The organism is Phenylobacterium kunshanense, assembly GCF_003254525.1.
Lineage (GTDB): Bacteria > Pseudomonadota > Alphaproteobacteria > Caulobacterales > Caulobacteraceae > Phenylobacterium > Phenylobacterium kunshanense.
Genome location: NZ_QFYS01000007.1, coordinates 1 through 55,451 on the forward strand (window position 1 = coordinate 1; position 55,451 = coordinate 55,451).

A 55,451-nucleotide genomic window follows, 5' to 3' on the forward strand; every position below is an offset into this window, starting at 1 on the left:
CGCGGGGTGGAGCAGCCCGGTAGCTCGTCAGGCTCATAACCTGAAGGTCACAGGTTCAAATCCTGTCCCCGCACCCAAGCCACATCGGCCCCCGCCCCCAAGCGGGGGCCGTTTGCGTATCCGGAGACCGGGCGGGCGCCGGGGGTTGGCCCGTTCGATCCAAGGCGTTACTCCTGTCGTCATGTCCCGGATCGCTCTCGCCCTCTCGAGCCTCATCGGTCTGGCCGCGGTCGCGGCGGCTGGGACGGCGGCTGCGAGGACCTACTATGTCATCCAGTCGGGCGCGGACTCCTGGACGGTGATGGATCCCGAGGGGGTCGAGCGCGTGGGCGATGGCGCTGTGCGTCGCGCCTGGGCCGTCCGGGTCCAGCGCAACATCCTGAGCGGTAGCCCGCCGGAGCCAGGGTATGTCCGAACCCTGACCGAGTACGATTGCGCGGCCCAACGGACGCGGTGGCGCGAGTTTTCGGCCTTCTCCCGCTCGGGAAAACTGCTGGTCAGCAAGGTCAATCCGAACCCCGAATGGGGCCCTGCGGGCGAGTCCTCCGACATCTATGCCGGCTACCGCGTGATCTGCGAGGGCGTGGGCGGCGGCTCGGTCGTGGCGGCGGAAAGCGTGGCGAAGATCGTGATCGGCCTGATGGGTTCCTGGGATCCGCCTCCCGCCGCGCTGGCGCCAGCGCCGGCCGCCAAACCCTCCGTGAAGCCGGGGCCCGCTAAGCCGTCCGCGAGGCCTGCCCAGTAACGGAACGACCCGCCGAAGCGCGGCTCCGACGGGTCGTCCCTATGGTGTGATGCGGCGGGGCCGGATGATCGGCCCCACTTCTCGTCGTCAGGTCCGGGTGGGGATGACCACCGGCAGGTGCTCGTAGCCCTTGACGAAGGACGACAGGACCCGGCGCGGTGGGCCGACGACTTCGATCCGCGGGAAGCGCCGAAGGATCTCTTCCCAGATGATCTTGAGCTGCAGCTCGGCCAGGCGATTACCCACGCAGCGGTGGATGCCAAAGCCGAATGACAGGTGCTGGCGCACGCGGGGCCGCTCGATCCAGTAGTCGTTCGGCCGCTCGATGACGTCTTCGTCGCGATTGCCCGAAACGTACCACATGGCGACCTTGTCGCCCTTCTTGATGGTCTTGCCGCCGAGGTCGAAGTCCTGCTTGGCCGTCCGGCGCATGTAGGCCAGCGGCGTCTGCCAGCGGATGGTCTCCGAAACCATGTTGGGGATCATGCCGGGATCGGCGCGGAGGATGCGCTCCTGGTCGGGGTTCTGGCTCAGAGCCAGGATCGAGCCGGAGATCGTGTTCCGCGTCGTGTCGTTGCCGCCGACGATCAGCAGGATCAGGTTCCCCAGGTATTCCATGCGGTCCATGTTCTTGGTGGACTCGCCATGGGCCAGCATGGAGATCAGGTCGGGACGCGGCGGGGCGTTCACGCGCTCGTTCCAGAGCCGCATGAAGTAGTCCACGCATTCGAACAGTTCGGCGCGCCGCTCCTGTTCAGCGACCTCCGGGTCGTTCGAGCTGAAGATGCCGGATTCCGGACCAGCCGTGGCGACGTCGGACCAGCGCGTCAGCTTGCGCCGGTCTTCCCACGGGAAGTCGAACAGAGTGGCGAGCGTCATCGTCGTGAGCTCGATCGACACCTTGTCCACCCAGTCGAACTCCTCGCCGATCGGCAGGTCGTCGAGGATCTTGGCGGCGCGCTCGCGGATGATCGGTTCAAGGTGCGCCAGGTGGTGCGGCGACACGATGGGCTGCACCGTCTTGCGCTGGATGTCGTGCTTCGGCGGGTCCATGGCGATGAACATCGGCAGGGTGAAGTCTTCCGCCGGATCGGGCAGCACGATGATCGGCTCGGACGAGAACACCTCGTGGTTCGTGTCCACGGCCATGATGTCGTTGTACTTCGTCACCGACCAGTAGGCGCCCACGTCCGGCCAGCCGGAATCGGCGGTGTAGTGGACGGGGTCTTCCTTCCGCAGCCGCTCGAAGTAGGGCCACATGGTGTCGCTGCGGAACAGCTCCGGATCGGCCGGGTTGATCTGCTCCAGCGGCATTGAATAGGCCGTCTCGCGGGCCTGGCGGTGCAGATCGAGAGCCGCGTCGTCCATTGCTCGTCCTCCTGGGGGCGCGGGTCTTCAAACGCCCGCGTTACGTCATCTTGAACGATGGAGCCGTGCTGCCCGTAAGTCAACGAAAGATGACGCGGGCGTCACTTTGGTGACGCAGGTGTTGCGTCGCAGAGACGCGATAGGGGGCCGCAGCATTTCTGCATGGCGTATCCGGCCGCGCTCGCTAAACAGATGTTTGAAACGCGCTCCCGGGGAAACGCATGGCTTCCGACATCCTGTTCACGCCGTACAGCCTGAAGGGGCTGGACCTGCCCAATCGCATCGTCATGGCGCCGATGACGCGCTCGTTCTCGCCAGGCGGCGTGGCGACCGAGGAGGTCGCAGCCTACTACCGGCGCCGCGCCGAGAACCAGGTCGGCCTGATCATCACCGAGGGCACGGGGGTGAACCGTCCGGCCTCCGTGAACGATCCGAATGTCCCGCGCTTCCACGGCGACGCCGAGCTGGCGGCTTGGAAGAAGGTGGTGGACGAGGTCCATGCCGTCGGCGGCAAGATCGCGCCGCAGCTCTGGCACGTGGGCGCCGTCCGCACCCGGAGCGAGACCTGGAGCCCGCCCGGACCTTACGACAGCCCCTCTGGCCTCTCGCGTCCGGGCAAGGCCTTCGGCGCGCCGATGACCGACGCCGAGGTCGCCGACGCGATTCGCGCCTTCGCGGATGCGGCGGCCGCGGCCAAGGCGATCGGCTTCGACGCCATCGAGTTGCACGGCGCCCACGGCTATCTGATCGACCAGTTCTTCTGGGACGGCACCAACGTCCGCGAGGACGCGTACGGCGGAAAGGATCTGCCGGGGCGGGCCCGCTTTGCGGCCGACATCCTGCGCGAAGTGCGCAAGGCCGTGGGCCCGGACTACCCGGTGATCATCCGCGTCAGCCAGTGGAAGCAGCAGGACTACGAGGTCAAGCTGGCCAAGGATCCGAAGGCGCTCGAAGCCTGGATGGGTGCGCTGGTCGATGCCGGCGCCGATTGCATCCACTGCTCGCAGCGCCGGTTCTGGGAGCCGGAATTCGAGGGCAGCGACCTGAATTTTGCCGGCTGGACCAAGAAGCTCACCGGCGTGCCCACCATCACCGTCGGCAGCGTCGGGCTCTCGGGCGAGTTCATCGCGGCATGGGGCGGAGAGCTGTCCCAGCCGGCCTCGCTGGACCGGCTGGAGGCCATGCTGGAGCGAGGCGACTTCGACCTGGTCGGTGTCGGCCGCGCCCTGCTGCAGGATCCGGAGTGGGTGGTGAAGGTCCGCGAAGGACGCCACGACGAGCTCAAGGCCTACGATCGCTCGGCGCTGGCGACGCTGTACTAGGCGCTCTCGCCTCCTTCCTCGCCGCCGGGAAAGGGGGGGGAGGCTGTCCGCTCAGTCGCCGCCCCCATCCCCGCCGCCGTCGCCCCCGTCGTCGTAGGAGCCGCTGCTCTCATCATAGCCATCGCTGCGGCGGCGCCGTCTTGAGCGCGCGTGAAGGATGGTCGCGACCACCACGGCGAAGATGAGAACGGCGCCCAGGACGTCGGCGACCATCGTCGGCTCAGGCGTTGAAGTTCAGCTTCAGGCCTGGCCGCGGCCACCTGGCCCGGTAGAGCTTTCCGGTCGACGAGGCGGTGATCCAGGCTGTCCGCATGTCGCCGCCGCCGAAGCAGATGTTGGTCACGACCAAATCCGGGACCGGATAGTGCTCGGTGCTGCCGCTGGGGTCGAAGGCGGTGATGCCGCCGTTGATGATCGTCGCCACGCAGACCTTGCCCGAGGCCTCGACGGCCAGGCTGTCGAGCAGCTGGTAGCCCGGCAGGTTGCAGATCACCCGCCCCGGCGCGAACCCCGGGTTCGGGGCCAGGACGCCGGTTTCGGCCACGTCGAACGCCCATAGCCGGCCGAGCTGGGTGTCGGCCACGTAGACCACCTTCTCGTCGGGCGAGAGGCCCACGCCGTTCGGTGAGATCAGGTGTCCGCGCTGCTGGCTGATGTGGCTGCCGTCGGCCTTGGCGTAGTAGACCGCGCCGTTCTTGCGGCCGTCCGGCGTCGAACAACCGTGGTCGGTGAACCAGAACCCGCCCGACTTGTCGAAGACCAGATCGTTGGGGCCCACCAGCTTCTTGCCGTCACAGGCGTCGTACACCGTCTCCAGCTTGCCGGACTGCAGGTCGTAGCGCTGGATATAGCCGCCGGTGTGGCTGGGCGGGGTCGGCCCCGGGATCGTCAGGCCGCCATTGTCCAGCCACTCGAACGAACCGCCGTTGTTGGTGATCCAGATGGCGCCGTCCGGGCCGATGGCCGCGCCGTTCGGCCCGCCGCCAGTCTCCACCACCAGCTCCTTCGTCCCGTCGGGCTTCACTCGCGTCAGCCGTCGTCCTTTGATCTCGGTCAGGATCACCGAGCCGTCGGCCATGGCGATGGGCCCCTCCGGAAACTCCAGGCCCTCGCAGACCAGTTCGATGTCCATGCCGTTCCTCCTTGTTCGTTTACGCTGACTATAGCGTCCGCGGGGGGCGCCGAGGGAAGGGGGAACGGAGCTCTTGACGCAACGTCAATCACGCCGCATCTGGCGAAGAAATCGCTGTGACGCTGCGTAAGGTAATGTGGCGGAGCGGCTTCAAACAACTGTTCGAATACTTCACCCTGTCACTTCCGATAGCTTGTCAGAACTGTCACGCGACCTCACCTATCGCGCCGGCGGCGTCATGAGTCGTGCCGCCAGATCATGAAAGCGTGCGGGCGCAGTGCCCGTCGCAACGAGGCCGCTCTCCCAATCGGCGGCCCTGGGGAGGTTCATATGAGTCAAGTTCGCCGCGGCCGCGGCCGTCTGGTGCTGTCGGTTTCCGCCATCGCCCTCATGTCCGGGACTGCCGCCTTGGCGCAGACGCCGCCGCCGGCGTCCGAGGAGCCGGCGATGGTCGACGCCATCATCGTCACCGCTCAGCGCCGCGCGGAAAGCGCCAATGACGTCGCCATGGGGATCCAGGCGGTGCGCGGCGAGGTGCTCGAGCAGCTCCACGTCACCGACACCAAGGACCTTTCGGCCTTCGCGCCCAGCTTCACGGTCTCTCAGAGCTATCAGGGCGTGCCGACCTACACGCTGCGCGGCATCGGCTTCAACACCATCAACCTGTCGGCGACCTCGACCGTCGGCACCTATGTGGACGAGGTCGCCTACGCCTATCCGTTCATGATGACCGGCCCGATCTTCGATCTGGAGCGGGTCGAGGTGCTGAAGGGCCCGCAGGGCACCCTCTACGGCCGCAACACCACCGCGGGCCTCGTGGACTTCGTCACCAACAAGCCGACCGAGGAGTTCTCGGCCCGTGTCACCGCCGAGGCCGGCAACTACAAGACCTACAACCTCGAGGGGGTCATCAACGGCCAGATCGCGCCCAACCTCCTGGGCCGCTTCGCCTTCCGCGCGGAGAACAGCGACAAGGGCTGGCAGATCTCCAACACCCGTGGCGAACGCCAGGGCGAGGTCGACCGCTGGGGCGTCCGCGGCTCCCTGGCCTTCACGCCCAACGACCGCCTCGCGGTCGACGCCTCGGTCAGCTACTGGAAGAACCAGTCCGACACCGTTTCTGCCCAGGGCATCGGCTTCACGCCGGCGACGGCCAACAGCCCGTTCCTGGCTCCCGGCCTGAAGGACTACATCGCGGGCAACCTGCCCACCAAGGCGAGCCAGGCCGACTGGGCGCCGCGCGCCGCCCGCAGCGCCGATATCGGCATCGGCGCCGGCCTCGCCGGCCCGCTCCGCGAGGACAATGAGTTCGTCGGCATCAAGCTGCGCGTCGCCTACGACATCAATGACGACATGCGCATCGTCTCGCTGACGGGCTTCCAGGACCTGAAGCGCCGCGCGCTCTTCGACTGGAGCGGCGCGCCCTACGAAATCCTGCTGCAGAACGCCCGCGGCGACATCGAGTCGATCTCGGAAGAACTGCGGATCGAGGGTAGCACGGACCGGGCGAACTGGCTGGTGGGCGGCTACATCGCCCGCGACGAGATCATCGACGCCAACCGCACGCTGCTCGGCCAGAACTCCAATGTCGGGCTGATCCGCTTCTTCGGCTCGACCCTGCTGGCGACGCCGTTCAACAGCGCCGGCTACACGGCGGCCCAGATGGCGCAGTCGTTCCGCACCTACGTCGATCGCGGCGACATCGAGACCAAGACCTGGAGCCTCTTCGCCAACGCCGACTACGAGATCACCGAGACCCTGAAGATCACCGGCGGCATCCGCTACACCGAGGACAAGCAGGACTACAACGGCTGCTCGCGCGACTTCAACGGCAGCATGCTGCCGAACGTGAACGTCGTGAACCGGGCGCTGTTCTTCCAGACCTACGGCGCGGCCGTCGCGCCGATCGCCGCCAACCAGTGCAACACGTTCAACCCGGCGACGCTCGCCTTCGGTCCGGTCATTTCGCAGCTGGACGAGAACAACGTCGCCTGGCGCGTGGCCCTGGACTGGAAGCCGGCCGACAACGTGCTCGTGTTCGGCTCTGTCTCGCGCGGGGCCAAGGCGGGCGCCACGCCGATCAACGCCGCCAACATCTCGACCCAGAACGCCCCGGCCAAGCAGGAGATGCTGACGGCCTACGAAGCGGGTGTGAAGGCCGGCCTGTTCGAGCGCCGCGTGCAGGTGAACGTCAGCGCCTTCTACTACGACTATGAGGACAAGCAGCTCAGCGTCTACTTCGCCGACCCGATCTACACCGCGCTCTCGCGGCTGCAGAACGTGCCGAAGGGCGAGGCCTACGGGGTCGATGGCGAAGTCACCTGGCGGGTCACGCCGGAGTTCACCGTCATCGCCTCGGGCACCCTGCTGCACACCGAGGTGAAGGGCTATACCGGCATCAACTCGGCCGGCCAGCCGCAGGACTTCGACGGCGCGCCGTTCCTCTACAGCCCGAAGCGGTCGGGGGCGATCACGGCTCTCTACAACCGCGACCTGACGTCCGACCTGGGCCTGCAGGCGGCGGTCAACGCCCGCTGGCAGGACGACAGCCACGCCGACCTCGAGGGCGATCCGCGGTTCGTGATCAAGGACTACGGCCTGGTGAACGCCAGCCTCGGTGTCCACGCGCTGGACGATCGCTGGAGCGCCCAGCTCTGGGTCCGCAACCTGACGAACACCTACTATTGGACCGCGGTCAGCTCGAACGCGAACGTGGTCGTGCGCTTCCCGGGGCAGCCCCGCACCTACGGGGCTTCTCTCACCTTCGCCTTCTAAGCGAGACAGGCGAGGTCTTCCCACTGGCCCGGGGTTCGCCCCGGGCCATTTTTTTTATCGGCGGTCCAGGACGCGGACCGTGAACGGATACTGGTCCACCTCCGAGGCCTCGTGGCGCTCGGCGCGCACCTCGACCCATTCGCGCTCGTCGATGGGCGAGAGGACCACGTCGCCCTCGATCTCGGCGTCCACCTCGGTCAGGTAGAGCCGCCGGGCCTTCTTCAGCGCCAGCTCGAACAGCGAGGCGCCGCCGATGACGCACACCTCGCTGGCGCCGTCCTCCTCGGCCTGCTCGCGGGCGATGGCCACGGCTTCCGAGAAGTCCTCGCAGACCAGCGCGCCCTGCGGCTCAAACGAGCCGTCGCGCGACAGCACGATGTTGGTGCGGCCCACCAGCGGCTTCTTGGGCAGGCTGTCCCAGGTCTTGCGGCCCATGATGACCGGCTTGCCCATGGTGATGGCGCGGAAGATGGCGAGGTCGGTCTTCAGCCGCCAGGGCAGGGTCCCGTCCCTCCCGATGACGCCGTTGCGGGCGCGGGCGATGGGGCCCGCGGCGAGGATGACTCTGGACATGGTCCGCTGTTTAGCGCGCCGCGGGCGCGGGCGTCAGTCCTTCCCGACCTCGGCGGCCAGCGCGGTCCACTTGGCCTCGTCGAGGAAGGCGGCGAACCGTTCGATCTCCTTGGTGGCCTGCGGATCCGACATGAGCTGGGCCGCGGCGCGCTCGCCCATGACTTGGAACGCCTCCCGGAGAGCGGCCGGCCCGTCGGTTCTGGCGGCGGTGACGTACTCGGCACGGCAGTCCTGCAGCACGAGCCGCTCGAACGTGGCCGCCATCGCCTTGTTGTAGGCGTCGCGCTGCTCGGGCGTGACCTTCGCCAGACCCTCCAGCGAGGGATTGGCCGACATCGCCAGGAACATCCAGCGCACCAGCGCCGCCTGGTCCTTGGGGCTGGCGTTGTCGACCAGGCATCGGCTCAGTTTCTCGGCGTCGGGCCCCGCGTTGGCGGCTACGGGACACAGCGCCGACAGCCCGACGGCGGCGGCGAACACTATACGCTTCATGGAAAGATCCCCCTTCAGGCGCTCAACCTAGGCTGGCGAATACCTGGGGGAAAGCCTGGGCTTCAGCTCGCCGGTTCGAGCCAGGTCAGCCACTTGCGCCGGACCGCCGCGTCCGGGTCGATGCCGAAGCGGCGGCAGTAGAGCAGCAGCATGCAGAGCACGTCCGCCGCCTCGTCGGCGCGGTCGTGCTCGGTGGCCTCGCCCCGGCCGCGGCTGGAGAGCCTTAGGTGCGCCTGGGCCAGTTCGCCCACCTCTTCCTGCAGCTTCAGCAGGAACCAGTCGTCGTCGCGGACGATCCCGTACTTGCCCGCATAGATGTCCGAAATCTCGGCCGCGGACTCGGTGACTTCCCGGAGCGTGAGCGGCGGCTTCGGCATCGCTAGATCGCGATCGGCGCGGGGATGGAGGGGTGCGCCTGGTACCCCTCGAGCTTGAAGTCCTCGTACTCGAACGCCAGCAGGTCGTCCTTGTCGGCCACCCGCAGGGTTGGGAAGGGCAGGGGCTCCCTGGAAAGCTGCAGCCGCGCCTGGTCGAGGTGGTTCAGGTAGAGGTGCGCATCGCCCAGGGTGTGGACGAACTCGCCGGGCTCATAGCCGGTCACCTTGGCCATCATCAGGGTCAGCAGGGCATAGCTGGCGATGTTGAACGGCACGCCCAGGAACACGTCGGCCGAGCGCTGGTAGAGCTGACAGGACAGCTTTCCGTCAGCCACGAAGAACTGGAACAGGCAGTGGCAGGGCGGCAGGGCCATGTCGTCCACGTCGGCCGGGTTCCAGGCCGAGACGAGGTGGCGGCGGCTCTCGGGATTGGTCTTAAGGCTCTGCACCACGCCGGCGATCTGGTCGATCACGCGGCCGTCCGGCGCGGCCCACGAGCGCCATTGCTTGCCATAAACGGGGCCCAGTTCGCCGGTCTCGTCCGCCCACTCGTCCCAGATGCTGACGCCGCGCTCCTGCAGCCAGCGAACATTGGTGTCGCCGCGCAGGAACCACAGCAGTTCGAGGATGATCGACTTACGATGCAGCTTCTTGGTGGTCAGCAGCGGGAAGCCCCTGGCCAGGTCGAACCGCATCTGCCGGCCGAAGACCCCCAGGGTGCCGGTGCCCGTGCGGTCGCCGCGCCGCGCGCCGTTTTCCAGGATGTCGGCCAGGAGGGTGAGATACTGACGCTCGGGGTGATCGGCGTCGGCCGTCAAATGGCCCGAAGACCATTCGTTTGCTGCCTCATGGTGAGCGAGTCGAGCGTGGGCGTTCACCGGTCTATCCCCAAAATATGGGGCTGATCAGCTATCAGCCCACAAATTGTGGGTGTTTAAGTGAGGGTGATTCGCACTCCGAAATCCCCGTGTTTATGCGGGCAAATCGCGAGGGCTCGAACAGAATTTGTGGATGAATCCGATGCCAGATCGGGCTCTAGCGGTGATCAATAGCCGAGCAAGTGGTCGTCACAATGTGACCGTTTGTCGATTCCGGGGTTGGCGGCCGATTAACCCGCGGTTAAGGCGTGACTACAGTTTTTTCGAATGTGGGTTGTTCCATGATCGTTTCCGCCCTGATGGCGATGGCGCTGTTTGCGTCCCCCGAGACTGCCCAGCCGGGCGCCGCCGCGCCGGCTCCGGAGGCCAAGGCCGTCGCCGAGGCCAAGCCCGCCGCCGACGCCAAGCCGGCCAAGCATTGCTATACGGCCAAGCCGAGCGGCTCGCGCCTGCCCCGCAAGGTCTGTGTGACCAAGGCGCCGGAGAAGGCCGAGATCGAGGCCCAGAAGGCCGAGTAGGCTCAACCCGCGAAGCCGCCCTCGTCGAGGAACGCCTGTTCCTCCGGGGTGGTCGGGCGTCCCAGCATCGGATTGCGATGCGGGAAACGGCCGAACCGGGCGATCACGTCCCGGTGGATCTGGTGCCATTTCTCCGTATCCGGATTGCCCAGCTCCCTCGCAAGCTGGAGCCCCCGATCCTGGTCCCCGAGGTCCTCGGCGTGCTGGAACGGCAGCAGCATGAAGCCGGCCAGCTCCTTCTCCACCTGACGGTGCCAGCCCGCGTCGGCCGCGGCATGGGCGATCGCCAGCGCCTTGCCGTCGGTGGCGAAGGCGTGGCCCGAGCCCCGGTAGAGATTGCGCGGGAACTGATCGAGCAGGATCAGCAGCGCCAGCGCGCCGTCGGGCGTCTCGGCCCACTTGTCGTATTCGCCCCGTGCGGCGGCGTGATGTACGGCCTCGAACTTCAGTCGGATGGCCTCGTCGAAGGCCGGCCTGGCGGCGAACCACTGCCTGGGGCCCGCGTTCCGCCAGAAACCCAGGATGTCGTTCGGCGTCGCGACCACGCTTGTTCTCCGGAACTGTTGCGCTGACTTGGGCCATCCTGCCGGCGGGTTCAAGCAATCGCCGCCGTTCAAGCGAGGTTCAGCCTGGCTCGGTCATTGCAGGCAGGAAGGGACTTTGCGGCTCGGCGACGGGTCCGAACGGATGACATCTAGATGAAAACCGCCATGACGGCCCTGGCCGTCGTCTTCCTGGCCGGCGCGGGCCCCGCCCTGGCGCAGGATCGTGAGGATCGCCCCGGGCGCCAGGAGCGTCTGGAGCAGCGCGATCGGCCCCAGCGCGACGGTGGCTACCGCCAGCCTCGTGACCGGACTCCCCGCGAGGCGCCCGCTGTTCGAGAGGCGCCGCGCGCGCCGGAGGCGGCGGCCCCCGCCATCGCGACCGAGCCTCGACAGCAGGACCGCGCGCGGTTCCGGGGCGACGGGGGGCAGCGCCGGGACGAGGGGCGGCGCCGCACTGACGGCGCGCGTGACGGCGACCGCCGGGACGACGCCCGCCGCGACGACAGCCGGCGCGATGGCGATCGCCGTGACTGGAGCGGGCGGGATCGCGACCGCCGCGAATGGGGGGATCGTGACCGTGACCGCCGGGACTGGGACCGCCGGGACTGGGACCGTCGGGACGATCGTCGCGGCGATCACCGGCGCTGGGAGCGTGGCCGCTATCCGAGCATCTACCTCAGCCCGCATCGCTATCGGTACGACTGGCGCCCGCCGTCGGGCTTCTACCTGCGGAGCTGGAGCTATGGGGAGTTCTTCCCGCGCGGCTGGTACGGCTCCGGCTGGTGGATCGTCGACCCCTGGCGCTATGACCTGCCGCTGCCGCCGCCCGGCTTCGACTGGGTCCGTTCCGGACCGGACGCCCTGCTGATCGACGAATACACCGGGCGTATCGTCCAGGTGGTCCGCAACGTCTTCTGGTATTGAAGCTCAGTCCAGGTAGCCTAGCGCCCGCAGCTTCTCGATGGAGCTGCGGGCGTCTGTGTGATGCACGAACACGCCGCCGGCCTCGATCCACAGGTGGCGATGCTTCACCCGGTCGTCCACCAGAACGTCGCCCGGGTGGCAGTGCTCGCGCTTCAGGGCCGCGAGCGTGGTGATGATCTCGACGCCCGGAAAATGGCGCTCGGCCCACCGGCGCTTCTGCGGCGCCGCCCAGTTACCGCGCGGCATGCCGGTCAGGATCACCGGCTCCTTGTGCTTCACGGCGTCGTACAGTTCGTAGGCGTCGGGCAGGGGTTCGAGATTGGCGAAGAACGCGTCCGCCTTGGCCAGGCGGCTCCAGAACTGTCCGGCGCCATGCCGCTTCTCGAACGCCTCCGGCGGCATGCCGAGGATCGCTTCGGCGCCCTTGTCGAAATCGGCCAGCACGCCATCGCAGTCGAGGTAGATGCGCCTGCGCATGGGGCATCAAGTCGTGCGCACGGCGCCGGCTCTACCGGCTGCGGCAGCCGGCGCAGAGGCCGCGGGCCTCCAGCGTCACGGCGCGCACCTGATAGCCGCCGGCCGCAATCGCCGCGAGCTGCGGACCAAGGTCGGGCTGAAACTCCGCCGCCTCGCCACAGCAGTCGCAGATCAGGAACGCCGCCACGTGCCCGCCTTCGATGCGGCAGGGCACATAGGCGTTCAGGCTCTCGATCCGGTGCGCAAAGCCCAGGCGCTCCAGGAATTCGAGCGCCCGATAGACCGTCGGCGGCTTCGCGGGCTCGCCCTTGTCGCCGTAGGCGGCGATCAGGTCGTAGGCCTTCAGCGGCGCGTCCGCGCCCAGAAGCAGTTCCAGCACCCGGCGGCGGGGGGCGGTCAACCGCTCCTGACTGTCGCCGCAGCGGGCTTCGGCGGCCTCGAGCGCGTGCGCCAGGGCCGGCCCGCGCAGGCCGTGGTGCTCATGCTCGCCGTGGTGTGAGCAACTCATGGGCATCTCGTACCTCGCTTCCGCCGCGGGCGGCAACGCGCTTGACTACCGGTTATGTTATTTCATAACACATCGGCGTCCCTGCAAGCCCCGGAACCTTCATGTCGCGTCTCCTCCTCCTCGCCTCGACCGCCGCCGGCCTCGTGGCCGCTGCGCCCGCCTTCGCCCAGAAGGCGCAACCCGAGGTCAGCGAGGTCGTCATCACGGCGGCGCCCTACGTCGTCACGATCGACTCCGCGACCACCAGCGTCGACATCCTGAAGCGGGACGACCTCGACCAGGCGCCTTCCGGCGGCATCGGCGATGTGCTGGCGGGTGTGGCGGGCGTGCGGTCCAGCGCGTTCGGACCGGGCGCGAGCCGGCCGGTGATCCGCGGCCTGTCCGGCCCCCGGGTCCTGGTGCTGTCCAACGGCCTGGGGCAGGTCGACGCCAGCGCCTTGTCGCCCGACCACGCCGTGGCGACGGACCCGCAGGAAGCGGACCGGATCGAGGTGCTGCGCGGACCCTCGGCCCTGGCCTACGGCGGCTCGGCGATCGGCGGGGTGGTGAACATCATCGATGACCGGATCGCGACGAAGCCGGTCGACGGGGTCCGCGGGCGACTGCTGGCGTCCGGCTCGACAGTCGATAACGGCTGGACCACCGGCGGTGAGATCCAGGCCGGCCAGGGGCCGTGGGTCGTCTCCGTCGACGGGCTGCGTCGGGAGACCAAGGACTACGACGTCCCCACCTTCCCCGAGTCCCGCCGTCAGCTTGAGGCGGACGGCGAGGAATACCCCGGCAAGGTCGACTCCACCGTCGAGAACACCTTCGCCCGCCTTTCGGCCTATGGCGCCGGGCTCTCCTACGTCGGCGACGACGGCTACATCGGCGTCTCCATGAAGCGGACCGACACCAAGTACGGCGTCCCCGGTCACGCCCACGAGGAGGAGGCGGATCCAGCGGCGCCGGTCGAGGAGGAGGCCGTCAGCATCGACCTGGAGCAGACGCGGTACGACGTGCGCGGCGAACGCCGGATCGACGTGGGCCCCTTCGAGACGATCCGCTTCGCCGGCGGCTATGCCGACTACACTCACACCGAGCTCGAAGGCGGCGCGCCGGCCACGCGCTTCGTCTCCGACGGCTGGGAAGCGCGGATCGAGCTTGTCCAGCGCAACCGCGACGGCTGGCAGGGCGCGTTCGGCGTCCAGGCCCTGCACCGCGACTTCGAAGCGATCGGCGACGAGGCCTATGTGCCGGCGACCCAGACCAAGGAATGGGGCCTCTTCACTCTCCAGCGCCTCGATCGTGACGGCTGGGGCGTCGAGGGGGGGCTCCGGATCGAAGGCAAGGAGATCGACAGCGTCGTGGCGCGCCGCGATTTCACGGGCGTCTCCGCGTCCCTGGGCGGCTTCCTGCGGCCGGCGGAGGGGCTGTTCCTCTCGCTCAGCGGATCGCGCACCGAGCGCGCCCCGGCCCAGGAAGAACTGTTCGCCGCCGGCGCGCACCCGGCCACCCGCTCGTTCGAGATCGGGGACGCCAGCCTCGGCAGCGAGGTGTCGTACTCGCTGGACCTCACGGGCCACGTGACGCGCGGGCCGCTCGACGTGGACGCGCACCTCTTCGTGGTCCGGTACGACGGGTTCATCGACCTTCGTCCGACCGGCGATGTCGACGACGACAGCGGCCTGGCCGTGTTCCGGTACATCCAGACCGATGCGACCTTCTACGGCGGCGAGATCGACGGAACCTACGAAGTCTGGTCGGACGGCGAGCGCAGCTTCACCCTGGGAGGTACAGCCGACTACGTGCACGGCCGGACCGACCTTGGTCCCCCGGCGCGCATCCCGCCGTGGTCCGTCGCCGGCCGTGGCGTGTATGAGGCAAGCTGGTGGAGCGGCCTCGTGGAGGTTCGCCGTGTCGGCGGCCAGGACCGTGTCGCCGGGTTCGAGCTGCCGACCAGTGGCTACACCCTGGTCAACGCCTCGCTGACCTTCCGGCCCCTTAAGGATCGCGACTTCAAGGTCTTCGTCGAGGGCCGGAACCTGGGCGACGTCGAGGCCCGTGAGCACGCCTCGTTCCTCAAGGACATCGCCCCGCTGCCCGGGCGCAACTTCCGACTGGGCGTGGGCTACCGGTTCTAGCGGGCCGTCAGTAGATTGCCTCCCACTTGCGGAGGTCGATGATGCTGAAGGGTGTGGGCGCGGCGCTGGCCGGATTGTTGATGGCGCTTTCGGTCGGTGCGGCGGCGCAGGCCGCGCCCGACCCGGTCGCGCAAGACTACGTCATCAAGGACTTCCGCTTCCGGACCGGCGAGACGCTGCGCGAGCTCAGGATCCGCTATCACACCCTGGGGACGCCCAAGACGGATGCGTCGGGCAGGGTGGGCAACGCCGTCCTGATCCTGCACGGCACGGGTGGGACGGGCCGGCAGTTCACCAACCCTCTGTTCGCCGACGTGCTGTTTGCGCCCGGCGGCCTGCTCGACCCGGCGAAGTACTTCATCGTGATGCCCGACAACCTCGGGCACGGCGGCAGTTCCAAGCCGTCGGACGGCTTGCGGGCGCGGTTCCCGAAGTACGACTACGCCGATATGGTCGCGGCCCAGCATGCGCTCGTGGAAGGGCTGGGGATCGAGAAGCTGCGCCTGATCATGGGCACGTCCATGGGCTGCATGCACGGCTTCATCTGGGCGACCACCTGGCCCCACGCCGCCCGGGCGCTGATGCCGCTGGCCTGCCAGCCCACCGAGATCGCGGGCCGCAATCGCCTCTGGCGGCGAATGGCGATCGACGCTGTCACCTCCGACCCGGCCTACAAAGGAGGCGAGTACACGGACCAGCCAGTCCAGGGGCTCAAGACTGCGGCCGACCTCCTGATCCTGGCCGGCGCGGCGCCCATTCCCATGCAGGCCCAGCTCCCCACCCGCGCCGCTGTGGACGAGTGGCTTGCACGGGAGCTGCCACGCCGGATCGCCGGCATGGACGCGAACGACTTCATCTACCAAGTGGACTCGTCGCGGACCTATGATCCGTCGAAGGACCTCGAAAAGATCACCGCGCCCATGACCTGGGTGAACTCGGCCGACGACTTCATCAACCCGCCCGAGCTCGGCCTCGCCGAGGCGGCGATGAGGCGCCTAAGGACTACCCGCTATGTGCTGATCCCGGCCACGGTGCAGAGCCGCGGCCACGGCACGCACACCCATGCCGCCTTGTGGAAGGATGAGCTGGCGGACCTGCTGAGGCGGACCGAATAGCTCCAAACGAAAAGAGCTCCCCGGGGTGGGGAGCTCTCAATGCGTTCGGCGTCTCTCGAAGCCTCAGAAGCTTCAGGCCTCCTCGGCCTCAGGCGCGCCTTCGCCGGCTTCGAAGCTGCGCGGGGCGCGGCGACGGCGGGGACGGGCGGGCTTCTCCTCGGCCGCCTCGGCGACGGGCGCCGGCGGACGGGTGGGTCGCAGGAAGTCCGGAATGTTGCTGGCGCCGCCCTCGGCATCCCGCAGGACGGGGGCGCGCTCCGCTTGCGCCGGCGCATCGCCCTGCGGCGTCACCACGGCCAGCGGGTCCCGCTCGGGCCTCTCACGCTCGGCGCGATCACGTTCAGGGCGGTCACGGTCGGAGGCCGCGCGTTCTGGACGGTCGCCGCGGTCGCGGTCGAAGCGCTCGCGACGTTCGCCCTCTTCGGCGCGCGGACGATCGTCGCGGCGGGGGCGATCCCGGTCGCGCCAGCGGTCGCGGTCGCGACCCTCCCGGTCACGGTTGTCGCGGTCCCGATTGTCACGGTCCCGACCCCGGTCGCCGTCGCGCGCCTGCCAGTCGCCCCGGTCGCGGTTCTGGTCGCGATCCCGATTGCGGTCGCGGTTCTGGTCGCGATCCCGGTTCTGGTCGCCACCGTCGGCGCGGGCTTCAGGACGGGTCTCCCCGTTCTCGGCCGCCTCGTCGGCGGCTTCGGCCTGGGCCTGCAGATTCTCGTCTTCGAAATCGATGTCGTAGCCCGAGGCGAACTGGTCGCGGCCCAGGATCTCGCTGGCCGGCCGGTTCGGCTGGATGGCGCGAAGCAGGCGGAAGTAGTGCTCGGCGTGCTGCAGGTAGTTCTCGGCAAGGACGCGGTCGCCGGCCGAGGAGGCGTCCCGGGCGAGCTGCTGGTACTTCTCGAACACGTGCTGGGCGTTGCCGCGGACCTTGACGCCGTCGGGGCCGTTGGAATCGAACGCGCGGTTGGCGTTCTGCTGCTGCGGCTTACCGCCGCCGCCGCCGCCCCGATTGCGCCCGCGCTGGCGCTTCATACCCTTGAAATCTCTCATAATTCAGAAACCGTACGGCTGTTCCCTGAGCGCCCTTTGGGCGGCTTCGCCTTCAGCGTGGTCGGGCCCTCGCCCGGTCAGTGTGTCGAAGACGTGTGTGTTCCCCGTCTTCCGCCCGGAAGCTCGTCAGCGAGAGGCCCCTTGGATGAGGAAACGTCGCGCCTGTCGGGTCGGGCGGGCGTCCTTCATGGGGACGCATCTACCTGCAACACCGACGAATTTGGGTGGAGACGTTCCTTGATGTAGCGGGTCAGTCCGCCCTTTCCAAGGCCCTTTTTTCGCCGACCACCACTCGGTCGCGGTCGCCGAGGTCGCGGATGGTCTCCACGAAGACGGCGCCCGCGTCACGAAACAGCGCCTCGACCTGCGTCTTCTGGTCGTAGCCGATCTCCACCGCGAAGCGTCCGCCGGGTTTCAGGACGCGCAGGATCTCGGGCGCCAGCAGGCGGTAGTGGTCCAGCCCATCCGCCCCGCCTTCCAGCGCCAGGCGGGGTTCGTGGTCCCGCACTTCGGGGTCCAGGGTCCCGATCACTTCGCTGGCGATGTAGGGTGGGTTGGAGACCACGAGGTCGAAGCTGCTGGCCTCCAGCCCGGCGCTCCAGTCGGCGCGGAGCAGCGCGACGCGGTTCGCCAGCCCCAGCGAGGCCGCATTGTCCCGCGCCACGGCCAGCGCCTCTTCCGAGATGTCGACCCCGAGGCCGCGGGCCGCCGGTCGTTCAGCCAGGATGGCCAGCAGGATCGCGCCGGAGCCGACGCCCAGGTCCAGCACGGTCCAGGGGGCGTGCTCGGGGAAGTCGCGCAGCACATATTCGACGACGGTCTCGGTGTCGGGCCGCGGCGTCAGCACGTCGGGCGTGACCCGCAGCATGATCTTCCAGAACCCCTTGCGGCCCAGGATGTGGCTCACGGGTTCGCGGCGGGTCCGGCGTGTGACGAACTCCTCGAGTCTCGCTTCCTGCGCAGGCGTCAGCTCCCGGTAGGGATCGGTGACGATGTCCACCCGGGTCGCCTCGGCGGCGGCCTCCACCAGCAGGCGCGCGTCGATCACCGGGCCGGGGACGCCGGCCTCCTCGAGGCGCGCCCGGGCGCCCTTCCAGGCCTGGACCAGGTTCAGGGTCATGCTGCGGTCTCCTGGGGCAGGGTGGCCGCATCGCCGAGGTTCACGCGGCCGGCCGAGGTCACATGAACGTATATGCCGCAGAACATGTGGCCGTAGTTGTCGAACAGCGCCTTGACCACGTCCTGATCCCGCTCCGCCGTGGTGGGATTCACGTGCGTCGCGGCGCACCGGACGATCGGTTTGAAGACCTTGGCGCGCGCCCAGCCCACCATCAGCTCGCGGCCGGTCCATTCGTTCTCTGCCCAGGCCGGCCAGCCGTCGACATAGACGTTCGCCCGGAAGCGCAGCGGGTCCAGCTCCACGCCCATGCGCGCCGAGAGGTCCCGGACGCTGGCGAGGTTCACGATCGAGACCTGGCCCAAGGGGTGATCGGTGAAGCGGTAAGCCGATCCGCCGTCCACCACCTTGAGGGCTCCATGCGCGTCATCGCCCAGGATCGGCGTCAGCCAGGCCGCGAAGCCGTCACGTCCGGCGGGGTCGGCCAGATCGCCGGAGAAAGCCGGCGCGCCGGGGGCCTCGGCCGTCAGTACGCCCGTGGCGTCGTCCAGGCGGGTGCGCACGGCCGCGACTTTCGGGATCGACATCAGCACCGTGAACTTCTGCTTGGGCACGTGGGCCGGCGCCTGCGGATCGAAGCCGGAGGGGCCGTTCTCCACCGCCCACAGGCGATCGAAGGGAAATCCTTCGCCTGGGGCGAGATCCACGTGGGGCAGTTGTTCGGGCGTGAAGCCCTTTATCGGGTGACGAAAGATCGCCGAGACGAGTCCGCTCATGGCCCGCTTCTCGCCGAAAGCCGCACCGGCCTCAAGCGATCCGCCTCCCGGGATCCGGAACGGCCCGGCGGTCAGGGTGTTTCCACGCTGAGGGAGGCGCGTCTTGACGACTGTTCGATCCGGTCCGGCAGCCCGGTTGCGGGCAGGCGCGCCTACTGCGCTGCGCCTGGCGCCCTGGGCGCTGGCGGTCGCTGTCGGCGCGGCCTGGTGGCGCGAACGATCACAGCGTACCGCCCCCCAGCCCATCCGCATTCCGCCGCCGCCCGAGACGATTGTCATCCAGGCGCCGACCGCGCCGCCGGGCCTCAGCAAGCCAGAGGTGGCCGAGCCGCATCACTTCGAGGCCAGGGAGCCGGGGCGCGGCCGTTCCGCCGAGCATCCCCGGGAGATTCCCTGGCTGGGCTGGCGCGACATCCTGTGGCGCACCTGGCGCGAGATCGGCGCGGACCGGCTCACGGTGGTCGCCGGCAGCGTGACCTACTACACCCTGCTGGCCATTTTTCCGGCCCTTGGCGCCTTCGTCTCGCTCTACGGCCTGGTGGCGGATGTCCAGGCCGTCGAAGACCAGCTCATCCAGCTCTCCACGATCTTCCCGCCCGAGGCGGTGGGGCTTCTGGGCGAACAGATGATGCGCCTCGCCACCGGCCGCCCGGAGGGGCTGTCGGTCGCCTTTGCGGCTGGTCTCCTGGTCTCGATCTGGAGCGCCAATGCGGGGATGAAGTCGCTCTTCGACGGCCTCAACATCGCCTACGACGAGACCGAGAAGCGCAACTACCTCGTGCGCACCCTCCTGACCTACGGCTTCACCGCGGCCCTGATCGGCTTCCTGGCCCTGGTCAGCGCCATCCTGGTCGCCGCGCCCCTGGCGCTGGAAGCGGCGGGCATGGGCTCCGGGGTCCTCGTGGGTTTGCGCTGGCCGCTCGTCTTCCTCGTCGCCACCGCCGCCTTCACGATCGCCTATCGGTACGGTCCGAGCCGCGCCAGGGCGCGTTGGCGATGGGTGACGGTGGGATCGGCCGTCGCGGCGGCGGCCTGGATGGGCGGCTCGGCGGGCTTCTCCTTCTTCCTGAACAATGTGGCCAGCCTGGACGCCACCTATGGCTCGCTGGGCGCCGTGATCGGCTTCATGCTGTGGATCTGGTTCTCGGTGATGGTCGTGCTGATGGGCGCCGAGCTGAACTCCGAGATCGAACACCAGACGGCGCACGATTCCACCACGGGCCCGCCGCTGCCCATGGGCGAGCGCGGCGCGGCGATGGCCGACAGCGTCGGCCTGCCCTTTGGGGGCGTGCGCAGGGGTCTTCGCCAGCTCTGGGCCGCAGGCCGTCGTCAGGCCGAAAATCTCGTCCGGCAGACCAAGGGCCGCTTCGGACGCTGAGCGCGCGTCAGCCGAGCTCGTCTTCCAGCGCCGCCAGTCGCGCCGCCTGATCCTCTGCGATGAGCGGGCCGATGACGTCGTCCAGCGCCTCGCCCTCCATGATCTTCGGCAGGTTGTAGAGGGTCAGGTTGATGCGGTGGTCGGTGACCCTGCCCTGCGGGAAATTGTACGTACGGATTCGCTCGGACCGGTCGCCCGACCCCACCTGGCTCTTGCGGGCCTCCGACCGGGCGCTGTCGATGGCTTCCCGCTGCATGTCGTACAGCTTGACCTTCAGCGCCTTCATGGCGCGCGCCCGGTTCTGATGTTGCGACTTCTCGGACGAGGTCACCACGATCCCGGTAGGCAGGTGGGTGATGCGGACCGCGGAGTCGGTCTTGTTCACGTGCTGGCCGCCGGCGCCGGACGAGCGGTAGGTGTCGATGCGCAGGTCCTGGTCGCGGATCTCGATCTCCACGTCCTCGGGTTCAGGCAGCACCGCGACGGTGGCGGCCGAGGTGTGGATGCGCCCCTGCGCTTCGGTGGCGGGCACCCGCTGCACCCGGTGCACGCCGCTCTCGAACTTCAGCCGGCCAAACACGCCGTCGCCGGTGACCGAGGCGACGATTTCCTTGTAGCCGCCCATCTCGCCCTCGGAGACGCTGTCGATCTCGACCCGCCAGCCGCGGCTCTGGGCATAGCGCTGGTACATCCGGAACAGGTCTCCGGCGAACAGGGCCGCTTCGTCGCCGCCGGTCCCGGCCCGCACTTCGAGAATGGCGGACGCGTTCTCGTCCTTGTCCTTGGGGGCCAGGAGCAGGGCCACCTGGCGTTCCAGCTCGGGCAGCCTTTCTTTCAGCGTCTCCAGCTCGCCCCTGGCCAGCTCGACCATCTCGGCGTCGCCCGAGGCGGCCATCTCTTCCAACTCGGGCTGCTCGGCGCGCGCGCGTTCCAGCGTCTGGACGGCCTCCGCCACGGGCTTCAGCTCGGCGTGTTCCTTCGACAGTCTGACGATCTCCGCCCCGTCGCTGGCCGCGCCCATCCGCGCCTCGATCTCGCGGAAGCGGTCGAGCACCTGATCGAGCCTGGCCTGGGGAAGTCGCAACGTCGTGGTCCTTGAGGGCGGGGCGTGTCTCTACCCGACCACGCGCCGGACGCCAAATGTGCGCTATCGTCAGCGTCGGGAGGACGCGACAGATGTTCCATGAAGGCAACCGCGCGCTGCAGGACGAGTTCGACAGCCGCGCCCTGGCCGATCGGCTGGTGGAGAAGTTGCGGCGCGACCGGTTCACCGAGGCCGACGCGGGCTTCATCGCCCAGCAGAGCTTCTTCTTCCTCGCGACGGCCGACGCCGAAGGGCGACCGGACTGTTCGTTCAAGGGCGGTCCGCCGGGCTTCGCCCAGGTGGTGGCGCCCGACCTCCTGATATTCCCCGACTATGACGGCAACGGGATGTTCAAGAGCCTTGGGAACATCCTCGCCAATCCGCACGTGGGCTTGCTGTTCATCGCCATGGGAGAAAGGGCGGGGCGTCTGCGGGTCAACGGCCGCGCGGAGGTAGTGCGCGACGACCCGGCGATGGCCGGGATCCCCGGCGCCCAACTGCTCGTGAAGGTGACGCCGATCGACATCTTCCCCAACTGCCCGCGCTACATCCCCCGCATGGCTATCGAGGCGGCGTCGGAATATGCGCCTGCGCCGGGCGTGGAGCCGGTCGAGCCGAAGTGGAAAGCCTACCCCGACTTCGCCGACGTGGTCCCCCCGCGACGAGCCTGAGGCCTACAGGCGCGGGGAACGCCCCATTGAGCCGCGTGTTTGGTCCCGCGGTGACCAGATGGAGATTCTTCCCATGGCGATCGAACGTGTGACCGAGCGCAACGACGGCCTTGTGCATGAGCGGGTTGTCGAGCGAGACGGCGGCGGGACAACCTATGTGGACCGCGGCGGCTCGGGGATCGGCAGTGTGATCATCGGCGTCGCGATCCTGGCGATGGTGGCCATCGTGGCCTTCTTCCTGCTGCAGGCGAACCGCAACGACGCGATTCAGACCCAGGCCGTGACGAGCGCGGCGTCAAGCGTGGCGGATAGCGCCGCCACCGCCGCCGACACCGTCGGCGACGCTGCGACCCAGGCCGCCGACGCGGTGACGAACTAGCGAAACCGGCAAAAAGAAAAGCCTCCGCCGGTAGGCGGAGGCTTCTCCGGATCGATCGTCGATCGGGCCTTAGACCCGCTCGCCCGTCATCGAGGCGTTGCCGAACATGCCGAGCTTCACGTTGCCGCTCAGCTTGTCGCCTTCCACCTTGGCGGTGAACTCGAGCTTCATCGGCATCGGGCTGGTGATGTCGGCGCTCCAGGTCAGGGTGTCGCCGTCGACCTTACCCGACACTTCCTGCGTGCCCATCTGGCCGCTGGTCGTGCCGGTGAAGGTGTCGCCGTTGGTGTTGATGGTGGCGTTCACGGTCTGCGCGCCCATCGGGGTGTTGATCGTGATCTTCCAGTTGCCGTCCGCGGACATATGTCCCTCCCAAGGAATTGGAGCGCCACCTAAGCGTGCTTGCCAGCTCTGCGCAAGAGTGACGCAGGCGTCATTTTTGTGTCCGGCTTGTTACTCGGCAGCTTCGGCCACGCCGGCGGCGCGGGCAGCCGCCAGCTCGGCGGCCTTGGCCTCGACCAGTTCGACGATGTGCTCGACCATCCGGTCGTTGTCCATCTTGTGGTCCGGCTTTCCGGCCAGATAGACCATGCCCGAGCCCTTGCCGCCGCCGGTGAAGCCCACATCGGTCATGAGAGCCTCGCCCGGGCCGTTCACCACGCAGCCGATGATCGACAGGCTCATGGGGGTGGAGATGTGGGCCAGCCGCTGCTCCAGCGCCTCCACGGTCTGGATCACGTTGAACCCCTGCCGCGCGCACGATGGGCAGGCGATGATGTTCACGCCGCGGTGGCGCAGGCCCAGGCTCTTGAGGATGTCGAAGCCGACCTTGATCTCCTCCACCGGATCCGCCGCCAGGCTGACCCGGATGGTGTCGCCGATGCCCGCCCACAGCAGCGAGCCGATACCGATGGCGCTCTTCACCGTTCCGGTGCGCAGGGCCCCCGCCTCGGTCACCCCGAGGTGCAGCGGGCAGTCGATGGCCTCGGCGAGCTGCTGATAGGCGGCGACCGTCATGAAGGCGTCGGACGCCTTCACGCTGATCTTGAACTCGTGGAAGTCGTGGTCCTGCAGGATGCGGGCGTGGTTCAGCGCGCTCTCGACCATGGCGTCGGGGCAGGGCTCGCCGTACTTCTCGAGCAGCTCGCGCTCAAGCGAGCCGGCGTTGACGCCGATTCGCATGGAGCAGCCGTGGTCGCGGGCGGCCTGAACCACCTCGCGCACCCGCGCGGGGCTGCCGATGTTTCCGGGATTGATGCGCAGGCAGGCGGCGCCCGCCTCCGCAGCCTCGATGCCGCGCCGATAGTGGAAGTGGATGTCGGCCACCAGTGGGACCTTGGCGGCCTTGGCGATCTGCGTGAACGCCGCCGTGGAGTCCTCGTCGGGGCAGGAGACCCGCACGATGTCGGCGCCGGCCTCTTCCAGGCGGCGGATCTGGTCGATCGTGGCCGCCGCATCGGCCGTCACGGTATTGGTCATCGACTGGACGGTGATGGGCGCATCGCCCCCGACCTCGACGGCGCCGACGCGGATCTTGCGGCTCTTGCGGCGGTCGATGGCGCGCCAGGGGCGCACGCTGGTGTGGTCGGCGGCTGTCATCGGCACGGAAAATAGGCGGTTTGGCCGCCGAACCCAAGGCAGGTCAGCGCGGGGCTGTGTTGGCGGGGGGCAGGTTGAGAAGCTTCGGGGCCGCCGGCGCCGCTGCGGCGGGCGCGCGGGCCGGCGCGGGGGGGGCGGCCGGCGCATCGCCCAGTTTCGAGGCCAGCACCTGCTGCGACGGCAGGAAGCCCTTGGACTGCCCGCTCACGAACACCTGGAAGTCGTACTGCGACGAGACATCCAGCGTCAGGCCGGCGACCTTCGGCACGCGATAGGCCTCTCCCTTGGCGAGCTGCCGGGCGAAATAGACCGAGCCGTCCGCGCCCCGAACGATCAGGGCGGCCGGCTTCACGGCCTGGATGAGCACGGCCGAATTCAGCCGGGGATTGCCGGCGTCGAAGATCCGCCCGGCCGGAGTGAACACCTGCGGCAGGGTCGCGAGGTCCATCGGAACCACCTCGCCCACGGGCTTGGGACGGTGACCGCCTTCGGGGGCGCCCGGATCGATCGGCTTCAGACCCATGGCCTCCGCCAGTCCCGGGGTCTCGTAGACGGGGGGCGTGGTGGATTCCACCGGGGCCGGGAGCGGGGCGCCCAGCGCCACCGGTCCGGACTTCACCTGAGCCAGCGCCTTCTCGGCCACGTCATGGGCGGCGAGCGGCGGTGGCGGGGCGGCGGCGATCATGGCCCGCTGGGCGACGTTCCACAGCCCGATGGCCGCAATGATGAGCAAGGCGCCGATCAGAAAGGCGGCGATGCGCGGGTCCTTTTCGTCGGGGACCCCGACGGGCGCGCGAAGCGGCTCGTCCAGCACCGGCTCGTCGGTCTTGAAGCGCTCGGTGGCCAGGTCGGGATCGACCCCAAGCGCCGTCGCATAGGCGCGGATGTAGCCGATCGTGAAGGGGCGCGAGGGCAGGGCGTCCAGCCGCATCTCCTCCAGCGCTTCCAGGTACGCGCGGCGCACGCGGGTGGTCTCGGCCAGCTCGACGAGGGTCAGGCCCTTCTCCAGCCGGATGGCCTGCAGCGCCTCGCCGATGGAAGCGTGGGAGTAGAGCGGATCCACGGCCACGTCGGCGGCCGCCTCGACGGTGGAGTCGGTCTCGCCCCCGAGGTCGAGAACGCGTCCGCGACCCCGACCGGCCGGGGCGGCCTTGCTCTTGGAGGGGCGTCTACGTAGCACGGCGGTCAAGGGCGCTCCTTGCGCCGTCATACTCTCTACGGATTCGTGGCGGAGTTCAGACGGCGAGGTAGAGTTTGCGCGCCAGGGTTTCAATCTCGTTCCGCACCGAGCCCGCGCTCGACTTCAGCAGGGCCGAGACCCCGCGTCGAGCCGCCTCGCGGTCGCAGGACAGCACCATCTGCTTCACCGGACCCACCCCGGCGGGCGGCATGGACAGCCGCTCATAGCCCAGGGCCACCAGCGCGAAGGCCTCCAGCGGCCGGCCGGCCATCTCGCCGCACACACTGACCGGCGTGCCGGTCTCGGCGCAGGCCTTCTGGATCGCCTCCATGGCCCTGAGCGCCGGCGGCGACAGGAAGTCGTAGCGGTCCGACACCCGCGGGTTCCCACGGTCGGCGGCGAACAGGTACTGCATCAGGTCGTTGGTGCCGACGCTGACGAAGTCGGTCATCGGCAGCAGGGCGTCCAGGTGCCAGATCACCGACGGCGCCTCGATCATCGCCCCGACGTCCAGCCGCGACGGCGCGGGCCGGCCGCGCCGCTGCGCCCAGGCGATCTCGGTATCCACCAGGGCTCGCGCCTGGCGGAACTCGTCGCAGCTCGCGACCAGCGGGAACATGATCCTGAGCGGGCGGCCCTTCGACGCCGCGATCAACGCGCGGAGCTGAAGGCGGAGCAGGGCCGGACGGTCCAGACCCATGCGCACGGCGCGCCAGCCGAGGGCCGGGTTCTCCTCGCGCTCGGCCTCCATATACGGCAGCGCCTTGTCGCCGCCGAGGTCGAGGGTGCGGAAAGTCACCGGCTTGTCGCCGGCCGCGTCCATCACCCGGCAGTAGAGCGCCGTCTGGGCGTCGCCCCGGGGCATCTCCTCCGAGACCATGAACTGGAATTCGGTGCGGAACAGGCCGATCCCTTCCGCGCCGGTGTCCGCCAGCACCTCCAGGTCCACATCCAGGCCGGCGTTCATCAGCAGCGTGACCTTCACGCCGTCGCGGGTGAAGGCCGGCGTTTCGCGCAGCTTGGCGAACTCGGCCTGCCGCTGCCGGCGCACGTCGATGCGGGCCTGGATCGCCTTCACCACGTCGGGCCGGGGGCGCAGGTAGGCCTCGGCCGTCTCGGCGTCCACGATCACCGGATCGCCTTCCGACACCCGGTCCCGCAGGCCCTGCAGGCGGCCCACGCACGGAATGTCCAGCGCCCGCGCGACGATCGCCGCGTGGCTGGCCGACGAGCCTTCCTCCAGCAGAAGGCCGCGCAGCTTGTGGCGGTCGTATTCCAGCAGGTCGGCCGGTCCGAGGTTCCGCGCGATCAGCACGGCGTTGTCCGGCAGGTCGCGGGCCACGCTGCCGTTGCCGGAAAGGTGCCGCAGGAGCCGGTCGTTCAGGTCCTCGAGGTCGTGCAGCCTTTCGCGCAGGTAGGGGTCGCGCGCCTGGCCCAACCGCGCCCGATGCTCGGACCGCACCCGCTCCACCGCCGCCTCGGCGGTCAGGCCGTTCTTCACCGCGTCCTCGAGACTGCGGTTCCAGCCCCGGTCGTGGGCGAACATGCGGTAGGTCTCGAGCACCTCGTAGCTCGCGTCCATCAGGCCGTGCTGGCCCTCCAGCATGTTGTCGATCTGGCTCTTCAACGCCTCCAGCGCCGCCGCCAGCCGGGCCTCTTCCGCCGCCACGTCGTCCGAAAGCAGCTGCGACGAGGCCACCGGCGGTTCGTGAAGCACCGCCACCCCGTAGGCCAGGCCCTCGGCGAAGCGGCTGCCCTTTAGGCGCTCGGGCCGTCGGGGGGCCAGTTCCACCCCCTCCAACTCGCCCACGCTGACCAACTCGCCCGAGGCCACCATCTCGGCCAGGACCATGGCGACGATCTGCAGGTCCTCGACCTCGTCCTCGGTGTAGGTCCGGGCGGTGCGGTTCTGGACGACCAGCACCCCGATCGCTCGGCCGCCACGCAGCAGCGGCACGCCGAGGAAGGCGTGATAGGGGTCCTCGCCCGTTTCGGGGCGATACGAGAAGGCCGGATGCTCGGGAGCGTCCGCCAGGTTCAGCGGTCGGCCCAGGCGCATGATCTCGCCCACCAGGCCCTCGCCCGGCTTCATCCGCGTCACGTGGACGGCGCTGACGTCCAGGCCCTCGGTGGCGAACAGCTCCATCTCGCCATTGGCCCGGCGGAGGTAGATCGAGCACACCTCCGCCACCATGGACAGCGCGATGATGCGCACGACCATGTCCAGGCGCTGCTGCGCCGGGCCACCCCCGGCGAGCGCCTCACGAATCTGCCGCAGCAGGCTCCGCTGACCACGTATGGCGACCGGCGCGATCATCGATCCCGGCTTCGCTCCTCCCGTTCCTTGTCCGTGAATTAGCAGTTTTGTCTGTCGGAACCGAGCCTCTAACGGCGTTGCGGCGTTCGGTTTTCGGATCTGCCTCGGTTTGAAACGCGCCGCGCGCGGTGTGCTTGAGCTTCCCGGCCAGCCGGCCCATCGTTCCTGCAACGACAAGAGACGGGGGGAGACGTCATGCGCAGGTGGATTGCGATCGTGCTGGCTTGGGCGCTGGTGCTGGGCGGGGCCTACCTCGCCAGCCGGATCCAGACCGCCGCCGGCGCCGTGACGGTTTCGGAAGTGCGCGTCCTGGCTCAGCCGGGCGTCGAGGTGTCCGGGCTGCTCTACCGGCCCGCCACGGCCACGCCGCAGTCGCCCGCGCCCGCGGTGCTGGTCAGCCACGGCTACATCAACACCCGCGAGATGCAGAGCCCGTTCGCCATCGAGCTGTCGCGTCGGGGCTATGTGGTGCTGGCCATGGACATGACCGGCCATGGCTATTCGGGCGGCGTGGTCGGGACGGCGGGCTTCGGCGGGCCCGCGGCGCTGCGGTACCTGAAGTCGCTGCCGTTCGTGGACCGACGCGCCATCGGCCTCGAGGGACATTCCATGGGCGGCGGGCCGGTGATGGCGGCGGCGCTCGCCGATCCCGACGGCTACCGCGCCATCGTGCTGGAAGGCTCGACGCCGGGCCTGCTGGGCGCGCCGGCGCCGGCCAACCCGCGAAATCTCGCCGTGGTGTTCGGCCAGTATGACGAGTTCGCCGGCCTCATGTGGGGCGTCCCGAAAGGCTCCGAGATCGCGGCCTCGCCGAAACTCCAGGCCCTGTTCGGCGTCGCCGAGCCCGTGCAGGCGCGCCGCCTCTACGGCTCCATCGCCGACGGGTCGGCGCGTTGGATGACGAATCCGCCGATCACCCACCCCTGGGAGCACTTCTCCGCCTCCGGCGTCGGGAACGCCGTGGAGTGGTTGCAGCGGGTCATTCCGGCGCCCGCGCCGCGCCCGCCGGCCGATCAGGTCTGGATCTGGAAGGAAGTCGGCACGCTGGTCGCCTTCATTGGGTTCGGCTGGCTGGTGCTGGCGACCTTCGACATGGCCCTGACCGTGCCGCCGCTCCGGGCGCTGGCGCACCCGGGAGAGCCCGCCGCGGAGCGACGCGACAGGAGATGGTGGCTCTGGCTGGTTCTCACCGCGGCCCTGCCGGCGGTCACCTACCTGCCGCTGATGAAGGTGGGCCAGCTCTTCTTCCCGATGCCGGGTCTCGCCCAATGGGTCCACAACCAGCTGCTGGTCTGGGCGCTGGGGACGGCGGCGATCACCGTCGTCCTGGGGCTGGTCCTGAAGACCCGGGCGACGTTCACCAACCGCTGGGGGCTCTCCGCGTTCGCCGCGATCCTCAGCGTCGCGACGGGCTATTTCGCCCTGGTGGTGGTCGACTCCCTCTTCAAGGTCGACTTCCGGTTCTGGGTGGTGGGGCTGAAGCCGCTCAGTCCGGAACGGGCCGCGCAGCTTCCCGCATACCTGCTGCTCTGGACCGTGTTCTTCCTCATCGCCATGCGCGCGTTCTGCGCCCGGATTCCAGTGCGGGGCGAGGGGTGGCTGGCCTCGCTGGCCTGGGCGAAGACGGCGATGGCGGGCGGCTTCCTCGTGCTGGTGGGCTGGCAGTACGCGACGCTCTTCGGGACCGGTCTTCTGGCGACACCGACCGAGCCGCTGAACGTGGTCATCGCCCTCCAGTTCGTGCCGCTGCTGGGGTTCGTCGGCGTGATCGGCGCCTGGACCTGGCGGCGCACCAACTCCTATGTGCCCGGCGCCCTGATCTGCGCCCTGTTCATGAGCTGGTACATCACCGCGGGCACGGCCAACCACTGGGCGCCAGGCTTCGAGTTCCAGGTCCCCGGCGCGGCTACGGCGAAGCGGTGATCCGGTAGGCGCACCGTCGGGCGCCGGCCAGGATGTGGTCGGTACGTTCGATCCGGACGCCGGTCCCCAACACCGCCTCGAACACCGCCTGTTCGGCGCGGCAGAATCCCTGGCAGGCGGCCGCCGCCGCGCAGATCGGGCAGTGGTTCTCCACGAGGAGGAAGCCGCCGCCAGGGTCCGGCGACCAGTCGGCCATATAGCCTTCCGCCGTCCGGATCTCGGCCAGGGCCGCCACGCGGTCCTGGAGGGTGTTCTGATGCGCCATCGTCTCGGCATAGGCGCGCGCCGTGGCCGCCTCGCGTCTTGAGATCAACCGCTCCACGCCCGCCTCGCCGAACTCGGCCCGCAGGGCGTCAAGCATCTCGACGGTCAACTGGGCGTGGGCGTCGGGAAAGCGGCCTTGCGCCTTGTCGGTCAAGGACCAGAGCCGCCGCGGCCGGCCCACGCCGCGACGTTCGTCCTGGTGGGTCACGAGGCCCTCTGCGGCCAGCCGTTCGAGGTGCTGCAACGCCGCCTGGCGGCTGATCCCTAGCTCGCCGGCGAGCGTCAGGGTCTCGCTGGGACCGCGCGATTTGAGGTGAAACAGGATACGGTCGGCCGGCGCGCGCATTTGACAATAATCTCATTGCAAAATATCTGCCGCCCGTCCAGCTAATTCGACATGTCCGAGGTTGTCAAAATGGAGTCCGCCCGCGCCAATACCTGGGGCGACCTGCTGGGCGAGGGGCGTCTGCCGCGCTTCGCGGTGATCATGCTGGGCGTCTGGCTGAATGCGGCCGACAGCCTCGTCACCTCCACCATCCTGCCGAGCGTGGGGCGTGACCTGGGCGGGTTCGCCTATTTCTCCTGGGCGACCGCCGGCTTCTTCGTCGGGGCGATCCTCGCGGGGGCCAGCGCCGGCCGGGTCTCGGAAATCTTCGGCCTGCGCCGGGCCACGGCGTTCGGCGGCGTGGTCATGGCCCTGGGCTGTGTGATGAGCGCTGCTGCGTCAGACATCGGCCTCTTCCTGGCCGGGCGGGTTGTCCAGGGCCTGGGCAGCGGCTGGATCTCCGGCTTCGCCATGGTCGCTATCGCATTCCTGTTCCCGGAGCGGCATCTGGCGCGCGTCTTTGCGGCGGTCACCTTCGTCTGGGGCATCGCCACCGTGCTGGGACCGCTGTTCGGCGGCCTCGTGGTCGAAAGCGGGGACTGGCGCGATGTCTTCTGGCTGTTCGCCGTGCAGGCGGTGGTGTTCAGCGTGGCCGCGCCCCTGCTGCTGGGCGGCCGTGGCGAGGCCCGCGGCGGTCCGGGCGTCCCGTGGCCACAGCTCGGCGTACTGAGCCTGGGGGTGGGCGCCATTGCGGTCGCCGATCTCGCGGGCTCGGCCGCAGGCTCGGTATCGCTGGTGCTCGCGGGCCTCGCGATCCTGGCGCTGGTGGTCTGGATGGACGGCCGCGCGCCCATCAGGCTGCTGCCGATCGGCGCTTCCGACCTGCGGACGGTCTGCGGCTCGGGCTATTTCGCAGGCTTCGCCATGACGGCGGCCTCGATGGGCTTCGCCATCTACGGGCCGCCCATCCTCCAGCAGCTCCGCGGTTTTTCGCCGCTCTGGGCCGGCTATGTGGTGGCCGTGGAATCGCTCGCCTGGACCGTGTCCGCCATCGCCGTGGCCGGGGCGGTGGGGGCCTGGGACCGGCGCTGGACGCGCATCGGCGCGCTGATGCTCGTGGCCAGCCTGCTCGTCCTGGCCTGGGCGATGGCGGACGCGCACCTGGCGTTCGTGCTGCTCGGCGGATCGCTGCTCGGTGCGGCCTTTGGCCTCTCCTGGGCGTTCATGAGCCGTCGGATCATGGCGGCGTTGTCGGACGAGGACCGCGCCATCGGCTCGTCCGCCATCACGGCCGTCCGCCAGACCGGCGGCGCCGCGGGCGCGGCGATCTCGGGCGTGGCGGCGAATCTGGTCGGCTTTTCAGGGGGACTCACGGACGCCAGCGCCCGCGCGGCTTCCGTCTGGGTCTTCGTTGCGGTCATTCCTCTGGCTGTAGCCGGCGCCTGGGCGGCGTTTCGGCTGACCCGGGATGACGCCTCCGCGGGACGATGACGCGAGCAGATGCAACCGTTCGTCGCATTGATGAATCGATGTTATGTCGAATAGAGCTTCGGCATGGAGCCCGCTCGCCATACCGGTCTTTCCTCTGCCGCCATGGTGGTCGGAAAAGATCTTCTGCTCGACCTGATCGAGGCCACGCGTGGCGACCTGGATGCGGTGGACACGCTGATCTGGGTCAGCATCGTCCAGGCCAATCTCGGTCCGGTCATGGCGCGCAGCGATCTCGAAAGCGCCTATGCGGTGCAGCCGCCACCCGACGAACTGCGTCGGCCGATCAGCGTTGCAGCCCTGGCGGGGGCCACCGGCCTGCCTTTCGAGACCGTGCGCCGCCGCGTGGCCCGCCTGCGCGATCGCGGTCGGTGCGAGATCGGCCCGGATGGCGTGATCGTTCCGCAGCGGTCCCTGGAGACCCCCGCCCACGCGGCGGTGATCATGGACAACTACCGTGTGCTGCAGAGGACGTTCCGCCGACTGGAGGTTCTCGGGTTCTTCGATGGGCAAGCCTGGCCGGCGACAGCGTGGCGTCCTGGCGACCCGCCGCCCCTCCGCGCGTCGGTTCGGCACTCGGCCGACTACTGCCTGCGGATCGTCGATCAGCTGCGTGTGCGGACAGGCGACGTGCTGAACGGACTGATCCTGTTCCAGCTCGTGCGGGAGACCACCGCGGCGCTCGGCGACAGCCGTGACCGCTTCCAGCAGCCGAATGGTCCGGCCCTGGCGCCGGACGCCGTGAAGACGCCTGTGGGGGCCAGCCTGATCGCGGAACGCCTGCGGGTGGATCGCGAGACCGTCCGCCGACGGCTGGTCAGCCTCACGGCCGAGGGCCTGGTGGCGCGCCGTGGCGCCGGCTACATCCTGCCCGTCGAGAGCATGATGCGGCTGAAGACCGACGAACTGATCGAGGTCAACGACGCCAACCTGCGCCGTCTCTACCGGGGCCTCGCAAAGGTAGGCGCCATCGAGGCCTGGCGCGCGGAAGCGGAATCGGCGGCGGCCGCCTGAGGCTCAACGACCGCGCGACATACCCCGTTCAGACCGTCAGAGCTGGTCCAGGCCATAGGCGGCGTGCAGGGCGCGCACGGCCAGCTCGGTATAGGCCGCGTCGATCAGCACGCTGATCTTGATCTCCGACGTCGAGATCACCTGGATGTTGACGCCCTTCTCGGCCAGCGCCTGGAACATGGTCTTGGCGACGCCGGTGTGGCTGCGCATGCCGACGCCGATCACCGACACCTTGGCGACGTCCTCGTTCACCCGCACGTCCTCGAAGCCGATCTGCGGCTGGGCGGCGCGGATGATCTCGACGGCCCGCTGGGCGTCTCGCTTGCCCACCGTGAACTCCATGTTCGCGGTGTCGGCTGTGCGAGCGTGGCTCTGGACGATCATGTCCACGTTCACGTTCGCGTCGGCCAGCGCGCCGAAGACCATCGACGAGACGCCGGGATGGTCGGGCAGGCCGAAGAGGCTGATCTTCGCCTCGTCGCGGCTGTAGGCCACGCCGCTCACGATCCGCTTCTCCACGATCTCCTCCTCGTCGCACACGATGGTGCCCTGGCCGGGCGCTTCGCCGGGCTCGACAAAACTGGACAGCACCCGGACGGGCACATTGTAGGCCATGGCCATCTCGACCGAGCGGGTCTGCAGAACCTTGGCGCCGAGCGAGGCCATCTCCAGCATCTCCTCGTAGGAGATCTTGGCCAGCTTCTTAGCCTTGGATTCGATCCGCGGGTCGGTCGTGTAGACGCCGTCCACGTCGGTGTAGATGTCGCACGCGCAGCCGAGCGCGGCGGCGATGGCCACGGCGCTGGTGTCCGAGCCGCCGCGGCCCAGGGTGGCGATGCGGCCGTCGCGGGTCACGCCCTGGAACCCCGCGATCACGGCCACCTCGCCGGCGTCGAGCGCTGCGCCCAGCTTCTCGGGCGGGATGTCGTCGATGCGGGCGCGACCGTGGGCGTCGTCGGCGATGATCGGGATCTGCCAACCCATCCACGAGCGCGCGGGCAGGCCCATGTTGCGCAGGGTCATGGCCAGGAGGCCGGCGGTCACCTGCTCGCCCGACGCGACCACCACATCGTATTCGTCGTCCGACGGCGGCAGGCCCTGGGCGGCCGCGCCGGCGCCGTCGGTCCAGGCCACCAGCTCGTTGGTCTTGCCGGCCATGGCCGAGACCACCACCGCCACCTTGTGGCCCGCAGCCACCTCGGCCGCCACGAGCCGCCCCACGCGCCGGATACGCTCCAGGTCGGCCACCGAAGTGCCGCCGAATTTCATAACCAGCCGGGACATGGCTCTCGCGTGTTGCTGCGCCGCCGAAGGGCGGTGCGTCATAGCGGCCAGGATGCAGAGCCGCAACGGCGAGATTCTGCCCTCTTGGCGCATCTTGTCACGGCGCCAGGGGCAAAGACTGCCTCAATGCTCCGGCAGCGAGCGCCGAGGCGCCTCTTTCGGGTTTTTCGCGCGGCCGTTCCGACCTAGAACGCGCCCATGGCCGTCTCCTCCATCGATCCCGCCGAGGTCGAACGCTTCTCGCGCATCGCCGCCGAGTGGTGGGACCCCAAGGGCAAGTTCGCGCCCCTGCACAAGTTCAACCCCGTCCGCCTGGCCTTCATCCGCGACCAGGCGCTCTATCGCTTTGGCCGCGATCCGAAAGCCCGCCGCCCGTTCGAGGGCCTGCGCCTGCTCGACATCGGCTGCGGCGGGGGGCTGCTGTCAGAGCCGATGACGCGGCTCGGCTTCGCCGTCACCGGGGTGGACGCCTCGGAGCGCAACATCGCCACCGCCGCGACCCATGCGGCCGAACAGGGTCTCGAGATCGACTATCGCGCCTCGACCGCCGAGGCCCTGCTCGAGGCCGGCGAGCCGCCGTTTGACGTGATCCTCAACATGGAGGTGATCGAGCACGTGGCCGATCCGGGCGAGTACCTCCGCGCCTGCGCCCGCCTGCTGAAGCCCGGTGGCCTGATGATCGTGGCCACCATGAACCGCACGCTGAAGGCCTTTGCCCTGGCCAAGGTCGGCGCCGAGTACGTCCTGCGCTGGCTGCCCGCCGGCACCCACGACTGGTCCAGGTTCCTGAAACCCGCCGAAATCCGCGACTTCCTGTCCGGCGAGCCCGTAGAGGTGGACGGACCCTACGGCGTCGTGTTCAACCCGCTCACCGGCCGGTGGACGGAATCGACCGACACGGACGTGAACTACATGATGACGGTGGTGCGCGACGCAGCCTAGGCGCGCGCCGGGGCTTGGGGGCCTCCAGGAGCAGACATGCCTTCGCTACGGGTGCTCAGCCATGCCTTCCGCGCCTGGCGGCGGAATCGCCGGTGGGCCAAGCACGAGCCCGAGACGCCGTATCTCGCGGATCTGCTGTCGGGCGTGCCCGTCTGCCTGCACGTCGGCGCCAGCGACGGCCGCCATTCCTATGTGATGACCCAGGTGGCGCCCAAGGCGCGCATCTGGGCCTTCGAGCCGTCGGCCTTCGCCTTCGAGGTGCTGAAGACCACCATCGCCTGGCACCGGATCGGCCGGCAGGTGACCCCGATCCACGCCGCCGTCGCCGACCAGCCGGGCGAACTGCTGCTGGTCACGCCGAAGAAGACCTCCGGGCGCATGGGTCGCGCCTACGCCTACGTCGCCGAGACCCGCCCCAACGGCCCGGCGCGGCCGGACCTCGAGGACACCGGCATGGACGTGCAGCCGACGCCCGTCCTGACTCTCGACGCGTTCTGCCGGGAGCATGGCATCGACAAGGTCGACTTCATCCGCATGGACATCGAGGGCGCCGAGCTGAAGGCCCTGATGGGGGCGCTGGAGATCCTCGACCGCGACCGGCCTCACGTGCTCCTGGAAATCCATCCGGACATGCTCCAGGCCCGCTTCGGCGCCTCGGGCGAGGCGGTGCTCGATATCTTCCGCGACCGCGGCTACCGCATGTTCGCCCTCAACGGCGACCGGCTGGAGGAGCGCCAGACCCTGGTCGAGGGGCTGCCCTGGAAGGACTACTTCTTCATCCACCCCAGCAAGGCGGGGCGGCTTCCCGACGGCGTTTTCAAGGCGCGCATGGCCGCCTGAGACGCGCCGGCTCGCCTTGAATACCAAGGTTCGGTAGCCATTGACCCCGGGTCGCGACGGGCGTTTGCTGGCTCCCGCTCAGGCCGGGGGCGGCGGGCATGGAGGGGCTGATGCGGGCTCTGACCTTGGCGCTTGCGCTGGCGGCATGCGGGGCGGGCGGCCCTGCAGTGGCTGCGACCTATGTCTTCGAGGCGGATCTGAATGGCGCGAACGAAGCTTCGCCCAATGCCTCTCCCGGGTTCGGCTACAGTCGATTGTACCTCGATACCGATGCGCACACCCTGCGCATCACCGCCGAGTTCCAGGACTTGATCGGGAACACGACCGCCGCCCACGTCCATGGTCCGACGGCGGCCCCCGGCGCCGGCGTGGCGGCTGTGGCCACCCAGACACCCAGCTTCGTTGGCTTCCCCCTCGGCGTGACCGCTGGAAACTGGGACCACACCTTCGACACAACCCAGACCTCGACCTGGAACCTGACCTTCATCAATAACAACGGCGGCACGCCGCTGGGGGCGGAGGCCGCTCTCCTGGTCGCCCTCGAGCAGGGTCGCGCCTATTTCAACATCCATACCGAGGTCTTCCCGGGCGGCGAAATCCGCGGCTTCTATGCGGCGGCTGTGCCTGAGCCGGGGGTCTGGGCGCTGTTGATCGCAGGGTTTGGCCTGGCGGGCGCCGCGCTGCGCCGGAGGGCCGTCGGGGCGTCCGCTTGAGCCTTCCGACCCTGCCGTAGGGGCCGGATTGGTCATCTCCCGCCCGAGTGCTACGCCGGAGGGGAGGGGCGACAGACCCCGGGAGGACCAGGCCATGGACGTGACGGCCGCCATCACCCGCGCCGCCGGCGCGCCGTTCGAATTCGCCACCGTGCGGCTCGACGATCCCCGACCGGATGAGGTGAGGGTTCGCATCGCCGCCGTGGGCGTCTGCCATACCGATCTCGTCGCCCGGGACGGGGCGATGCCGATCGCTTTGCCGGCAGTGTTCGGTCATGAGGGCGCGGGCGTCGTCGACGCGGTGGGCGCGGATGTGACCAAGGTGAAGCCCGGCGACCGGGTGGCCATCACCTTCCGCTCGTGCGGCGCCTGCGACCGGTGCGCCAGCGGCGATCCGGCCTACTGCTACATGATGCCGGCGCTGAACTACATCGGCATGCGGCCCGACGGATCGAAGGCGCTCCACGAGGGGGAGGCGGACGTATCGTCGAACTTCTTCGGCCAGTCGTCGTTCGCCAGCTACGCCCTGGCCTACGAGCGCAACCTGGTGAGGCTGCCCGACGACATCCCGTTCGAGCTCGCCGCGCCGCTCGGTTGCGGCATCCAGACGGGAGCCGGCGGCGTCATGCTGGCCCTCGCCGCGCCGGCAGGCTCGTCGATCCTGATCACCGGGGGCGGCGCGGTGGGGCTATCGGCCGTCATGGGCGCGGCGATCCAGGGCTGTTCGACGATCATCGTGCTGGAGCCGCACGCCGGCCGCCGGGACCTGGCCAAGGCGCTGGGCGCCACCCATGTCCTGGACCCGGCCGCTGGGGACCTGTCCGCCGCGGTCCGGACCGTTCTTCCGCACGGCGTCGACTACGCGTTCGACACGACAGGGCGTCCCGACGTGCTTGGCGCCATCATGGGCTGCCTGGCGCCCAAGGGCGTGCTCGGCGTCGTCGGCATCCCGCCGCCCGGTACGCCGCTGCCGGGCGACATGGGCTCGGTCCTCACCTTCGGCCAGACGGTGCGTGGCATCATCGAGGGCGACAGCGATCCCGACGAATTCCTGCCCCGGCTGATCGACGAATGGCGCGCCGGGCGCCTGCCCCTGGAAAAGCTGGTGAAGACCTGGCCCTTCGCCGAGATCAACGCCGCCATCGAGGCCCAGCACCATGGCGACTGCGTGAAGGTGGTGCTGACGCTCTGAGCCGCCGCTCCTTCCGTGTAAGCTGCCGCCAACCAAACGAGGGGAAGGAAGCCACCGCATGCTCGCACTGATGATGGACCGGCCGCTGACGCTGCCGTCGATCCTGGAGCATGCAGCGCTCTATCACCCCGACCGGAAGGTCGTGACGCGGACGGTGGAGGGACCGATCCACCGCTATGGCTACGCCGACTCCCTGGGGCGGGCGAAGCAGATGGCCAAGGCCCTGCTGGCCATGGGGGTGAAGCCCGGCGACCGGGTCGCGACCCTGGCCTGGAGCACCCATCGCCACTTCGAGCTCTACTTCGCCGTCACCGGCATCGGGGCGGTGCTGCACACCATCAATCCGCGCCTGCACGACGACCAGATCGTCTGGGTCGCCCGTCATGCCGAGGACGGCGTCCTCTTCTTCGACATCACCTTCGCCGACCAGGTGGCGGCCCTCGCGCCGCGGATCCCGAGCGTGCGCAAGCTGGTGGCCATGACCGATAGGGCCCATGCGCCGGAGGTGCCGGGGGCGCTGGTCTACGAGGACCTGATCGCCTCCGAGACGCCCGAGTTCGAGTGGCCGGCGATCGACGAGCGGCAGGCCTCGGGCCTCTGCTACACCTCGGGGACCACGGGCAATCCCAAGGGCGTGCTCTACGGCCATCGCTCGACGGTCCTGCACGCCCTGGCGCTGGCGCTGCCCGACGCCTTCGACCTCTCGGCCCGGGACGTCGTCCTGCCCTGCGCCCAGATGTACCACGCCAACGCCTGGTGCACGCCCTACGCCGCGCCGCTGGTGGGGGCGGGGCTCGTGCTCCCGGGCCGACAGCTCGACGGCCCCTCGATCTGTGAGCTGGCGGTGAACGAGGGCGCGACCTTCCTGCTGGGGGTGCCAACCATCTGGGTCGGCGTCCTGGACCACCTGGACCAGACCGGCGGGCGCCTCACGACCGTCCGCAACGTCGCCATCGGCGGCTCGGCGCCGACCGCCGCCCTCATCGACCGGGTGGAAGAGAAATTGGGCGCCACGGTCCGCCAGATCTGGGGGATGACCGAGATGAGCCCGCTCGGCGTCATCAACACCCCGCTGCCGCATCACGCCGGCGAGGATCGCGCCGCCGCCACCCAGCGCAAGCTGAAACAGGGCCGGGGCCTGTGGGGAGTCGACCTCAGGATCATGGGCGATGATGGTCGCGAGCAGCCCCGCGACGGCCGAAGCGCCGGCGCCCTGCAGGTGCGCGGGCCGTGGACCGCCAGCGCCTACTTCAAGCAGGACGGGGCGGCCGCCTTCACCGCCGACGGCTGGTTCGACACCGGCGACATCGCCACCATCGACGCCGAGGGCTACCTGCGCCTCACCGACCGCGCCAAGGACGTGATCAAGTCCGGCGGGGAGTGGATATCGACCCTCGACCTGGAGGACGCGGTCTGTTCGCACCCGGCCGTCGCCATGGCCGCCGCCGTGGGCGTGCCGCATCCGAAGTGGGACGAGCGGCCGCTGCTGCTCGTCACCCTGCGCCCCGGTCACACAGCCGAGCCGGAGGCGCTGAAGGTCCACGTGGCGGAGCGCGTCGCCAAGTGGTGGGTCCCGGACGAGGTGCGGATCGTCGACGCCCTGCCCATCGGGCCCACGGGCAAGGTGCTCAAGCGGGAGCTTCGGGAGACGCTGGCGTCGTCCACGCCTGCGACCTCATGACCATGACGAAAACCTAATCGAACTCTGGCTTGCACCGCGCGTTAGGCCCCCCAGGTGACACTGTAGAGCCAGATGGAGGTCGGGGTGCCGCGCAAGCGTCCGAAAGGTGTTCTCGCCATGGGGTGGGCGGCGGTCGAGGCCGCGGCCAAGGGCCGGACGGAGCACGCGCCCACGTCGGCCGACTACCCGGAGACGGTTGTGCGCCGCACCAGCTTCCTGGCGGGCGGCGGCCACGGCTGGCGCATCTCGGCCATCGAGACTCCGCGCGAGACGCCGCCGCCGTGGAAGATCGTCGTCATCACTGGCGCGCCCTCCTGGGCGGAATACTGGGCCGAGACCCTGGCAGAGCTGCCGCCCGACCGCGAGATGATCGTCGTGGACCGGCCCGGCTACGCCGCCTCCGAGCCGCTGCACCCCGTGACCGACATCCGCGTCCAGGCTGAGGCGCTGGCGCCGGTCCTGAAGGCCGCACGCGGCCAGAAGGTGCTGCTGGTGGGCCAGAGCTATGGCGCCGCCATCGCCTCGATCATGGCCGACCAGAACCCCGGCAAGGTCGCGGGCCTGGTCCTGCTGTCCGGTTTCTTCGGCGAGGCCGGCCCGACGGCCCGCTGGCTGCTGGACCTGGGCGGCAAGGCGCTGAGGATGATTCCCAAGGACCTGCGCCATGCGGTGATCGAGGTCACCGGTCAGAAGCCGCAGCTCCGCCATGCCAAGCGCGCCCTGGGCCGCCTCAATATCCCGATCCACATGATCCACGGCGACAAGGACGACTTCGCCCCGCTGGAGGTGGCCGAACGGCTCGCCGAGGAGACGGTGACCCGCCGTCCGATCCGCGTGGTCCGGACCGAGGGCGCCGACCACTTCCTCAACGACGGCCCGGCCGAGATCCTGCTGGAGGCCATCGAGTCCTGCATCCCGCACAAGGGTCCGGCCTGGACCTTCCGCTGGCCGAAGCTGCCGGCCCTCTGGGCCCCGCGGCTGCCCACGACGGCCTCCGCCGCCTAGGCTAGGAACACGCCCGTCGCGACCGCGAAGCCGACGACCACCAGCCATGGCGGCAGCTTCGCGACCGCCAGGAAGATGAAGGCGCCAGCGAACAGCGCCCAGTCGGCTGGGCGGCGGATCGTCTCCATCAGCACCGGGTCCCAAAGCGCGGCCGCCAGCACGCCGACCACCGTGGCGCCGGCCCCGGCCATGAAGCCCCGGGCCCAGCCCTCCCGCTTCAATCGATCCCAGAAGGGCAGGGCTCCGGTGACCAGGAGCAGGCTCGGAAGAAAGATCGAGAACAGGGCGATGAGCCCGCCGGTGACGCCCCTGGGACCATAGGTCTGGGCCGCGCCGACGAACCCGGCGAAGCTGAAGAGGGGGCCGGGCAGAGCCTGGACCGCGCCGTAGCCGGCCAGGAAGGTGTCGTGGTCCAGCCATCCCGGGGCGACGATCTCACCCTCCAGCAGCGGCAACACCACGTGACCGCCGCCAAAGACCAGCGCGCCGGTCCGATAGAAGACGCTCGCCAGGCCCAGCCCCGGATTGCCGAGAAGCACCGCGAGGACAGGGAGAGTGACCAGCAGGACGACGAAGAGGCCGAGCGCGAAGATCGCCGTCCCGGTGTCGACGGTCTCCACCGCATCGTCCGGGGGCACGGCGCCTCCCACATCCCGCAGCATCAGCGTGCCGAACAGCCCGCCGGCGGCGATCGCCGCGGCCTGGGCGACCGGGGACTGGGCGATCACCAGGCCGATCGTCGCGCCGATGGCGAGCCCGGCCCGCACCGGTCCGACGGCAAGGTTGCGGGCCATCTGCACCACGGCCTGCAGGACCACGGCGGCGGCCGCGATCTTGAGTCCATGAATCCAGCCCTGGCCGAAACGGGCGATGAGTTCGCCTGATGAGAGCGCAAAGAGGATCATGGCCACCGCGGCGGGCAGCGTGAACCCGGCGAATGCCGCCAGGGCGCCGGGCAGTCCGGCGTGGCGCATGCCGATCGCCATGCCGACCTGGCTCGAGGCCGGACCGGGGAGGAAGTTGCACAGGGCGACGAGGTCGGCGTAGGCGGATTCCGAGATCCAGCCCCGACGTTCCACGAACTCGCGCCGGAAGTAGGCAAGGTGCGCCACGGGTCCGCCGAACGCCGTCAGCCCCTGCTTCAGGAAGGCGAAGAATATGTCCAGGGCGGAGACGGCCTTGGCCGGCTGGGCGGCGTCCATGGCCCCTAGATGGAAGGCGGTCGCGCCGATGTCGACCCGTTTGTCGGATAGGGGCTTCCCAGCCGCATCTGAACGGCGATAAGGCTTCATCCAACGATTGTTCGAAGAAGGGGAATGACGCCATGAAGGCTGCTGTGCTGCGCGAAGTGGGCAAGCCGCTTCAGATCGAGGACGTGCAGATCTCGAAGCCGGGTCCGCGGGAGGTGCTGATCCGCACGGCCGCGGCCGGCGTCTGCCACTCCGACCTGCACTTCATCGAGGGCAAGTATCCCCATCCGATGCCCGCCGTGCTGGGCCACGAGAGCGCCGGCGTCGTCGAGGCCGTGGGCTCTGAAGTCCGCAGCGTGAAGCCGGGCGACCATGTCATCACCTGCCTCTCGGCCTTCTGCGGCCACTGCGACCACTGCGTCACCGGCCACATGGCCCGCTGCGTGTCGCCCGAGACCAAGCGCCGCGACGAGGATGAGCCGCGCCTGTCCTCGACCAAGGGCCCGATGCTGCAGTACCTGAACCTTTCGTCCTTCGCCGAGCAGATGCTGATCCACGAGAACGCCTGCGTGGCGATCCGCAAGGACATGCCGCTGGACCGCGCCGCCCTCATCGGCTGTGGCGTGATGACCGGCGTCGGGGCCGTGATCCACACGTCCAACGTCCGCCCGGGCGACACCGTGGCGGTCATCGGCTGCGGCGGCGTGGGCCTGGCGGCGATCAACGGCGCGGCGATCGCCGGCGCCGGCCGGATCATCGCCATCGACATGGCGCCGGGTAAGGAGAACCTCGCCAAGTCCATGGGCGCGACCGACTTCGTCCTCGGCGGTCCGGACGCCGTGAAGACGGTGATCGAGATGACCCGCGGCGGCGTGCAGCACAGCTTCGAGGCGATCGGTCTCGCCGTGACGGCCGAGCAGGCCTTCAACATGCTGGCCCGCGGCGGCACCGCCAACGTCATCGGCATGATCCCGGTCGGCCAGACGATCAGCCTGATGGGCGCGGCCTTCCTCGGCGAAAAGCGCATCCAGGGCTCGCTGATGGGTTCGAACCGCTTCCCGGTCGACATGCCGCGTCTGGTCGACGCCTACATGGCCGGCAAGCTGCACCTGGACGACATGATCAGCCGCCGCATCAAGCTGGAGCAGGTCAACGAGGCGTTCGAGGAAATGAAGACCGGCGCCGTGGCGCGCTCGGTGATCGTCTTCGACGCCTGATCGCCGCGACAGGTCGAACATGGGGCCGCGGCGGAGCAATCCACCGCGGCCTCATTCGTTCTCAACCCGGCTGCTTGGTCTGGATGGATTTCAGGTAGTCGATCACCGCCCGCACGTCGGCCGGCGGGAAGCGGAACTCCGGCATCATCGGGTGGCCCGTGAGCAGGCCCTCGGCCAGGGCCTCGGCGAGCAACTCCGGATCGTAGCGGCGGTGCAACTCGCGCAGCGGCGGCGCGGCGGGCTCGCGGCTGGCGCCCTCCCGGCCGGCGGCATGGCAACCGCCGCAATGGCGGGTCACCAATTCCTCGCCGCGGTCGGCCGGCGGCTGGGCGGCGGCCGGGCCGCCGATGGCGGCGGCGAGGGCAAGGGCAAGAGCGGCGGCGAGTGAGGGGCGCATGGCCTCATGAACGCTCATGGCGGTCGTCTCCACCTTGACCACGGTCAAGCGCTACGCTTCGGCCGCATCACCAGCCAGGGCGTCGGCAGGATCCGCCACTCCCATACGGCCAGAAGCTGGTCCAAGTGGGTCATCTTCTGCAGGAAGGGCGGCATGTCGAAGGTTTTCGGCTGCTGGTCCACGCGGACGATGTCGTGGGTCGGCGAGAACCGGGCGATCATCTCGGCCAGCGCGCCCTTGCGATAGACGTCGTGGGTCTCAACGATGATGCTGATGCCCGCCAGCGCGGGACTCAGGTCCGGGCGCAGGATGTCGAGCTCGGCGCCTTCGGCGTCCACCAGCGCCAGCACGCGTCGCCCGGCGAAGGCTTCGAAGTCGGTCGGCTTGAACTCCCCGCCAATGATGACCCGGTCGGCGACCCCGTTGCGTTGAGCCAGGTCGGCGCAGGCGGCCTGGGCCTTCTCGTCGATATCGTGGGCGAAGATCCGCACACCCGGCATCATGCGCGCTAGGCCAACGGCGTAGTAGCCCTCGGCGCAGCCCACATCGATCACGCAGTCCAAGCCCTCCGCCGCGAAGGCGGCGAAGTGAGGGTGCAGTTCGGATTCGTAGGTCCCGAGCAGCCGCGGAATGAGGGCGCCTTCGGTCGCGGTCCGGACATACTCCATTCCGGCGAACGGGCCGCTCCAGATGACCGCCCCCTGACTCTGCACGAACGTATTGGCCAGCATGATGGCGCGCCATCGCCCGAGGAGGCGCAGCAGCTCGTTGACCACGTTCTGGTCGGGCTCCGGCGGCCAGCCGGCCACCATCCTGCGCACCATTCCGGCGACTTCCGAGGTGAGGCTCATCTTGTCTTCCGCGCGTTCCTTGAACGGGGTTAGGCGCGATGCTTCAGCCCGGCAAGCGGGTGATGCGGAAAGGCGCCTAGCGCGAGAGCCGTCCGCCAGCCGTGCCCGCGGCGAGCGTCGTGGCCGGCGCGCCGCCACCTTCGGCGAGCAGCCCCTCGATCCGCGCCTTTCCGGCCTTGAAGCGGGCCAGTTCTGCGCCCGCCAGGACCGTGCCCTGGGGAACCTTCGCGCCGACCGGATTCACGCGCTGACCGCGCTGCCAGACCTCGTAGTGCAGATGTGGTCCGGTCGACATGCCGGTGGACCCGACGTAGGCCACGACCTGCCCCTGCCGCACCTTCACGCCCGGCCGGATGCCCTTGGCGAAGCGGGAGATGTGGGCATAGCCCGTGTCCCAGCCGCCGGCGTGGCGGATCTGCAGCCAGTTGCCGTAGCCGCGCCAGCGCTGCGACTTGACCACCACGCCGTCCCCGGCCGCCAGGATCGGCGTGCCGTGCCCGGCGCCGAAATCCACGCCCTGGTGAGCGCGGGCGTAGCCCAGGATCGGGTGCCGACGGAGGCCGAACTTCGACGTCAGCCGTGCGCCGTCGATGGGGGTGCGCAGCAGGAAGCCTCGAACGTTCTTCCCATGCTCGTCGAAATACTCGACCTCGCCGTCGTCGCGCTCGAACCGGAAGAACTTGGCGCCGTGGAGCTCGGCGTATTCCAGGTCGCCGCTCTCGATGGTCCGGCCGCTCTCGGTGACCTTCCGGTCGAACACCAGGCGGAAGTCGTCGCCCGGCTGGATGTCGCGCTGGAAGTCGAGCTTGTGGGCGAAGAGCTTGGCCACCTGGGCGGTGATGGCGGGCGTGGCGCCGAGCCGGCGAGCGCTCTCGTAGAGCGAGCCCTGGATCTCGCCGTCGGCCACCGTGGTCTCGCTGCGGACCTTCTCCTGCAGCGCCCGCAGGCGAAGGGCGCCGTCGAAGGTGCGCGACAGGGTGATGGCGGTGGCCGGGTCGGTCCGCATTGACAGGCCGATCAGCCGGGCCGGACGACCGTCGCCGGCCGGTCGCGCCACGGCGGCGTCGAGCGCCAGGCCTGCCTGGATGTTCACCGTGTCCATCGCGCGGCCAAGGGTGGCGACGGCCTGGGCCGCCTCATCGGCGCCGACGCCGGTCCGCTGGACGGCCCGCTCGAGGGTCTCTCCGGGACGGACCTCGATGGAGACCCTCTGCGGGCGCGCGAACCCTGGAAGGACTTCGGCCTGGGTGAAGGCGGCATGCTGCAGCGCCGCCGCGGCTTCCGGCGTCAGGGCCTGGGGAGGCGGCGCGTCGAGCTTGGCGGCCACGTGCCAGCCAGTGACGCCGGCCACAGTGGCGACGGCGACCGCCAACGCCATGCGCGGGCTCCAGCGGCGGCGAACCTTTCGCGGATCGAATTCCTGCATGCGCCCCCGGCTCTCCCCGTTGGCGGGCCCTTCACGGAAGGCCCGGATGCGCCCCCGCGCCCCAGCAGTCGTGTCTCTATTGCCCTGACGCGGCCTTAACCGCCGCCGGGGCCAATTGCCTCAGGCCTCAGAGCAGCCCCAACGCCAGCTCCGCCGGTCGGCAGAGCGCGGCGCCCTTAGGTGTGACCACGATAGGTCGATTCACCAGGATCGGCTCGATGATCATGGCGGCGATGATCGCCTCGTCCGATACGCCCGGATCGGTGAGGCCCAGCTCCTCGGCGTTGGTGCCGCGCACACGCAGGATCTCGTGAGCCTTGGCATCCATCCGCTTCAGCAGGTCCTGGAGCTGTTCGCGGGTCCAGCCAGCCTTGAGATACTCTACGACGGTCGGCTCGACGCCCTTCTCGCGCAGCAGCGCCAGGGTGTTCCGCGAGGTCCCGCAGGCCGGGTTGTGATAGATGGTCACGTCGCTCATGACCCCGGATTAGCCTCCTGCGCTGCGATCACCAAGTGAACGCTCGCGCGCCCGTCACGAAGGTCGAGTCGGAATCGTCCCATGCCATCAGGTCGGTCGGACGGGGCGGAAGGGGCGTCGCCGCGGCCGGCCAGCGGTCGATGCCGGCGACGTACCGCACGTCCAGCCGGCCGGGCTGGGCCGGCTGGATCGTCAGGTCGATGGCCTCGCCCGCGGAGACCCAGTTCACCCGCACCCACTTTCCGGCGGGGAGGGGCGCGCTGGTCGGCACGCCCGCGATGGCGGTGATCTGGGCGGCCGTGCTGGCGCGCACCTGCATTTCCAGCGTACGCGCCTCGGCCGGCGGGGCGGCGGTCAGGCGGAGCGTCCCGGCCGGGTTCCGCTCCAGAGTGATGGACGGGGGCTGCGCCTCCACCGCCCGCGCAGGCGCGCGAAGATGGGGCCGGCGCCACCACCATTGCCGCACCAGCTGAGCGGAGCCGCCGTCGGCGGCGAGGACCTGCTCCGTCCAGCTCGAGCCATCCCCGGGTAGGGCGAAGCGCCAGGCTCGGCCGGTATCGTGCTCGATCTGATAGCCGACGTAGGTGACCTTCGGATGCCGCGGCGACCAGGGATCGTCGGCCCGGACCGAAAGGGTGAGGCCAAGGCCCAGGGCCAGCACGCCGACGCCGACCCAGCGGGCGGGCGACCGCCCCTGGTCGGGCTGGGCCAGGGGCCACAGGACCATGGCGGCGGTGACCATCTGCACCGCGAACAGGGGCATGAGATCCATGCCTTCGAAGGCGAAGTGGGAAAGTCCGCCCTGCCACCCGAGCGCGACCGCCGCCAGCACGACCAGCGTCGCCATGGCGACCACGCCGTGGCGCGCGCTCAGCGCTGTGGCTGCGGCTCCGAGGGCCGCGACGAACAACGGCCAGGCAAGGACAAACGCGGCGGCCGGCGCCAGCGCCTGGAGGATCGCCGTGAGCGCCAGGGCGAAGATCAGGCCGCCTGCCCAGGCGCCCTTCCGGCTCACCGGACGGCCATATGTCGCGGCCCCGATCGCAGCGGCCAGCACGCCGGCGACTAGGCCGATCAGGTCGAGCTGGCCGAACGCGGAGCAGGCGAGCCCGGCGACCAGCGGCACGGCGGCCACCCATCGCCGGGTGCGGGCAAGCTCGGCGGCGCACAGCATCATGAAGCCGAGCGCCGTCAGCATGATCGCCCATTCCCAGGCGACGGACTGCGCCAGCAGGAAGCGCTGCTCCAGGAAGCCGAACTCGGCGCCCGTGAGCCGGCGTGCGAACTGAAGGATGGCCGCTGTGCCGGCGCCGGCGAAGGCGAACGCGCCGGCCCCATGCAGCAGGTCGCGGGCCGGGAACTCGCCCGAGTGCCGGGCCCAGCGAACCGCGAAGACGAGCATCACGCCGATCGCGGCGATCAGCACCCAGCCGAACCATGTCGGATAGGCGAGCAGCACATCCCCGAAGAGATTGGCGTACACGGGCGAGGGGCCGGGATCCGGCAAGTTCGGCGAGAAGGCGATCTCGGACGCCATCGCCAGCGCCTGGGAGCCCATATCCTGCAGTGACCTGCGGTCGAGGTTGGCTGCGGTCGAGGTGGCGCTGTGATAGTCGAACTGGCCGCCGATGATCGCGTAGTTCAGGCCTGGAATGCCCACCCGCAGGCTCTCGGTCAGGTCGGTGTCGTTGGGCATCTTCTCGTAGATCATGACCGCCAGCGACGAGGAGGCCGGGCGTACGGCGGTCTCCTGGAAGACCCGGATGAGGCCGGCGTTCTGCGGGCTGGTCTGGAACATCTGCACCCGGCCTGTGGAGCCGCGCGCCTCGAGGTTCATGACCAGGCCCGTGCGGCGGGCGAGGGGATCGCGCTGGAAGAAATGGTTGGCCCCCAGGAGGCCCGCTTCCTCGCCGTCGGTGATCAGCACGATCACATCCCGCACGGGCGTGCCCCGGGCAGCGATGGCCCGGGCGGTCTCCAGGGCGGCCGCGACGCCCATCAGATCGTCCGCCGCGCCCGGCGATCCGGGGACGCTGTCGTAGTGCGCCATGAGGACGAGGGCAGGCAGGCTCGGGTCGCGCCCGCGCAGGATCCCGACGATGTTCTCGACCCGGCCGGCCAGGATAAGGTCGGGCGCCCGCCGCGGGATCTGAACGCCGACGCCGGGGCGGATCTCGGGCTCCAGGCCGACCCGCAGCATCCGGCCGACGATCGCGTCCCTGACGTTGGCGTTCGCCACCGATCCCACCGGATGCGGGACGGCGGCGAGGAAGTTCACGTCGGCGAACGCCCGCTCGCCTGAAAATTCGGTCTTGGGCGTTCCAACGGGGGCGGATTCCGGGAGTTGCTGCTCGGTGTAGGCGATCCAGGCGCCGGCCACGAGGGCCGCCAGAAGCGCGAGCAGTCGGCCCATGACTCTGCATCCTCCCCGAGTGTTTCGCGGGAGGCTATCCCGCGTCGCCGGAAACGAAAACGCCCGCCGGAAGGGGCGGGCGTCTCGGGGTGTCGATCAGGCCTGAGGTCAGGCGGCGACAGCGCCTTCGTGCGGGTCGCGCAGGACGTAGCCCCGGCCCCACACGGTCTCGATGTGGTGCTTGCCGTCGGCGGCCGCCGCCAGCTTCTTGCGCAGCTTGCAGATGAAGACGTCGATGATCTTCAGCTCGGGCTCGTCCATGCCGCCGTAGAGGTGGTTCAGGAACATTTCCTTGGTCAGGGTGGTGCCCTTCCGCAGGCTGAGGAGTTCCAGCATCTGGTACTCCTTGCCGGTCAGGTGCACGCGGATGCCGTTCACTTCGACCGTCTTGGCGTCGAGGTTGACCACGATGTCGCCGGTCTTGATCACCGACTGGGCGTGGCCCTTCGAACGGCGCACCACGGCGTGGATGCGGGCGACCAGCTCGTCCTTGTGGAACGGCTTGGTCATGTAGTCGTCGGCGCCGCCCGAGAAGGTCTTCACCTTCGTCTCGATCTCGGCGGTGCCCGACAGGATCATGATCGGAGTATTGATCTTGCCGACGCGCAGGGTCCGAAGGACATCCATGCCGCTCATGTCAGGCAGATTCAGGTCCAGAAGGATGAGGTCGTAGTCGTAGATCTTGCCCAGATCGACGCCTTCCTCACCCAGGTCCGTCGTATAGACATTGAAACCTTCGGACTTGAGCATCAACTCAATGCTTTGCGCCGTCGCGCTGTCGTCCTCGATCAACAATACGCGCATCGACCTCTCCTGCCGCGTCCCCGCTATCCCCCGCGAATTCTGGTGAATCCGCCGTGTGGCTCAGCGTTAACCTGCCCTACCGTCCTTTAAGACCGGTTAATGCTGCTGGCCCCACAGCTCGAATCGTTAATCTGATTTTCGAATCGGACTCAAGGCGAGCCGTCGGGCCGTCGAGTCGCACCTGCGTTGAATCTTTCGTGATTGGACGGATCGTTCGAACCGTGGGGCGGGAACGCCTCGCGCCGGAAGGGGTTGTGTCGACGAAGTTGGGCCGGAGATCCTCATGACCGACAATCCCACGACCCTGAACGAGCGCCGATTTCCGATCACCCGCGACCGGTTGAAGCAGGCCGGCGCCGTGCTTCCGGTGCTGCGCCCGGCGCTGCGCTACGTGCCGAAGAATCCCGTCCTGCTGATCGGCGCCGCCGTTCTCGGGGTCGCCGGCGTGATGGCCTGGCGCAACCGCGAGAAGATCGTTCGGTCGACGAGCCCGATGATCGAGGAAGCCAAGGTCAAGGGGCAGGCGCTGATCGACGAAGCGCGCACGCAGGGGGAAGCGCTCATCGACAACGCCAAGGCGACCACCGAAGCCGTGGCGGCCAAGGCGACGCGCAGTCGCCGCAAGGCCGTCCCGCCGCCGCCCGAGGTCCACTGACGCTGCTGGGCCGGCTTGCCTGCGGCCTCGCGCCGCGCCTCGCGCGCGCGTTTTCCGTCTAAGGCGGCGCTTGTTCTTCACACCCCCTTAAGCGTGCCGGCGCACTCTGCGGACTGCAGTTCAAGGGGTGCGCGTGCAGAGCCTGGTCGCCGCGGTCGAGCGGCTCGATCCACTGACGGTTTCCGGCCGCGTCGCGGCGGTGAACGGCCTCCTGATCGAGGCGAGGGGTGGACTGTCGCGGCTCGCCGTCGGCGCCCGCGCCGAGATCGACCGGTTTTCCGACAAGCCTGTCGCGGCCGAAGTCGTCGGCTTCCGCGAGAACCGTGCGCTGCTGATGCCCTTCGGCCCCGTGGAGGGCGTGGCGCCCGGCGCCGAGATCCGCATCCAGCCGCTGGGGTCCGCCGTCCGCCCGACCAAGGCCTGGCTAGGCCGCATCGTTGACGCCTTTGGTGAACCGATCGACGGCAAGGGGCCCTTGCCACAGGGCGTCGCCGCCTATCCCCTGCGCGCCTCGCCGCCTTCCGCACACGCCCGCGCCCGCGTCGGTGAGCGGCTGGACCTGGGCGTGCGGGCGATGAACGTCTTCACCACCTGCTGTCGCGGCCAGCGCCTGGGCGTGTTCGCCGGCTCGGGCGTCGGCAAGTCGGTGCTGCTTTCCATGCTGGCCAAGAACGCGGACTGCGACGCGGTCGTGGTGGGTCTGATCGGCGAGCGGGGCCGCGAGGTCCGCGAGTTCATCGAGGAGACCCTGGGCGAGGAAGGCCTGCGCCGCGCCATCGTGGTCGTGGCCACTTCGGACGAGCCGGCGCTGAAGCGTCGGCAGGCGGCCTATATGACCATGGCCATCGCGGAGTACCTGCGCGACCAGGACATGGAAGTCCTGTGCCTCATGGACTCGGTGACCCGCTTCGCCATGGCCCAGCGCGAGATCGGCCTTGCCGCCGGCGAGCCGCCGACCACCAAGGGCTACACCCCGACGGTCTTCACCGAACTGCCGAAGCTGCTGGAGCGCGCCGGGCCCGGCCCGATCCGACCGGACGGCACGACGGCGGGACCGATTACGGGCCTCTTCACCGTCCTGGTGGACGGCGACGACCACAACGAGCCGATCGCCGACGCGGTCCGAGGCATCCTGGACGGACACATCGTCATGGAGCGGGCGATCGCCGAGCGCGGCCGCTTCCCCGCGATCAATGTCCTGAAGTCGATCAGCCGGACCATGCCGGGCTGCCAGAGCCCCGACGAGCGGGTGGTGGTGAAGCAGGCCCGCGAGGCGCTTTCCGCCTACGCCAACATGGAAGAGCTGATCCGCATCGGCGCCTACCGCGCCGGCGCCGATCCGCTCATCGACCGGGCCATCGCCCTCAATCCCGCCGTCGAGGCGTTCCTCTCGCAGGACCCCCACGACGCCACCAGCCTGGAAGACAGCTTCTCGGGCCTTGCTGATATTCTGGATGGAGCCGCCGCGTGAGTTGGGCCGACTCTCTGATCAAGCTTTCCACCTACGAGGCCGAGGTGCTGCAGAAGCGCTTGGCCGAAATCGTGGACCGGCGGATGGCGTGTGAGATGCGATTGGCGATGCTGGAGGCGGAGGGCGAGGCCGAACTGGCCTTCTCCGACCAGGACGCGACGGCCGGCATCTATCGAGCGGGCTTCTTCGAGGGCCTGAAGCTGCGCAAGGCGAAGGTCCAGTCCGAGATCGACGTCATCCTGCTGGAGGAGCAGGGGGCCCGTGAGGCGCTGGCCGAGGCGTTCGAGGCCCAGAAGAAGTACGAGCACATCGCCGAGGGCATCCGCGTCCAGGCGCGCAAGGTCCAGGGCCAGCGGGAGGCCGCCGCGATGGACGAGATGGGCCTTCGGAAGAAGGCCGCCAGCTGACCTACTTGCCCTGCCGGGCGCGCTCGGCTTCCACGTCCTGGCGGAGGGCGTGCAGGTCCTCGCTGATCTTGAAGATCGTGACGTAGAACTCGCAGAAGGCGCGCCAGAGCAGCACGGCGACGAAGACCCCGATCAGGCCGACGCCGAGCACGGCGAGGGCCAGAAGAATGCCCCAGCCGCCTTCGCGGATCGCGACGCCCACCGATGCGCCGACAATCCCGAACGCCATCACGCCGATGATGCCAAGGCCGGCCCAATAGACCAGGTGCACGACCGACCCGGTGACCAGGCGTTCGAAGGTCAGCAGGTCCCAAAGGAACTCGCCGTTCCGACCCTGGGGCCGCTGTAGAGGTCGCCGCATCCGATATCCGAGACTCAGGGACCGGGCAGAACGCCCGCAAGGCCCGAACCGCTACCAGCCGGTGGCGCGCGCTGCAACGGGCTTGCCGGTCGCAGGGGCCTGACAGCCGTTCAGATGCTGCCGACGGTCTTGAGGCGGGCCCGCGGGTGGATCTCGTTCTGGCTCATCACCGGGGTCTGGCCGCGGAACCGCTCGATGATCGATCGGACATAGGGGCGGACCGTGGGGCTGGTGAGCAGCACGGGCGAGTCGCCCGCGAGGGCGGCGCGCTCGAACGTCTCCCGGACCGCCCGGATGAACTCCTGCAGGCGCGACGGCGCCAGGGCGAGCTGCTTCTCCTCGCCGCTTCCGACCAGCGCATCGGCGAACGCGTTCTCCCATTCCGCCGACATGGTCACGATCGGCAGGGCGCCGTCGTCGCCCCGATAGGCGTAGCAGAGCTGGCGCGCGAGCCGGCTGCGGACCTGCTCCACCAGCAGGGTGATGGAGCTGGTGTGCGGCGCCGCTTCGCCGATCCCCTCCAGGATGGCGGCGAGGTCACGGATCGAGATGCGTTCGCGCAGCAGGGCCTGCAGCACGCGCTGCACGGTGGTGGCGGAGACGGCGCTGGGGATGAGGTCGTCGGCCAGCTTCCGCTGCTCGGCGGGCAGTTCCTTGATGAGCTTCTGGACCTCCGCGTAGGTGAGGAGGTCGGGCATGTTGTCCTTCAGCACCTCGGTGAGGTGCGTGGTCAGGACCGTGGCCGGGTCGACGATGGTATAGCCCCGGAAGCTCGCTTCCTCGCGCATGGAGTCGTCGATCCAGGTCGCCGGCAGGCCGAACGCCGGCTCCTTCACATGCTCGCCGGGCAGCTCCACCTGGCCGCCCCTGGGGTCCATGGCCATGAGCTGGCCAATGCGGACCTCGCCCGAACCCGCTTCCATCTCCTTGATCCGGAGAGCGTAGCCCATGGACGGCAGCCGCATGTTGTCGAGGATGCGCACGCTCGGCATCACGAACCCGAAGTCGGACGCCAGGGTCCGGCGCAGGGCCTTGATCTGGTCGGTGAGGCGGCGCCCGTCGAGGTCATTGATCAGCGGCAGCAGGCCGTAGCCCAGCTCGATCTTGATCTCGTCGATGGCGAGGGCCTGGGAGATCGGCTCCTCTTCCGGCTCGGCGGAGGCGGCGGGCGTGATCTCGATGGCCTCCGGCTCGGGCGGCGCATGGGCGCGCCGCCACGCGAGCATCCCGGCCCCGATCGACAGGCCGGCGAACGGGATGATCGGCATGCCGGGGATCACGGCCAGCACGCCCGCGGCGGCGGCCACCATGCCCAGGGCGACCGGGTTCATCGCCATCTGGGTGACCAGCGCCTTGTCCGCCGACCCTTCGACCCCGGCCTTGGAGACCAGGAAGCCGGCAGCGATGGAGATGATCAGCGCGGGGATCTGGGAGACCAGGCCGTCGCCGATCGACATGATCGTGTAGCTGGAGAAGGCCTCGCCGATCGGGACCTTGTGCTGCAGCACGCCGATCAGGATCCCGCCGATCACGTTGATGGCCAGGATAACCAGGCCGGCGATCGCGTCGCCGCGCACGAACTTGCTGGCGCCGTCCATGGCCCCGAAGAAGGTGCTTTCCTGCTCAAGCTCCTTGCGCCGCAGCTTGGCCTGGTCCTGGTCGATCAGGCCCGACGACAGGTCGGCGTCGATCGCCATCTGCTTGCCGGGCATCGAATCCAGGGTGAAGCGCGCCGCGACTTCGGCGATCCGGCCGGAGCCCTTGGTGATGACCACGAAGTTCACCACCACCAGGATCGCGAAGACGATCACGCCGATGGCGAAGTTGCCGCCCATCATCAGGCGGCCGAAGGTCTCGATCACCGCGCCGGCGCCGTGGGCCCCTTCGTGGCCGTGGCTCAGGATCAGCCGCGTCGTGGCGATGTTGAGCGCCAGGCGGAACAGGGTCGCCACCAGCAGCACGGTGGGAAAGGCGGTGAACTCCAGCGGCCGCTTGATGAGGATCGACGTCATCAGGATCAGCACCGACGACGCGATCGAGATCGACAGCAGCATGTCGAGCATGAACGCCGGGATCGGCAGGATCAGGAGGACGATGATCCCGACGATGCCGATGGCCATGGCGACTTCGCCACGGGCCACCCAGCCGAGGACATCGCGCGCCGAGGGAGCGCCGGAGAAGCGGGAGGAAACGCCGGTGTCGGCCATCAGGCGAGGGTCTCCGCGGCGAGGCGGCCGATGTGGGCCATGACAGCGTCACGCGCCTCGGGCGCGGTCGCCTGGGTGGAGAAGCAGCCGACGAGGATCGGCGCGCCCCTGGGCGGCCAGAGGATCGCCACGTCGTTGGCGGTGTTGTTGGCGCCGCTGCCGGTCTTGTCGCCTGCGCGCCAGCCGGCGGGCAGGTCGGCCCGCAAGCGCTTCAGGCCGGTGGAGGCGCCCTCCATCCAGCCCGCCAGCCGCTGGCGCGAGGCGGACTCTAGCGATGGGCCGAGGAGCAGGCGGCGATAGCTGCCGACCATGGCCATCGGGGAGGTGCTGTCGCGCGGGTCGTCAGGGATCGCGCTGTTCAGCTCGGTTTCGTAGCGGTCCAGCCGGGTGATGTTGTCGCCGGTCGTGCGCAGCCAGGCGGTGAACCCGGCGGGGCCGCCCAGGGTCTTGAGCAGAAGGTTGGCGCCGGGGTTGTCGCTGACCTCGACGATCGCCTTGCAGAGGGTGTCGACCCGGATCGAACCGGCCCGGACGTAGAGCGACGTCACCGGCGCATGGGCGACGAGGTCCGCCTCCGAAAGCGGGATCTCGCGGTCGAGTTGCTCGCGCCCGGCGTCGACGCGGGCCAGCACGGCCCCGGCCAGCAATCCCTTGAAGGTCGAGCACATCGGAAAGCGTTCGCTGGCGCGCCAGCCGAGACTGCGGCCCGTGCCGGCGTTGATCGCGAAGACGCCCAGCCGGCCGCCCACGCGGGATTCCAGCGCCGACCAGTCCGGCGCCGCCATCGCGCGGCCGCCGCTCGCCAGGGCGGCGCCGGCGCCGACCAGGACGTGGCGGCGCGCGGGGGCTGTGCGCCGGTCCAGGATCACGCGGCGCTCGCGCCCATCTGCGGCGCGGGCACGGTGACGCCGGCCTCGGTGTATTCCTTGAGCTTGTTGCGCAGGGTGCGGATCGAGATGCCGAGGATGTTGGCCGCGTGGGTGCGGTTGCCGAAGCAGTGCTCCAGCGTCTCGATGATCAGCTGCTGCTCCATCTCGGCGACCGTCTGGCCGACGAACGAGCGAGTGGCGGTCTCGGCGGCGGCGGCGGCGGCCTGGGCCGTGCGCGCGCCGGCGTCGGCGGGCGCCAGGGGCTGACCGTCCGGCAGGCGGATGGCCATCTCGTCGATCTCCGGTCCCACGGCGAGCAGGATCGCGCGATGCATCGCGTTCTCGAGCTCGCGCACGTTGCCGGGCCAGCGATGGGCCGCGAGACGGCGCTTGGCTTCGGCCGACAGGGGCTTCTCCGGCATGCCGTTGGCGGCCGCATACTTCTTCACGAAGAACTCGGCCATGGCGACGACGTCACCGGGGCGTTCGCGCAGCGGCGGCAGGCGGAGGTTCACGACGTTCAGGCGATAGAGCAGGTCCTCGCGGAACACGCCCTCCTTGACCGCCTGCGACAGGTCACGGTTCGAGGTGGCGAGGATGCGGATGTCCACCTTCAC

Annotated in this window: 54 protein-coding genes and 1 tRNA gene (1 of these 55 running past the window's edge); 24 read left to right on the forward strand and 31 right to left on the reverse strand. The window is 69.3% G+C overall.

Annotation, left to right across the window (positions count from 1 at the left end; all coding sequences use genetic code 11):
- Both DJ019_RS15000 and DJ019_RS15005 read left to right on the forward strand, forming a co-directional pair.
- Nucleotides 1–77, forward strand: a tRNA-Met gene (locus DJ019_RS15000).
- Between the two features lie 104 nt (nt 78–181).
- Nucleotides 182–745 carry a surface-adhesin E family protein gene (locus DJ019_RS15005; RefSeq protein ID WP_111276880.1) on the forward strand — a complete coding sequence of 188 codons (564 nt, stop codon included), beginning with the start codon at nt 182–184 and terminating at the stop codon, nt 743–745.
- Nucleotides 746–832: 87 nt separating this feature from the next.
- Here DJ019_RS15005 and DJ019_RS15010 read toward each other — a convergent pair whose 3' ends face one another.
- A complete protein-coding gene (locus tag DJ019_RS15010; protein ID WP_111276881.1) occupies nt 833–2,113 on the reverse strand; it encodes a cytochrome P450 in 1,281 nt (426 codons plus the stop codon).
- A gap of 221 nt (nt 2,114–2,334) precedes the next feature.
- On the opposite strand from DJ019_RS15010, the gene DJ019_RS15015 reads away from it, so the two are divergent.
- Entirely contained in the window at nt 2,335–3,435 is a 1,101-nt protein-coding gene (locus DJ019_RS15015; RefSeq protein ID WP_111276882.1) for an NADH:flavin oxidoreductase, read from the forward strand.
- Nucleotides 3,436–3,486: 51 nt separating this feature from the next.
- Here DJ019_RS15015 and DJ019_RS21010 read toward each other — a convergent pair whose 3' ends face one another.
- Together DJ019_RS21010 and DJ019_RS15020 are read right to left on the reverse strand one after the other, a co-directional pair.
- Nucleotides 3,487–3,648 (reverse strand): hypothetical protein, encoded by a 162-nt coding sequence (locus DJ019_RS21010; protein WP_165844028.1) that lies wholly within the window; start codon nt 3,646–3,648, stop codon nt 3,487–3,489.
- A 7-nt stretch (nt 3,649–3,655) separates the two neighbouring features.
- On the reverse strand, nt 3,656–4,567 hold the full coding sequence (locus DJ019_RS15020) for an SMP-30/gluconolactonase/LRE family protein (protein WP_111276883.1): 912 nt from the start codon (nt 4,565–4,567) through the stop codon (nt 3,656–3,658).
- Nucleotides 4,568–4,897: 330 nt separating this feature from the next.
- On the opposite strand from DJ019_RS15020, the gene DJ019_RS15025 reads away from it, so the two are divergent.
- Entirely contained in the window at nt 4,898–7,342 is a 2,445-nt protein-coding gene (locus DJ019_RS15025; protein ID WP_111276884.1) for a TonB-dependent receptor, read from the forward strand.
- Nucleotides 7,343–7,396: 54 nt separating this feature from the next.
- Here DJ019_RS15025 and DJ019_RS15030 read toward each other — a convergent pair whose 3' ends face one another.
- From DJ019_RS15030 to DJ019_RS15045, 4 genes are all read right to left on the reverse strand, one after another.
- The gene (locus tag DJ019_RS15030) at nt 7,397–7,915 is read right to left on the reverse strand and encodes a dihydrofolate reductase (protein ID WP_111276885.1); all 519 of its coding nucleotides are present in this window, start codon (nt 7,913–7,915) and stop codon (nt 7,397–7,399) included.
- A gap of 33 nt (nt 7,916–7,948) precedes the next feature.
- Nucleotides 7,949–8,407 (reverse strand): hypothetical protein, encoded by a 459-nt coding sequence (locus tag DJ019_RS15035; RefSeq protein ID WP_133255313.1) that lies wholly within the window; start codon nt 8,405–8,407, stop codon nt 7,949–7,951.
- Nucleotides 8,408–8,469: 62 nt separating this feature from the next.
- Nucleotides 8,470–8,784, reverse strand: a complete 315-nt coding sequence (locus DJ019_RS15040) for a pyrophosphohydrolase domain-containing protein (protein WP_111276887.1) — start codon at nt 8,782–8,784, stop codon at nt 8,470–8,472.
- A gap of 2 nt (nt 8,785–8,786) precedes the next feature.
- The gene (locus tag DJ019_RS15045) at nt 8,787–9,602 is read right to left on the reverse strand and encodes a thymidylate synthase (RefSeq protein WP_111276888.1); all 816 of its coding nucleotides are present in this window, start codon (nt 9,600–9,602) and stop codon (nt 8,787–8,789) included.
- A gap of 341 nt (nt 9,603–9,943) precedes the next feature.
- Here DJ019_RS15045 and DJ019_RS15050 point away from each other — a divergent pair, with 341 nt between their 5' ends.
- The gene (locus DJ019_RS15050; RefSeq protein WP_111276889.1) at nt 9,944–10,180 is read left to right on the forward strand and encodes a hypothetical protein; all 237 of its coding nucleotides are present in this window, start codon (nt 9,944–9,946) and stop codon (nt 10,178–10,180) included.
- A gap of 2 nt (nt 10,181–10,182) precedes the next feature.
- Here DJ019_RS15050 and DJ019_RS15055 read toward each other — a convergent pair whose 3' ends face one another.
- Complete coding sequence (locus DJ019_RS15055; protein ID WP_111276890.1) at nt 10,183–10,725, reverse strand: DUF924 family protein; 543 nt, start codon at nt 10,723–10,725, stop codon at nt 10,183–10,185.
- A 153-nt stretch (nt 10,726–10,878) separates the two neighbouring features.
- Here DJ019_RS15055 and DJ019_RS15060 point away from each other — a divergent pair, with 153 nt between their 5' ends.
- The gene (locus tag DJ019_RS15060; RefSeq protein WP_111276891.1) at nt 10,879–11,649 is read left to right on the forward strand and encodes an RcnB family protein; all 771 of its coding nucleotides are present in this window, start codon (nt 10,879–10,881) and stop codon (nt 11,647–11,649) included.
- A 3-nt stretch (nt 11,650–11,652) separates the two neighbouring features.
- On the opposite strand, the gene DJ019_RS15065 is transcribed toward DJ019_RS15060, so the two are convergent.
- Together DJ019_RS15065 and DJ019_RS15070 are read right to left on the reverse strand one after the other, a co-directional pair.
- Nucleotides 11,653–12,126 (reverse strand): 5' nucleotidase, NT5C type, encoded by a 474-nt coding sequence (locus DJ019_RS15065; protein WP_111276892.1) that lies wholly within the window; start codon nt 12,124–12,126, stop codon nt 11,653–11,655.
- A 31-nt stretch (nt 12,127–12,157) separates the two neighbouring features.
- Nucleotides 12,158–12,640 carry a Fur family transcriptional regulator gene (locus DJ019_RS15070; protein ID WP_111276893.1) on the reverse strand — a complete coding sequence of 161 codons (483 nt, stop codon included), beginning with the start codon at nt 12,638–12,640 and terminating at the stop codon, nt 12,158–12,160.
- 95 nt (nt 12,641–12,735) lie between these two features.
- Here DJ019_RS15070 and DJ019_RS15075 point away from each other — a divergent pair, with 95 nt between their 5' ends.
- Nucleotides 12,736–14,757, forward strand: a complete 2,022-nt coding sequence (locus DJ019_RS15075; protein WP_111276894.1) for a TonB-dependent receptor — start codon at nt 12,736–12,738, stop codon at nt 14,755–14,757.
- Nucleotides 14,758–14,795: 38 nt separating this feature from the next.
- Nucleotides 14,796–15,872: an alpha/beta fold hydrolase gene (locus DJ019_RS15080; RefSeq protein ID WP_240606503.1), complete on the forward strand. Its 1,077-nt coding sequence runs from the start codon at nt 14,796–14,798 to the stop codon at nt 15,870–15,872.
- A 72-nt stretch (nt 15,873–15,944) separates the two neighbouring features.
- On the opposite strand, the gene DJ019_RS15085 is transcribed toward DJ019_RS15080, so the two are convergent.
- The 3 genes from DJ019_RS15085 to DJ019_RS15095 all read right to left on the reverse strand — a co-directional run bounded on the left by DJ019_RS15085 (nt 15,945) and on the right by DJ019_RS15095 (nt 18,809).
- Entirely contained in the window at nt 15,945–16,898 is a 954-nt protein-coding gene (locus DJ019_RS15085; protein ID WP_420849880.1) for a DUF4167 domain-containing protein, read from the reverse strand.
- Between the two features lie 268 nt (nt 16,899–17,166).
- Complete coding sequence (gene prmC / locus DJ019_RS15090; protein WP_111276897.1) at nt 17,167–18,036, reverse strand: peptide chain release factor N(5)-glutamine methyltransferase; 870 nt, start codon at nt 18,034–18,036, stop codon at nt 17,167–17,169.
- Complete coding sequence (locus DJ019_RS15095; protein WP_111276898.1) at nt 18,033–18,809, reverse strand: MOSC domain-containing protein; 777 nt, start codon at nt 18,807–18,809, stop codon at nt 18,033–18,035. Before DJ019_RS15095 ends, prmC begins: the two co-directional genes overlap by 4 nt.
- Nucleotides 18,810–18,912: 103 nt before the next feature.
- On the opposite strand from DJ019_RS15095, the gene DJ019_RS15100 reads away from it, so the two are divergent.
- Complete coding sequence (locus DJ019_RS15100; protein WP_240606504.1) at nt 18,913–20,187, forward strand: YihY/virulence factor BrkB family protein; 1,275 nt, start codon at nt 18,913–18,915, stop codon at nt 20,185–20,187.
- 7 nt (nt 20,188–20,194) lie between these two features.
- Here the strand turns inward: DJ019_RS15100 and prfA are convergent, their stop codons facing one another.
- On the reverse strand, nt 20,195–21,271 hold the full coding sequence (prfA, locus tag DJ019_RS15105; RefSeq protein WP_111276899.1) for a peptide chain release factor 1: 1,077 nt from the start codon (nt 21,269–21,271) through the stop codon (nt 20,195–20,197).
- 92 nt (nt 21,272–21,363) lie between these two features.
- Between prfA and DJ019_RS15110 the strand changes: the two genes are divergently transcribed.
- Both DJ019_RS15110 and DJ019_RS15115 read left to right on the forward strand, forming a co-directional pair.
- Nucleotides 21,364–21,942, forward strand: coding sequence for a pyridoxamine 5'-phosphate oxidase family protein (locus DJ019_RS15110; RefSeq protein ID WP_111276900.1), 579 nt, complete (start codon nt 21,364–21,366; stop codon nt 21,940–21,942).
- Between the two features lie 73 nt (nt 21,943–22,015).
- On the forward strand, nt 22,016–22,321 hold the full coding sequence (locus DJ019_RS15115) for a hypothetical protein (protein ID WP_111276901.1): 306 nt from the start codon (nt 22,016–22,018) through the stop codon (nt 22,319–22,321).
- 69 nt (nt 22,322–22,390) lie between these two features.
- Here DJ019_RS15115 and DJ019_RS15120 read toward each other — a convergent pair whose 3' ends face one another.
- The 4 genes from DJ019_RS15120 to ptsP all read right to left on the reverse strand — a co-directional run bounded on the left by DJ019_RS15120 (nt 22,391) and on the right by ptsP (nt 27,417).
- Nucleotides 22,391–22,684, reverse strand: a complete 294-nt coding sequence (locus tag DJ019_RS15120) for a hypothetical protein (RefSeq protein WP_111276902.1) — start codon at nt 22,682–22,684, stop codon at nt 22,391–22,393.
- Between the two features lie 90 nt (nt 22,685–22,774).
- On the reverse strand, nt 22,775–23,920 hold the full coding sequence (gene ispG, locus DJ019_RS15125; RefSeq protein WP_111276903.1) for a flavodoxin-dependent (E)-4-hydroxy-3-methylbut-2-enyl-diphosphate synthase: 1,146 nt from the start codon (nt 23,918–23,920) through the stop codon (nt 22,775–22,777).
- 43 nt (nt 23,921–23,963) lie between these two features.
- Nucleotides 23,964–25,100: a helix-turn-helix domain-containing protein gene (locus DJ019_RS15130; RefSeq protein WP_240606514.1), complete on the reverse strand. Its 1,137-nt coding sequence runs from the start codon at nt 25,098–25,100 to the stop codon at nt 23,964–23,966.
- A gap of 55 nt (nt 25,101–25,155) precedes the next feature.
- Entirely contained in the window at nt 25,156–27,417 is a 2,262-nt protein-coding gene (ptsP, locus tag DJ019_RS15135; protein WP_111276905.1) for a phosphoenolpyruvate--protein phosphotransferase, read from the reverse strand.
- 195 nt (nt 27,418–27,612) lie between these two features.
- Here ptsP and DJ019_RS15140 point away from each other — a divergent pair, with 195 nt between their 5' ends.
- Entirely contained in the window at nt 27,613–29,340 is a 1,728-nt protein-coding gene (locus tag DJ019_RS15140; protein WP_111276906.1) for an alpha/beta hydrolase, read from the forward strand.
- On the opposite strand, the gene DJ019_RS15145 is transcribed toward DJ019_RS15140, so the two are convergent.
- A complete protein-coding gene (locus tag DJ019_RS15145) occupies nt 29,324–29,950 on the reverse strand; it encodes a helix-turn-helix transcriptional regulator (RefSeq protein WP_111276907.1) in 627 nt (208 codons plus the stop codon). The genes DJ019_RS15140 and DJ019_RS15145 overlap by 17 nt on opposite strands.
- A 69-nt stretch (nt 29,951–30,019) precedes the next feature.
- Between DJ019_RS15145 and DJ019_RS15150 the strand changes: the two genes are divergently transcribed.
- Together DJ019_RS15150 and DJ019_RS15155 are read left to right on the forward strand one after the other, a co-directional pair.
- Nucleotides 30,020–31,420: an MFS transporter gene (locus tag DJ019_RS15150; RefSeq protein ID WP_111276908.1), complete on the forward strand. Its 1,401-nt coding sequence runs from the start codon at nt 30,020–30,022 to the stop codon at nt 31,418–31,420.
- 63 nt (nt 31,421–31,483) lie between these two features.
- On the forward strand, nt 31,484–32,431 hold the full coding sequence (locus DJ019_RS15155) for an HTH domain-containing protein (RefSeq protein WP_111276909.1): 948 nt from the start codon (nt 31,484–31,486) through the stop codon (nt 32,429–32,431).
- A gap of 36 nt (nt 32,432–32,467) precedes the next feature.
- Here DJ019_RS15155 and DJ019_RS15160 read toward each other — a convergent pair whose 3' ends face one another.
- Nucleotides 32,468–33,715 carry an aspartate kinase gene (locus DJ019_RS15160; RefSeq protein ID WP_111276910.1) on the reverse strand — a complete coding sequence of 416 codons (1,248 nt, stop codon included), beginning with the start codon at nt 33,713–33,715 and terminating at the stop codon, nt 32,468–32,470.
- 198 nt (nt 33,716–33,913) lie between these two features.
- Between DJ019_RS15160 and ubiG the strand changes: the two genes are divergently transcribed.
- The 6 genes from ubiG (at nt 33,914) to DJ019_RS15190 (ending at nt 40,088) form a co-directional block, all read left to right on the forward strand.
- A complete protein-coding gene (gene ubiG / locus DJ019_RS15165; RefSeq protein ID WP_111276911.1) occupies nt 33,914–34,657 on the forward strand; it encodes a bifunctional 2-polyprenyl-6-hydroxyphenol methylase/3-demethylubiquinol 3-O-methyltransferase UbiG in 744 nt (247 codons plus the stop codon).
- A gap of 36 nt (nt 34,658–34,693) precedes the next feature.
- The gene (locus DJ019_RS15170; RefSeq protein WP_111276912.1) at nt 34,694–35,497 is read left to right on the forward strand and encodes an FkbM family methyltransferase; all 804 of its coding nucleotides are present in this window, start codon (nt 34,694–34,696) and stop codon (nt 35,495–35,497) included.
- Between the two features lie 110 nt (nt 35,498–35,607).
- Entirely contained in the window at nt 35,608–36,210 is a 603-nt protein-coding gene (locus DJ019_RS15175; RefSeq protein WP_111277094.1) for a CHRD domain-containing protein, read from the forward strand.
- A 94-nt stretch (nt 36,211–36,304) separates the two neighbouring features.
- A complete protein-coding gene (locus DJ019_RS15180; protein ID WP_111276913.1) occupies nt 36,305–37,402 on the forward strand; it encodes an NAD(P)-dependent alcohol dehydrogenase in 1,098 nt (365 codons plus the stop codon).
- A gap of 58 nt (nt 37,403–37,460) precedes the next feature.
- Nucleotides 37,461–39,083, forward strand: a complete 1,623-nt coding sequence (locus tag DJ019_RS15185) for a long-chain fatty acid--CoA ligase (protein ID WP_111276914.1) — start codon at nt 37,461–37,463, stop codon at nt 39,081–39,083.
- An 84-nt stretch (nt 39,084–39,167) separates the two neighbouring features.
- On the forward strand, nt 39,168–40,088 hold the full coding sequence (locus DJ019_RS15190; protein WP_165844031.1) for an alpha/beta fold hydrolase: 921 nt from the start codon (nt 39,168–39,170) through the stop codon (nt 40,086–40,088).
- On the opposite strand, the gene chrA is transcribed toward DJ019_RS15190, so the two are convergent.
- Complete coding sequence (gene chrA / locus DJ019_RS15195) at nt 40,085–41,290, reverse strand: chromate efflux transporter (RefSeq protein WP_111277095.1); 1,206 nt, start codon at nt 41,288–41,290, stop codon at nt 40,085–40,087. The genes DJ019_RS15190 and chrA overlap by 4 nt on opposite strands.
- Before the next feature lie 122 nt (nt 41,291–41,412).
- On the opposite strand from chrA, the gene DJ019_RS15200 reads away from it, so the two are divergent.
- Nucleotides 41,413–42,495: a Zn-dependent alcohol dehydrogenase gene (locus DJ019_RS15200; protein ID WP_111276916.1), complete on the forward strand. Its 1,083-nt coding sequence runs from the start codon at nt 41,413–41,415 to the stop codon at nt 42,493–42,495.
- A gap of 61 nt (nt 42,496–42,556) precedes the next feature.
- On the opposite strand, the gene DJ019_RS15205 is transcribed toward DJ019_RS15200, so the two are convergent.
- The 6 genes from DJ019_RS15205 to ctrA all read right to left on the reverse strand — a co-directional run bounded on the left by DJ019_RS15205 (nt 42,557) and on the right by ctrA (nt 48,864).
- The gene (locus DJ019_RS15205) at nt 42,557–42,934 is read right to left on the reverse strand and encodes a c-type cytochrome (protein WP_240606515.1); all 378 of its coding nucleotides are present in this window, start codon (nt 42,932–42,934) and stop codon (nt 42,557–42,559) included.
- A gap of 2 nt (nt 42,935–42,936) precedes the next feature.
- Complete coding sequence (locus tag DJ019_RS15210; protein WP_111276917.1) at nt 42,937–43,743, reverse strand: class I SAM-dependent methyltransferase; 807 nt, start codon at nt 43,741–43,743, stop codon at nt 42,937–42,939.
- A gap of 76 nt (nt 43,744–43,819) precedes the next feature.
- Nucleotides 43,820–45,169: a M23 family metallopeptidase gene (locus tag DJ019_RS15215; RefSeq protein ID WP_111276918.1), complete on the reverse strand. Its 1,350-nt coding sequence runs from the start codon at nt 45,167–45,169 to the stop codon at nt 43,820–43,822.
- A gap of 127 nt (nt 45,170–45,296) precedes the next feature.
- Nucleotides 45,297–45,647: an arsenate reductase (glutaredoxin) gene (arsC, locus tag DJ019_RS15220; RefSeq protein WP_111276919.1), complete on the reverse strand. Its 351-nt coding sequence runs from the start codon at nt 45,645–45,647 to the stop codon at nt 45,297–45,299.
- 28 nt (nt 45,648–45,675) lie between these two features.
- On the reverse strand, nt 45,676–48,060 hold the full coding sequence (locus tag DJ019_RS15225; RefSeq protein WP_111276920.1) for a M20/M25/M40 family metallo-hydrolase: 2,385 nt from the start codon (nt 48,058–48,060) through the stop codon (nt 45,676–45,678).
- A gap of 108 nt (nt 48,061–48,168) precedes the next feature.
- Nucleotides 48,169–48,864 carry a response regulator transcription factor CtrA gene (gene ctrA, locus DJ019_RS15230; RefSeq protein WP_111276921.1) on the reverse strand — a complete coding sequence of 232 codons (696 nt, stop codon included), beginning with the start codon at nt 48,862–48,864 and terminating at the stop codon, nt 48,169–48,171.
- Nucleotides 48,865–49,147: 283 nt separating this feature from the next.
- Between ctrA and DJ019_RS15235 the strand changes: the two genes are divergently transcribed.
- From DJ019_RS15235 to DJ019_RS15245, 3 genes are all read left to right on the forward strand, one after another.
- On the forward strand, nt 49,148–49,519 hold the full coding sequence (locus DJ019_RS15235; RefSeq protein WP_111276922.1) for a hypothetical protein: 372 nt from the start codon (nt 49,148–49,150) through the stop codon (nt 49,517–49,519).
- Between the two features lie 133 nt (nt 49,520–49,652).
- Complete coding sequence (fliI, locus tag DJ019_RS15240; RefSeq protein ID WP_111277097.1) at nt 49,653–50,990, forward strand: flagellar protein export ATPase FliI; 1,338 nt, start codon at nt 49,653–49,655, stop codon at nt 50,988–50,990.
- A complete protein-coding gene (locus tag DJ019_RS15245) occupies nt 50,987–51,397 on the forward strand; it encodes a flagellar export protein FliJ (protein ID WP_111276923.1) in 411 nt (136 codons plus the stop codon). The genes fliI and DJ019_RS15245 overlap by 4 nt, the downstream gene beginning before the upstream one ends.
- Before the next feature lies 1 nt (nt 51,398).
- Here the strand turns inward: DJ019_RS15245 and DJ019_RS15250 are convergent, their stop codons facing one another.
- From DJ019_RS15250 to flbD, 4 genes are all read right to left on the reverse strand, one after another.
- On the reverse strand, nt 51,399–51,758 hold the full coding sequence (locus DJ019_RS15250) for a DUF4282 domain-containing protein (RefSeq protein ID WP_111276924.1): 360 nt from the start codon (nt 51,756–51,758) through the stop codon (nt 51,399–51,401).
- Nucleotides 51,759–51,868: 110 nt separating this feature from the next.
- Nucleotides 51,869–53,965, reverse strand: a complete 2,097-nt coding sequence (gene flhA / locus DJ019_RS15255) for a flagellar biosynthesis protein FlhA (RefSeq protein ID WP_111276925.1) — start codon at nt 53,963–53,965, stop codon at nt 51,869–51,871.
- Entirely contained in the window at nt 53,965–54,834 is an 870-nt protein-coding gene (gene bla / locus DJ019_RS15260) for a class A beta-lactamase (RefSeq protein ID WP_205854177.1), read from the reverse strand. The genes flhA and bla overlap by 1 nt, the downstream gene beginning before the upstream one ends.
- Nucleotides 54,831–55,451: the 3' end of a sigma-54-dependent transcriptional regulator FlbD gene (gene flbD / locus DJ019_RS15265; protein ID WP_111276926.1), read on the reverse strand. Its footprint extends 747 nt past the window's final position; 621 of the gene's 1,368 nt are visible here — the last part of the coding sequence; its start codon lies beyond the right edge, outside the window; it ends in the stop codon at nt 54,831–54,833. Before flbD ends, bla begins: the two co-directional genes overlap by 4 nt.

Coding starts and splice junctions, on each gene's coding strand:
- DJ019_RS15005 (WP_111276880.1), top strand. CDS start 182: ATGTCCCGGATCGCTCTCGCCCTCTCGAGCCTCATCGGTCTGGCCGCG.
- DJ019_RS15010 (WP_111276881.1), bottom strand. CDS start 2,113: ATGGACGACGCGGCTCTCGATCTGCACCGCCAGGCCCGCGAGACGGCC.
- DJ019_RS15015 (WP_111276882.1), top strand. CDS start 2,335: ATGGCTTCCGACATCCTGTTCACGCCGTACAGCCTGAAGGGGCTGGAC.
- DJ019_RS21010 (WP_165844028.1), bottom strand. CDS start 3,648: ATGGTCGCCGACGTCCTGGGCGCCGTTCTCATCTTCGCCGTGGTGGTC.
- DJ019_RS15020 (WP_111276883.1), bottom strand. CDS start 4,567: ATGGACATCGAACTGGTCTGCGAGGGCCTGGAGTTTCCGGAGGGGCCC.
- DJ019_RS15025 (WP_111276884.1), top strand. CDS start 4,898: ATGAGTCAAGTTCGCCGCGGCCGCGGCCGTCTGGTGCTGTCGGTTTCC.
- DJ019_RS15030 (WP_111276885.1), bottom strand. CDS start 7,915: ATGTCCAGAGTCATCCTCGCCGCGGGCCCCATCGCCCGCGCCCGCAAC.
- DJ019_RS15035 (WP_133255313.1), bottom strand. CDS start 8,407: ATGAAGCGTATAGTGTTCGCCGCCGCCGTCGGGCTGTCGGCGCTGTGT.
- DJ019_RS15040 (WP_111276887.1), bottom strand. CDS start 8,784: ATGCCGAAGCCGCCGCTCACGCTCCGGGAAGTCACCGAGTCCGCGGCC.
- DJ019_RS15050 (WP_111276889.1), top strand. CDS start 9,944: ATGATCGTTTCCGCCCTGATGGCGATGGCGCTGTTTGCGTCCCCCGAG.
- DJ019_RS15060 (WP_111276891.1), top strand. CDS start 10,879: ATGAAAACCGCCATGACGGCCCTGGCCGTCGTCTTCCTGGCCGGCGCG.
- DJ019_RS15065 (WP_111276892.1), bottom strand. CDS start 12,126: ATGCGCAGGCGCATCTACCTCGACTGCGATGGCGTGCTGGCCGATTTC.
- DJ019_RS15070 (WP_111276893.1), bottom strand. CDS start 12,640: ATGCCCATGAGTTGCTCACACCACGGCGAGCATGAGCACCACGGCCTG.
- DJ019_RS15075 (WP_111276894.1), top strand. CDS start 12,736: ATGTCGCGTCTCCTCCTCCTCGCCTCGACCGCCGCCGGCCTCGTGGCC.
- DJ019_RS15080 (WP_240606503.1), top strand. CDS start 14,796: ATGATGCTGAAGGGTGTGGGCGCGGCGCTGGCCGGATTGTTGATGGCG.
- DJ019_RS15085 (WP_420849880.1), bottom strand. CDS start 16,898: ATGAAGCGCCAGCGCGGGCGCAATCGGGGCGGCGGCGGCGGCGGTAAG.
- prmC (WP_111276897.1), bottom strand. CDS start 18,036: ATGACCCTGAACCTGGTCCAGGCCTGGAAGGGCGCCCGGGCGCGCCTC.
- DJ019_RS15095 (WP_111276898.1), bottom strand. CDS start 18,809: ATGAGCGGACTCGTCTCGGCGATCTTTCGTCACCCGATAAAGGGCTTC.
- DJ019_RS15110 (WP_111276900.1), top strand. CDS start 21,364: ATGTTCCATGAAGGCAACCGCGCGCTGCAGGACGAGTTCGACAGCCGC.
- DJ019_RS15115 (WP_111276901.1), top strand. CDS start 22,016: ATGGCGATCGAACGTGTGACCGAGCGCAACGACGGCCTTGTGCATGAG.
- DJ019_RS15120 (WP_111276902.1), bottom strand. CDS start 22,684: ATGTCCGCGGACGGCAACTGGAAGATCACGATCAACACCCCGATGGGC.
- ispG (WP_111276903.1), bottom strand. CDS start 23,920: ATGACAGCCGCCGACCACACCAGCGTGCGCCCCTGGCGCGCCATCGAC.
- ptsP (WP_111276905.1), bottom strand. CDS start 27,417: ATGATCGCGCCGGTCGCCATACGTGGTCAGCGGAGCCTGCTGCGGCAG.
- DJ019_RS15140 (WP_111276906.1), top strand. CDS start 27,613: ATGCGCAGGTGGATTGCGATCGTGCTGGCTTGGGCGCTGGTGCTGGGC.
- DJ019_RS15145 (WP_111276907.1), bottom strand. CDS start 29,950: ATGCGCGCGCCGGCCGACCGTATCCTGTTTCACCTCAAATCGCGCGGT.
- DJ019_RS15150 (WP_111276908.1), top strand. CDS start 30,020: ATGGAGTCCGCCCGCGCCAATACCTGGGGCGACCTGCTGGGCGAGGGG.
- DJ019_RS15155 (WP_111276909.1), top strand. CDS start 31,484: ATGGAGCCCGCTCGCCATACCGGTCTTTCCTCTGCCGCCATGGTGGTC.
- DJ019_RS15160 (WP_111276910.1), bottom strand. CDS start 33,715: ATGTCCCGGCTGGTTATGAAATTCGGCGGCACTTCGGTGGCCGACCTG.
- ubiG (WP_111276911.1), top strand. CDS start 33,914: ATGGCCGTCTCCTCCATCGATCCCGCCGAGGTCGAACGCTTCTCGCGC.
- DJ019_RS15170 (WP_111276912.1), top strand. CDS start 34,694: ATGCCTTCGCTACGGGTGCTCAGCCATGCCTTCCGCGCCTGGCGGCGG.
- DJ019_RS15175 (WP_111277094.1), top strand. CDS start 35,608: ATGCGGGCTCTGACCTTGGCGCTTGCGCTGGCGGCATGCGGGGCGGGC.
- DJ019_RS15180 (WP_111276913.1), top strand. CDS start 36,305: ATGGACGTGACGGCCGCCATCACCCGCGCCGCCGGCGCGCCGTTCGAA.
- DJ019_RS15185 (WP_111276914.1), top strand. CDS start 37,461: ATGCTCGCACTGATGATGGACCGGCCGCTGACGCTGCCGTCGATCCTG.
- chrA (WP_111277095.1), bottom strand. CDS start 41,290: ATGGACGCCGCCCAGCCGGCCAAGGCCGTCTCCGCCCTGGACATATTC.
- DJ019_RS15200 (WP_111276916.1), top strand. CDS start 41,413: ATGAAGGCTGCTGTGCTGCGCGAAGTGGGCAAGCCGCTTCAGATCGAG.
- DJ019_RS15210 (WP_111276917.1), bottom strand. CDS start 43,743: ATGAGCCTCACCTCGGAAGTCGCCGGAATGGTGCGCAGGATGGTGGCC.
- DJ019_RS15215 (WP_111276918.1), bottom strand. CDS start 45,169: ATGCAGGAATTCGATCCGCGAAAGGTTCGCCGCCGCTGGAGCCCGCGC.
- arsC (WP_111276919.1), bottom strand. CDS start 45,647: ATGAGCGACGTGACCATCTATCACAACCCGGCCTGCGGGACCTCGCGG.
- DJ019_RS15225 (WP_111276920.1), bottom strand. CDS start 48,060: ATGGGCCGACTGCTCGCGCTTCTGGCGGCCCTCGTGGCCGGCGCCTGG.
- ctrA (WP_111276921.1), bottom strand. CDS start 48,864: ATGCGCGTATTGTTGATCGAGGACGACAGCGCGACGGCGCAAAGCATT.
- DJ019_RS15235 (WP_111276922.1), top strand. CDS start 49,148: ATGACCGACAATCCCACGACCCTGAACGAGCGCCGATTTCCGATCACC.
- DJ019_RS15250 (WP_111276924.1), bottom strand. CDS start 51,758: ATGCGGCGACCTCTACAGCGGCCCCAGGGTCGGAACGGCGAGTTCCTT.
- flhA (WP_111276925.1), bottom strand. CDS start 53,965: ATGGCCGACACCGGCGTTTCCTCCCGCTTCTCCGGCGCTCCCTCGGCG.